The sequence below is a fragment of the Streptomyces sp. NBC_00207 genome, from assembly GCF_045160965.1.
GTDB lineage: Bacteria > Actinomycetota > Actinomycetes > Streptomycetales > Streptomycetaceae > Streptomyces.
On record NZ_CP130715.1, the window covers coordinates 7446333 to 7502873 of the forward strand.

Sequence of the window (56541 nt, forward strand, 5' to 3'; positions counted from 1 at the left end):
GTGTCGACCTGCCCAGCATGTGAGACAACCAGAGGCGCACCACCGATGACCAGCACGACAACCACCGCGGCACCGGCCCCGGCCCCGGCCCCGGTTCCCGCCCCCGGGACCGCCGAGCCCCGCCCGCAGGGCGAGCGCCGCTTCGGCCTTCCCGTCGCGACCTGCCTGGTCATGGGCAACATCATCGGCGGCGGGATCTTCCTCCTCCCCGCCTCGGTGGCCCCCTTCGGCACCATCAGCCTCGTCGCCTTCGCCGTGCTCACCCTCGGCGCGATCGCCCTCGCCCTCGTCTTCGGCCGCCTCGCCCACCGGCACCCCCAGACCGGCGGCCCGTACGTCTACGCCCGCGCCGCCTTCGGCGACTTCGCCGGCTTCCTCGCCGCCTGGAGCTACTGGATCACCACCTGGGTCTCCAACGCCGCGCTCGCGGTGGCGGCCGTCGGCTACCTCGGCGTGCTCTTCCCCGCCATCGGCGCACACAAGTGGTCCATGTGCCTGGCCGCCCTCTGCGTGCAGTGGCTCCCGGCGCTCGCCAATCTGGCCGGCACCCGGTACGTCGGCGCCGTCCAACTGGTCTCGACCGTACTGAAGTTCGCCCCGCTGCTGCTCGTCGCCGTGGGCGGGCTGTTCTTCTTCGACCCCGCCAACCTCGGCCCCTTCCAGGCCACCGGCCAGAGCGCGGTCGGCGCCGTCTCCGCCTCCGCCGCGATCCTGCTCTTCAGCTACCTGGGCGTCGAGTCCGCCGCCGTCAGCGCGGGCGAGGTCCGCGACCCGGCCCGCAACGTCGGCCGGGCCACCATCCTGGGCACCGTCGGCGCCGCCACCGTCTACCTGCTGGGCACCCTCGCCGTCTTCGGCCTGGTCGCGCACGAGAAGCTGGTCTCCTCCGAGGCTCCCTTCAGCGACGCCGTCAACGCCATGTTCGGGGGCACGTGGGGCGGCACGGCCGTCGCCTGCGCCGCCGTGATCTCGATGGCCGGCGCGCTCAACGGCTGGACCCTGCTCAGCGCGCAGACCCCGTACGCCGCCGCGAAGGACGGTCTCTTCCCGAAGGTCTTCGAGACGAGGAAGCGCGGCGTCCCCGTGGCCGGCGTCCTCGTCACGGTCGTCCTCGCCTCGGCGCTGACCGTCTACAACTACACGGCCGGCTCGCAGCGCGTCTTCGAGGTCCTCGTCCTCGTCACCACCTTCACCGCGACCGTCCCCTACCTCCTCTCCACCGCCGCGCAGATCTACTTCCTGGCCTCGGGCCGCTCCGAGCGGGTCCGGCCCGGCCGCCTGGTCCGCGACGCCGTCCTCGCCTGCCTGGCCTTCGCCTTCTCGACGTGGCTGGTCGCCGGCTCCGGTTACGCGGCCGTCTACCAGGGCGTGCTCTTCCTCTTCGCGGGCGTCCTCGTGTACGCCGTGATGGCCGCCCGCAGGCAGCGCGCCACCGATTCGCCCGCGGGGTAATTTGGAAGGAGGGGCCAGCCAGGGGGGCTCCAAGGGGTCGCCATGTCCGCGATCAGCAAGAGCATCGACATCGACCGCACGCCCGAGGACGTCTACTCCTACATCACGGACCCCACGCACCTGCCGGAGTGGCAGGACAGCGCCGTGTCCGCGGTTCCCATGGGGGACCTCCCCGTCCACGTCGGTTCCCAGGTCCTCGTCACCCGGCAGATCGGCCGGCGGAGGATCCCCACGAAGATGGAGTACATGTCCATGGACCCGCCGCGGAGCTGGCACCTCCACGGCGTCGAGGGGCCGGTCCGGCCGGACGTACGGGGCAGGATCGACCCCCTCGACGGCGGGGCCCGCTCGCGCGTCACCCTGTCCGTCGACTTCGAGGGCCACGGCGTGGGCAGGGCCCTCGTCCCCCTCGTGGTCAAGCCCATGGTCCGCAAGGAGATGCCCCGCGGCGAGGAGAAGCTGAAGCACCTGCTGGAGCACACCGCGCGGTGACCGCCACGGGGAGCGCCGGGCCCGAAAACCGGGTGCTCGGGGGAGCGTGGTGTGCCCACACTGGGCGCACCACGCCCCCGAACTCCCGAGGACATCCACCCCCGTGCAGGCTGCCGTCACCGTCACCCCCGCCCAGATCCCCGAACTGCTCCTCGGCCTCGCCACCGTCCGGCCGGTGTTCCTGTGGGGTGCGCCGGGCATCGGGAAGTCCTCGCTCGTACGGAAGTTCGCCGACTCGCTGGGCCTGGAGTGCGTCAGCCTGCTCGGCACCCAGCTCGCCCCCGAGGACCTGATCGGCGTCCCGCAGATCCGCGACGGCCGCTCCGTCTTCTGCCCGCCCGAGTCCATCGCCCGCGACGAGCCGTACTGCCTCTTCCTCGACGAGCTCAACGCCGCGAGCCCCGACGTGCAGAAGGCCTTCTACTCGCTGATCCTCGACCGCCGGATCGGCTCCTACGAGCTGCCCGCCGGCTCCATCGTCATCGGCGCCGGCAACCGGGCCACCGACAACGCGCTCGCCCGGCCCATCGCCTCCGCGCTCGTGAACCGGCTGACGCACGTCCACCTGCAGGCCTCGGCCGCCGACTGGCTCGTCTGGGCGGGGGAGAACGGCATCCACCCCTGGATCACCGATCACCTCACCGACCGCCCCGACCACCTCTGGTCGCAGCCGCCCAAGACCGAGGAGCCCTTCTCCACCCCGCGCTCCTGGCACATGCTCTCCGACGCCCTGCACTCCTTCGGGCCGGAGCTGGACGAGCAGACCCTGAAGGTGATCGCGCACGGCACCCTCACGCCCGCCCACGCCGTCTCCTTCTGCGGCTACGCCAAGATCGTCCGGCACACCTTCGGCATCGAGGCGATCATGAAGGGCGACGCCTCCTGGCCCACCCGCCCCGCCGACCGAGATCTCCTCTACTACCTCGCCGAGTCCTTCCGCGGCCGGCTGCTCAAGGAACTCCCGGCGCAGAAGGAACACGTCTCGCCCGCCGTGCGGCAGTCCGCGTACCGCTTCAAATCGCTGCTCGTCCAGCTCGCCGAGATCTCCGTCGAGGTGGCCCAGACCGTCATCGCCGACGACGCCGACGGCCTGCCCGTGCTGCCCGCCTGGTTCCTGGTCGAGGCCGCCCGGGACATGCCCCGGCTGGTCGAGGCCCGCCGGTGAGCGGGCACCGCCCGGACGCGGGCGACCGGACCGCCCCGGCCCGCCGAGCGGGGGCCGACGCGTGAGCCGGACCACCCGGGGCCGCAACGGCAAGGAGGCCACGGTCGACCCCGCCACCCGGGCCTTTGCCGAGGGCCTGACCCTGGTCAAGCGGAACCCGGCCCTCGGCGCGGTCGACGCCAAGATCTGCCGCCAGGCCAAGTGCGCGGACAACCCGGCCGGGGGACTGGCCGTCGTGACCTCCAACGGCATGATCCACGTCCACCCCACCCAGCGCGCCGAACCCGCGGAATGGGCCTGGACGATCGCCCACGGCCTGCTCCACCTCGGCTTCGGCCACGTGCCCGCCGCCGACGACCGGCACCGCCCCCAGCCCGACCGCTTCGACGTCGCCGCCCGCTGCGCCGTCGTCAACCGCTTCCTGCTGACCTTCCCCGTCGGCCGGGCCCCGGACCACCTGCCCGCCGAGTACCCCGGCGGTGACGAGGACCTGCTCGCCGCCCGCTGGCGCCGCGACGGCATCCCGGCCGCCTACGAGCACTGCGGCACCGCCGGGGACCACCCCGACCAGGTCCTGGAGTCCTGGAACGCGGTGCCGAACACGGCGGTCCCCGACTGGGAGACCGCCTTCGCGCACGCCCTCACGCGCAGCGTCTCCGCCGCCATGGACGTGGCCGGCGGCCGCCGCGACCGGGTCACGGGAGAGCGGGTCCGCGCACGCCCGTGGGACCGGGCGCTGAACTGGTTCGTCTCCTCGTACCCGCTGCTCGGCGGGCTGGCCGCCGGACTGACCGTCGTCGCCGACGCAGAACTGGCCCGTGACCGGAACATCTCCATCGCCGCGGTCAGCGCCACCGCCGGGGAGATCTACATCAACCCGCTGCGCACCTTCGAGGACGAGGAGTGGCGGTTCGTCCTCGCCCACGAGATGCTGCACGCCGCCCTGCGCCACGGCGAGCGCTGCGGGGCCCGGGACCCGTACCTGCACAACGTCGCCGCCGACTACGTGGTCAACGGCTGGCTCGTGGAGATGGGCGTCGGCACGATGCCCGAAGGGCTGCTCCACGACCCCGCGCTGCGGGACCTGTCCGTCGAGGAGGTCTACGACCGGATCACCACCGACCTGCGCCGCACGCGCCGCCTCGCCACCCTGCGCGGCAAGGGCCTCGGGGACATCCTGGGCGAGCCGCTGGCCCACCCGGGCAGCGGCCCGTACACGGACCTGGACGAGTTCTACCGGCGCGGCCTGGTCCAGGGCTTCGACCTGCACGGATACGGGGAGCGAGGGCTGCTGCCCGCGGGCCTCGTCGAGGAGATCCGGGCGCTCGCCCACCCGCCCGTCCCCTGGGACGCCCGGCTCGCCCGCTGGTTCGACGAGTACGTGCCCCGGCCGGAGGCCGTACGGTCCTACGCCCGCCCGGCGCGCCGCCAGGCCTCCACCCCGGACATCCCCCGCGCGGGCCGGTACTTCCCGCCGCAGGAGATCGCCCGCTGCACCTTCGGAGTGGTGCTCGACACCTCGGGGTCGATGGACACCGGCCTGCTCGGCAAGGCGCTGGGCGCCATCGCCTCGTACGCGGAAGCCCGCGACGTACCGGCGGCCCGCGTCGTCTTCTGCGACGCGGCGCCGTACGACGCGGGCTATCTGCCGCCCGCCGAGATCGCGGGCCGGGTACGGGTGCGGGGGCGCGGCGGGACCGTGCTGCAGCCGGGCATCGACCTGCTGCAGCGGGCGGAGGACTTCCCGCCCGGGGCCCCGGTGCTGGTGATCACGGACGGGTGGTGCGACACCCTGCGGATCCGGCGCGAGCACGCCTATCTGGTTCCGCAGGGTGCCTCCCTGCCGTTCACACCCCGGGGGCCCGTCTTCCGACTGGCCTGACGGCTTAGTCGAGGTAGTCGCGCAGCACCTGCGAACGCGACGGGTGGCGCAGCTTCGACATGGTCTTGGACTCGATCTGACGGATGCGCTCACGGGTGACCCCGTACACGCGGCCGATCTCGTCCAGGGTCTTCGGCTGGCCGTCGTTGAGGCCGTACCGCATGGAGACCACGCCCGCCTCGCGCTCCGAGAGCGTGCCCAGGATCGACTGGAGCTGCTCCTGGAGGAAGGTGAAGGAGACCGCGTCCGCGGGCACGACCGCCTCGGAGTCCTCGATGAGGTCACCGAACTCGCTGTCGCCCTCCTCACCCAGGGGGGTGTGCAGGGAGATCGGCTCGCGGCCGTACTTCTGGACCTCGATGACCTTCTCGGGGGTCATGTCGAGTTCCTTGCCCAGCTCCTCCGGAGTGGGCTCCCGGCCGAGGTCCTGCAGCATCTGGCGCTGCACACGGGCGAGCTTGTTGATGATCTCGACCATGTGGACGGGGATGCGGATGGTGCGCGACTGGTCGGCCATGGCACGCGTGATCGCCTGCCGGATCCACCAGGTCGCGTACGTGGAGAACTTGAAGCCCTTGGTGTAGTCGAACTTCTCCACGGCGCGGATCAGGCCGACGTTGCCCTCCTGGATCAGGTCCAGGAAGAGCATGCCGCGGCCGGTGTAGCGCTTCGCGAGGGAGACCACGAGACGGAGGTTGGCCTCCAGCAGGTGGTTCTTCGCGCGGCGGCCGTCCTCGACGAGGATCTCCAGCTCGCGCTTGAAGGCGGGCTTGTGGTCCTCCTCCTCTTCGAGCTTGTACTCGGAGAAGAGACCCGCCTCGATGCGCTTGGCGAGCTCCACCTCCTGCTCGGCGTTGAGGAGCGGCACCTTGCCGATCAGCTTGAGGTAGTCCTTGACGGGGTCGGCGGTGGCGCCGGCCACCATGACCGTCTGCGCCGGGGCGTCGTCCTCGTCGTCGTCGGACAGGACGAAGCCCTGGGTGCCGCCGGCCTTGGGGGCCTCTTCCTCGGCCTCGTCGGCCAGGTCCTCGGCTGCCCAGTCCTCGCCCTCCACCACGGGGGTCTCGCCCTCGTCGGCGTCCTTGGCGCTGGTCTTCTTCGCCGCGGCGGTCTTCTTCACGGCGGTCTTCTTGACGGCGGTCTTCTTGACCGTGCGCTTCTTCGGCTCGGCGGCGGCCTCGGCCGACGCCTCGTCCGGGGCGGCGGCGGCCGACGATGCGGATATCGCCGAAGCCGTGGCCGTGGCGGTGCTGGCGGCCGAGGTCTTGCGCGCGCCGATGGGGCGCGGCGCGGCGGCGGCCTTCTTGGCCACGGTGCGGGCCGGGGCGGCGGCAGCCTTGCGGGGCTTCTTCGCGGCAACCTTGGTGGCAGGGGCCGCGCTGACGTGGAGGGCGACACCCTCCTCGTCCAGGACCTGGTTCAGGCTGCGCAGGACCCGCTTCCACTGGTCCACCGGGATGCGGCCGGCCTCGAAGGCCTGGCGCACGTCGTCACCGTTGATGTGACCCTGCTCGCGGCCGCGCTCGACGAGCGCGACGAGGGCCTCCGATTCGGCGATCTCCGGAGGGAACGTACGGGACGGGCTGAGCGACACAAGGAGCCTCTCGTTGCGAACAGATAAGGGGTGGGCGGGACATCATCGCGCGAACTCGGGAAACAGACCCGAGGGGGGTCTGTATTCCGGGCCGCGCGAGGACACCTGTCGGTTCATCGCATGCCCGAGTCGATTCGTTACGCGCTGAATTGAGTGACCTGCGCCACGCTGTGGCCGCGCAACCCGATCCGGCGTGATTCCGTCCACCCTCCTTTCAGCCCTTTTTGCGGGCCTCGATGAGGAAGCGGGCGGTGTGCGCGACGAACGGACCTTCGCGTTCGATCTGTTCGTGCAGCTCGCGCAACCGGTCCCGGTACTGCCCGACCGTGAAGCCGGGCACCATCCAGATCACCTTCCTCAGAAAGTAGATCACGGCTCCGACGTCGTGGAACTCCGTGCGCAGACGTTCGGAGCGCAGATCGACGACTTCGAGGCCGGCCCCGGCGGCCGCCGCGACCGCGTCGTCGGGGTGCCGGCCGCGCCGGACCTCCTCCGGCTGCGGGCCCAGGAAGTACTCGACGAGCTCGAAGACGCTCGCCGGACCGACCTGCTGCGAGAGGTAGGTGCCGCCCGGGGTCAGCACCCGCGCGATCTCCTCCCACCAGATGGTCACCGGGTGCCGGCTGGTCACCAGCTCGAAGGCCTCGTCGCCGAAGGGCAGCGGCGGCTCGTCGGAGTCGGCGACCACCACCGCGCCCAGCGGGTGCAGCAGCCGGGTCGCCTTCTCGATGTTGGGCGGCCAGGACTCGGTGGCGGCCATCAGCGGGGGCAGGGGCCCGGACCCGGCGAGGACCTCGCCGCCGCCGGTCTGGACGTCCAGCGCCGACCGGACCCGGGACAGGCGCTCGGCCAGCAGCCGCTGGTACCCCCAGGAGGGGCGCTGCTCGGTGGCCCGGCCGTCGAGCCACGAGAAGTCCCAGCCGTCCACGGAGACGGACTCGGCCTCGGCGACAAGATGGTCGAAAGTGCGCGTCATGTATCGATCGTCCCAGGTCGGGCGCCGGTCATCCACCGGATATGTCGACTAGAGTGGGCGGCGGGCCGTGACTGGCGTTCGGGTGGATCACCACCGGGGAGCGGCCCGGCGTACCTGCGGACTCCGGACCTGCGGATATCGGGCCCTTCCGGTACGTCGACTGCCGCGCGCCTGGGCGAACCGCGATCCGCAGCGACGTTCAGGAGACCCCGTGACGACTGCCCAGACTGCCCAGCCTGCCCAGGCCGCCACCGACACCGCTCGGCTGATGGACGGCACCGCCCTCGCCCGCCGCATCTCGGAGCAGACCGCCGCCTACGCGGCGAAGATCACCGAGCGCACCGGCACCGCGCCCTGCCTCGCGACCGTGCTGGTCGGCGAGGACCCCGCGTCCGTCACCTACGTACGCATGAAGCAGAACCGCTGCGCCAGGGCCGGGATCACCTCGCGCCACGTCGAGCTGCCGGCCGGGACCACCACCGAGGAGCTGGTGGCCACCCTCACCGCGCTCTCCGAGGACCCCGAGATCAGCGGCATCCTGCTGCAGCACCCCGTCCCGCACCACATCGACGAGCGCGCCGCCTTCGAGGCCATCGCCCCGGGCAAGGACGTCGACGGGGTCACCATGCACTCCTTCGCCGCCATGGGCTTCGGGCTGCCGGGCTTCGTCTCCTGCACCCCCGGCGGCATCATGCGCCTGCTCGCCGCCTACGACGTGGACCTGACCGGCAAGCACGCCGTCGTCGTCGGCCGCAGCGCCATCCTGGGCAAGCCGGCCGGAATGCTGCTGCTGGAGCAGAACGCCACCGTCACCTACTGCCACTCCCGTACCCGGGACCTCCCGTCGATCGTGCGCCAGGCGGACGTGCTGGTCGCCGCCGTCGGCAAGGCCGAGTTCATCCGGGGCGAGGACATCAAGCCGGGCGCGGTGGTCCTGGACGCCGGGTACAACGAGGGCAACGTCGGCGACGTCCACTTCGAGTCCGCCGCCGCGCGCGCCTCGCTGATCACCCCGGTCCCGGGCGGTGTCGGCCCGATGACCATCGCCGTCCTGCTGGAGCAGACCGTCCAGGCGGCTGCCGCGCAGGCCGGGCTGGACCTCGCGGAGCTCTGACCGCCCGCCACGCGTACGACGGACGCCCCGGGCCCCAGGGTCCGGGGCGTTCCGTTTCCCCGGGGGTGGAGGGCCTCCCGGGCGGCCCGCAGACGGCTCAGGCCCGTACGGCGGCGGCCCGCGCGGCGGCGACGATGGGGGAGGCGCGGAACTCGCGGGCCAGGGCCGTCAGGGGCTGTCCGGACAGCCGGGGCGGCTCGGAGTGCCGGAGCGGTACGGAGCCGCCGTCGAGCCCGGCATCTGCTTCGGCAGGGACGGCATCCGCCTCGGCGGCGGCAGCGGCGGCGGTCCTGCGGCCGCACGCGGCGGCGAGCATGGCGGCGTCGGCGACGACCTCGGCCCGGGCCTCGCTCAGGCCCTGCCCGCGCGCGGCCTCGTACGCCGCCCGGCGCACGGCCGGGTCGAACCAGCGGGCGAGGGCCAGGATCCCGTCGTCGATCACGGACTCGCGGTGGATCAGCCGGATCCCGACCGGTGACCACCAGGTGAGCGGAACCGTCCGCACACTGGACGCGGCGAAGCCCCGCAGGGCCTTCCACAGCGGGTGCAGTCCCCGGTACTCGCTGAAGTCACGCCAGGTCGCCGACCCGCCGACCAGCGGCACGATGAAGCCGGTCGCCACCATCAGGGCCGCCCCCGCGGCCAGCGGCGGCGCCGCGTCCGTGGACAGGCCGTCCCAGTCGCGGCCGCTCCAGCGGGCACCCAGCGCGGTCCACTTGGCGACCAGGTAGCCGAGGTCCAGCAGCCCCCCGGTCATGATCAGGGCCAGCCCCGTGCGCAGCGGCCGCAGGGAGGGGTGGGTGCGGCGCAGCCACCGCCCGGTCAGCACGGTCAGGGCCGAGCTGCCGACGGTGTGCGCCAGCAGGTAGCAGACGATCATCTCCCGGATCCACGGGGTGTCGGCGTAGTACGTGTCCAGGTCCCGCAGGCGCTCCACCGGGGCCTCGCCCATCGCGAAGAGGACGACGATCGCCACCGTGACCCCGCCGTACACGGCCACCGTCAGCCGGGTGGCCCGGCGCACCACGGCCGGCGGGCCGCCGCCCCACTGCAGGACCAGCACGACGCACGACCCGGAGAACGCGGTGATCAGGCCGAACACCAGCGGCGCCGAGAAGTTGGCCACCCCGGTGAAGCGGTTGACGGCCGCGATCGTCGGCGGCGCCGCCAGGATCAGGACGAGGCAGCCCATGACCAGCAGTGCGCAGACGGCCCGCATCGGCGGCTGGTCCCACCTCCGGCGCAGGGTGGGCGCCTTGACCAGCAGGATCAGGACCAGGAGCGCCCCGGGCACGTAGAGGATCAGGCCGCTCTTCACCGGGCCCGGCCGACGGGGTCGGCCGGATCGGCCCGCTGGTCGAGCCCGGCGACCGTCCGTTCGGCGGCGGTGAGCGGCGGCGCCTTCAGCGCGCCGCGGTCGGAGGCGCGCAGGACGTTCCAGACCACCGACGGCCTGAGCCAGTGGGTGGGCGCGCTGCTCATGGTGATGACCTGGAGGAAGGCGGCGGTCAGCGCCTCCCGGGTGGTGGCCCCCGTCATCAGCCGGCTGACGTACGCGTTGAGCAGCCCGGCCCCGGTCCGCGGCTTCATGCCCGTGGCGCCGGGGTACAGGATGTCCTGCGAGGTGGCGAGGTCCCAGGCGGTGGCCACCTGCGGGGCGATCGCGCGCTGCGCCTCGCGTCCGAAGGCCGGGTGGGCGAGCCCCCTGGTCCGCAGCAGGGAGCGCACGGCCAGCAGGCCCTGTGCGGCGACGGTCATGCCCTGCCCGTACAGCGGGTTGAAGGTGGCGACCGAGTCGCCGACGGCGAAGAAGCCGTCGGGCAGCTCCACCTTCTCGAAGAAGATCCGCCGGTTCGCGGTGCCCTTGGTGACGGCCACGTCCGTGAGGGGCTTGCGGCCCTCCAGGAGCTCGCCGACGATCGGGTCCCGGATGCCCTTGGCGAACGGGATGAACTCGTCGGGGTCGCCGGTCGGCTGGCCGCCGCGGGTGCCCGAGAGGGTGGCCTGCCACTGGCCGTTCTCGATGGGCACGATGGTGGCCGTCTGGCCCGGTACGGGCACGCGGGGGTCGGACTGCACGTTGACTATCGGGAAGCCCGACTCGTGGGCTCCGGCGGGCGCCTCGAAGATGCGGGTCGCGTAGACCAGGCCGGAGTCGACCTCGGCCTGCCGGATGCCGCCGACGCCGAGCTCCTGCAGCCAGGTGCGGGCGCGGGAGCCGCGTCCGCTCGCGTCGACCACGAGGTCGGCGGGCACGAATCTGCCCTCCTCCTCCGGGGTGTCGACGCGGACGCCGGTGATCCGGGCCGCCGTGCCCTCCAGGCCGCGGACGCGGCTCTGCTGGAGGGTGGAGACCCCGTCCAGGGCGGTCACCCGGGCCCGGACGACCGAGTCGAGCAGGTCGCGGCTGCAGGAGATGTTGAACTGCATCTCCGCGCAGCGCGGGATCCAGCCCTCGGCGGTCTTGGTGACCAGGTCGGTGGGCAGGCTGCGGCGGATCGCTCCCGCCGCCGTCCAGTCCCCGGTGATGCCGGGCAGGATGTCCTCGATCGCGCGCGCCCCGCCGGACCACATGACGTGGACGTGCCGGGCCTGGGGCAGTCCGCGGCGCGGCGCCGGGCTGTCCGGGAGGGTGTCCGCGTCGATGATCGTGACCGTCGCGTGCTCGGCCAGGACGGCGGCCGCGAGCAGGCCGGCCATGCTGCCGCCGATGACGACGGCGCGGCGGGGCGGGGAAGACTGGGTCATCGTGTCGTGCTCTCTGTCAGGGCCGTGCTGAGGGCATCGGCGCAAGGGGTGCGGCGGGGGCGGCGTGCGGGTCACCGGCGTGACGCTCAACGCCCCCAGCCGAGCGAGGTCTTGATGCGCTCGATCGCCTCGGGGACCTGTTCTTCCCGGGGAGGCGGCAGGTAGGGCTTCAGGAGTTTGCCGAGGTACAGGCCGAACATCTCGGCCCGGATCTCCGCGGGGTCCTCCCGGTCCGCGCGGGCGGCGGCCTGGCGGACCACCGTGCCCAGACCGGTGTCCGACTGCAGCAGCTCCGTGAGGCCGCCCCGGCGGCCGCCGGCGCCGTCCGCGCCGCCCGTCAGCCGGGCGGCCACCGCCATGCCCGGCCCGTGGCTGTCGCAGGTGCCCTCGTCCACGTGCCACAACTCGTGGCAGGCGATGACGAGCTGGTGCTCGGGACGGGTGTGTTCCTCGATGACGAGGAGGTCGCGCGCGTCCATCTCCAGCCACAGCCCGCTGGCGGTGTCGGGCGGGAAGGAGGCGAAGCGGAAGTCGACCTTGCGGCCGCCGCGCCGCCGTCCGTACGCGGCGCACAGCGCGCCGATGATCTCGGCGGCGCAGGCCGGCGGCGACAGCCGCGCCTCGGCGAGCAGATCCCCGCCGAGCCTGCGCATCGCCCGGGTGGTCCTCATGGCGCTCCCCCCTCCTCGGGCTCCGCCGGACGGCCGAGCTGGCCCTCCCGCGCGAGCAGGTCGTCCAAGTGGTCGGCGAGCGACTTCCAGCCCCGCGGGGAGAGCCGGCCGGCCCGCGTGACGATGCTCCGCACGTCGTGCGCCCGCAGCACGGCCAGCATCGGATTCTCCTGCTCCCGCTCCGCGGACTCCAGTTCGGCCTCGGTCAGGGCGAGTGCGGTGGCGAGCGCCTCGGTGTCGTCGGCCAGCAGGTAACCGCCCTCGACCCCGTAGAACCGCTGGATCCCGGCGGCCGCGGCGAGGTTCGGCAGGCCCTCGCCCTGGGCGACCCGGGTCAGCGACTGGCCCGACGCGTCGAAGGACTTGGCGATGGCCGCCAGCGAATGGGCCTGGCCGTCCTCCCGTACGCGGGTCCGGCGCAGGTGCTCGAACCGGCGGTGCACCTGCTCCTTGAGGGGGAGCATGGGCGGCTCGCCGTCGAGGGTGAGCCGGATGGCCTGCGGGGTCATGCCGGTGAGGTACGACAGGTGTTCCAGGTCGTCCCGGCCGTCCGGGGCGGTGGCGGCGCCGGCCGAGAGGGCGAGGGCCCGCTCCACCGCGCTCTTGCTGTCGGCCAGCAGGAAACCGGCGTAGACCCCGAAGAACCGCTGCACGCCCGCCGCGTGTCCCATCCGCGGCAGCCCGGTGCCCGCGTTGAGCGGCCCGAGGGAGGCGCCGGGTGCGTCGAAGTCGTCGGCGATGGCGGCGAGCGGCCACTCCCGGCCGTGCTTGTCCCGGCGGGTGGCGCGCAGCCGCAGGAACCGCTGGTGCACGCGCTGCTCCAGCGGCACCTCGGCCGCCGTGCCCGCCACCACCTGCGCTATGCGCCCGGGTTCGACCCCGGACAGGTGGCCCAGCCGCTCCAAGTCCAGTACCACGGACGGATCTTGACCGTGCCGCACCGACAGTGCCTCGACACGCCGCCAGATCGCGGCGAGATCGGGTCGGACGGCGGCTCGCACCGGCGGATTCTCCATATGTCGACAAGACGTTCGAGTGAGTCGGGCTCCGTGAAGCGTAGCCCCCCGCCCTTGCCCGAACCAGGGGAACCCCAACGTTTCCTGCCGTACGGCTCAAAAAGGGTTGGCATCGGCTACGGTCCTTGTGTGTGAACCGTACCGAGCGTCTGTACGCCCTGGTGGAGGAGTTACGTGCGGTCTCGCCCCGGCCGCGCAGCGCCCGGTGGCTCGCCGAGCGCTTCAACGTCAGCACCCGCACCATCGAACGCGACCTCAGCGCCCTGCAGCAGTCCGGAGTGCCGCTCTACGCCGAACCGGGCCGCAGCGGCGGGTACGTGGTGGACAAGGACCACACCCTGCCGCCCCTGACCATCACCCCGGCCGAGGCGGCGGCCCTGGCCGTCGCCCTGCACAAGCTGGCCGGGACGCCGTTCGCGGCGGACGCCCGCTCGGCGCTGCAGAAGGTGCTCGCCGTCATGCCGCAGCGCGAACGCCAGTCCGCGCGCGAACTCGCCGCCCGGGTACGGCTCGCCGTGAACCCCGTCCGGCCGTCCGCGCTCCCGCACACCCTGCGCGAGGCGCTCTCGACCCAGCGGCTGCTGTACCTGTGCTACGCCGACGCGCAGGGTGAGGTCACCGACCTCACCGTCGAGCCCCTGGGCTTCCTCGGCGGCGACCACTGGTACCTCATCGGCTGGTGCCGGCTGCGCTCCGCCGTGCGGGGCTTTCGCCTCGACCGCATACGGGAGGCGCGGGCCCTGGAGGAGGCGGCGGACCCGCGTCCGGTGGACCTCTCCGAACTGGACACCCTGGGACGGGCTTTCGTCGCACTCGACGAGCTCTACAGCTTCGCTTGAGCCGCCTCCCGGAGGGCTAAACACCGACAGGGGGTTGTCGCCATCGGCCCGGAGGCTGGGTGACCACGAACCGACCTTGGAAGGCACCCATGTCTGTGACGACGACCCCCATCACCGACTCCGCGCCGCTGACCCGGGAGGCCGGGACCCGGCTGGTGGAGGGCTGGACGGCGCTCTGGAACGGAAACGTCGCCCTCGCCGAGCAGATCCTCGCCCCCGGCTTCCGGCTGCACTTCGCGGACGACTTCGACGGCACCGGCTCCGCCCACAGCTTCGGCCAGGACGAACTGACGGCGTTCATCTCGGCCAACAGCCTCGCCCTCACCGGCCTGACCTTCGCCGCGGACGCCGCGCCGCTCGTCGACTCCGAGCGGGGCGAGATGGCCTGCCGGTGGATCGAGAGCAACGCCGACGACGGCGGGGACGTCGTCGTCAAGAGCGGCATCGACATGTTCGCGGTCACGGACGGCCGCATCTCCGCCGTCTGGTCCCTCACCGGCAACCGCCGCTTCGCCGCCTGACCGCCACGGCCCGCCACGTGGGGGCGCAGCGGCGGGAGCCACCAGGAGTGGCTGGACTACCGGTCCGCGGCAGACCCGGAGACCCGGGGTGAGTGGGCGCGGCCGACGGCGGCCGCTTCACCACCCGCTCCGGGAAGCGGAAGGCGCAGGTCGCGCTCGCTAAACTCGTGGCATGGGGGATTTCGCGAGCAGGGGCCGCACGGTGCTGTGCAAGTGGTGCAACCGGCCGATTCCGCAGGAGCGGCGCTGGTTCCCGCGCCAGTACTGCAACCGCTGGCACAAGTGGAAGCACCGGCTCACGGAAACCGTCGGCAGCATCCTCGACAGCGCCTAGCACGCCGCGCGGGGGGACGCCCGTGCCGAGGGAGGCCCGGGCCCTACGGCCCGGTACGCCCCAAGGGCGTGAGCCCCCATCAGATGGACCTGCTCTGAAGGTGAGCGGGCGGGACAGCCGACTCCGCGCCGGATGGTGCCACTGAGGCCGCGAGCAACACGGCCGGCAGCGACCTGAGAGTTGTCCCGCAATCCCACGAGGCTGAGGGTCATGCTGTGTCCGGGACGGTGCCGATGGCACCAGCCGAGCGAAGTGAACGCCCGAGGTCTCGCTGGTGTGATCGCGGCGTCCGAGCGTCGTGCTCAGCTGGTGGTGTCGGGAGAAAGCACCGTCGATGTGTTGGCGTGGTCCTCGCAGGCGGCCCACCAGCTGTCGCCGCCGGCGTCGCTGACCCGCACGCTCCACACCACGGGGCGGGAGCAGGGAGCCCCCCAGGTGCACTCGCCGCGTGCGGAAGCTGTGCCGACCCTGTGGTTGTCCGCTGACCACGTGCACTTCTCTCGCAGTTCCATGGTGGACATTGAAGCGGAGGTGCGCACAACCTCGCCGCCGAACGAACTGATCCGTCGGGCCGTCAACGGGCAATGACGACCGCTCGGGTGCTGGTCACGGCGGGGCCGGGAATGCGCCAGCCAGTCGGAGCGGGGCATGGCCTCCACCGCGAGGAGAAGCGGGGGTGCGCCGGGGAGCCACTGGAGGCGACACAAGCCGGATCTGCCTGGACTGGCATGGACGGACTGCAGCCGGAGGAGGGCAGGGGCGGCGCCCTATGAGCACGTCTCCGGGGTGTTCCTTACCTGGGAGGTAATCGACCCCCTCCGGGCCGCCGGGCACAGTGGGGTCATCGGGTTCCGGGGCCGCGCACTCGGCCCCGGAAGCCGTGTCCCACCTGGCCGTTCAACCTCGATGGAGGGGGATCTCCCATGTCCGCGACCCTGCTCGGAAGCATTGCCCGTACCGGTGAACCACAGGTCATGCTGCGGCGCTTCCTCGCCCTCGACTCCGTCGTCACCACCGGCAACGGGCTCGCCTACGTCGCCTTCTCCGCTCCCCTCGGGCGCCTGCTCGGTGTCGGGCAGGGGCTGTTGCTCGGGCTCGGGGTGCTGCTCGCGGTGTACGGGGCCGCCGTCGGGTTGCTCGCCTCGCGGCGGCAGCCCCCGGCCTTCCCGGTGAAGCTCGTGATCGAGACCAACTACGCCTGGGCGGCCCTGAGCCTCGTCTCCCTGGCCGTGTGGTTCACACCCACCGTCGCCGGGGCCGTGTGGATCCCGGCGCAGGGCCTGACCGTCGCCGGCTTCGCCCTGCTCCAGCAGCTCGCCCTGCGCTCAGTCGGCAAGTGAGCGCAGGTACTTCACCGTCGCCGGGTCGGCCGGGAGCATCGTCTCGATGGCAAGCTCGGCGACGGTCACGTCCATCGGCGTGTTGAAGGTCGCGATCGACGACACGAAGGACAGCAGGTGGCCGTTGTGCTCGATGACGAGGGGGAGCGCGATGTACGGGACGGGCTCCGCCGGTTCCCCGTCCCCCGGGCGCTCCGCCGCCGGGGGCACCGGGTACGCGGACACCTCCTCGTACAGCGCGCGCAGCGGCTCGGAGCGGGCCAGCGCGATCTGGCGTTCCATCTGGGCCAGCAGGTGCCCGCGCCACTCCCGGAGGTTGTGGATCCTGGGGGCGAGGCCCTCGGGGTGCAGGGTGATCCGCATGGCGTTCAGCGGCGGGGTCAGCAGGTGCTCCGGCAGCCCGTCCAGCAGCATCGCGATGCCCCGGTTGGCGGCGACGACGTCGTAGGTGGCGTCGACGACCAGCGCCGGGTAGGGCTCGTACCCGGTCAGCAGCTGCTGGATGCCCTCGCGCAGCGTCTCCATCGACGGGTCGTCCAGCGCGGTCTGGGCGTAGTGCGGGGCGTAACCGGCCGCCAGCAGGAGGGCGTTGCGCTCCCGTACCGGCACGTCGAGGCGGTCGGCGAGCCTCAGCACCATCTCCTCGCTCGGCCGGGACCGGCCCGTCTCGATGAAGCTGATGTGCCGGGACGAGGAGTCGGCGCGGCCGGCCAGCTCCAGCTGGCTGATGCCGCGCCGCTCCCGCCATACGCGGAGCAGGGCGCCGACCGTCGGGGCGGGAGCCGGCGCGGGTGCCGGTGCGGGGGGCGTCGGGGTCATGCCGACGACGGTAGCCGAGCCCCGCGCCTCCGGGGCGGCACGGGTCACCCCAGGTCGAAGATGTTGCGCAGGCCGAGGCGGTGGCGCCACAGGTCGTGCCGCTTGGCGGACTCCAGCTCCGGCGCCCGGTACATGGGCCGGACCGTGCACCGCTCCGCCCGCGAACTGTCCTGCTCCAGAAGGCAGTTGACGGCCGCACGGGCCGAGGCGTTGGCGCCTTCCATCGTCGCCAGGTCGATGTCCACCGCGACGTAGTCCCCGCTGAGGAAGAAGTTCGGGATGCGGGTCCCGGCGCTCGGCCGGTTGTGGAGGGTGCCCACCGGGTGGATCAGCAGCTCGTCCTGGTTGGTGGGGTGCGGGGTGCCGAGCCCGTCCACGCCCGGGTCCAGGAACCAGGAGTGCAGCCTCGAGTCGCTCAGCAGCGTCTTGCCGGTGTCGTTGAGGGAGGCCTTCAGCTGCGCCCACACCTCGCGCGCCACCTCCTCGCGGGTGCACTGCTTGGCCGTCTTCCCGTACAGGATCCCCGGCTTGTCCCACTCGGAGATGTCCACCGACAGGCAGTCGACCGCCGTACCGTCGCCGTAGTCGGCCGGGAAGTTCCGTGCGGGCCAGTGCTCGGCCTGCTGGATCGCCGTCAACGACCAGGGTGAGTCGATGCAGTTGAGGTGTCCGTGCACCAGCGGGGCCCGCTCGGTCAGATAGAACTGGATGCCGGTCATCCAGTCGGTCTCCAGCTTGTCGCAGCGCCCCAGCATCGGATCGGCCGCCCGCAGGCCGGCGCTCCAGGTGCGGCGGGCGTGCTCGACGGGCAGCGCGCTCACGTAGTGGTCGGCCGTGACCGTCTGCCGGGCGCCGTCCGGGCCCTCGACAGCGACCCCGCTGACCCGGCCGTTCCCGTACTGCACCTCGCGTACGGTCCACCCGATCCTGAACTCCACTCCGAGCGCGCGCAGATGGGCCTCCCACGGGTCGATCCAGGCCTCGTTGGTCGGCAGGCTGAGGATCCGGTCCGGCGGCCCGTCCGCCCCGCGCCCCAGCACGTTGAAGACGAAGGCCTCGCCGAGGGTGCCGACCGTACGGGTGGAGGCCTCCTCGGCCTTGGTCGCGACGATGTTGCGGGTGATGCCGACGGCGAGGATGCGCTGGTACTCGGACGACATCCGTGCCGCGCGCACGAAGTCCCACCACGGGGTCCGTTCCCAGACCTCCTTGCGGCGCTCGTCGCAGCTGGTGAGGAAGACGAGCACACGGTCCACGAAGTACGCCGTCTCGTGCAGCGGGAGCCGGACCAGCGTCTGCAGGATGCCGGTGAGGGCCCGCCGGAGTTCTTCGGGCGTCAGCTCGGCGGGGGAGTGGTCCGGCCAGGGGATGGGCCCGCGCAGGTCCTCGCGGCCGCCCGCCCGGGCGAACATCATCTCGCGCGGGGCGACGAGGTTGTCCCACACCCCGTTCGCGTTCCCGGGGAAGGGGATGCGCCGCATGGTGTCCGGCAGGTTGTGGTAGATGCCGGGGATGAAACGGAAGCCGTGCTCGGCGGGCAGCGGCCGGCGCCCGCCGCGGGCGCTGCCGGGCACGTCCATGCTGCGCGCCTTGCCGCCGAGCGCCCGGCGCTCGTACACCGTGACGGCGTAGCCGCGCTCGGCGAGTTCGTGCGCCGCGGTCAGGCCGGCGACCCCGCCCCCGAGGACGGCGACGCGACGGCCGGCCGGCGGTGCCGCGGCGGCCGCCGAAGACGCCGCGGCCGCCGGGGCGGTCGCGATCCCGGCCGACAGCGCGCCGGTGGTGGCCACGGCGCCCGCACCCGCGCCCGCGATGAACGTACGCCTGGAACTCCCTGTGCCGGTCATGGCGAATGCCCCCTAGTTACCGCTGGTAACAGTCGTGTCCGGCGCAGGAGCCTATGGGGGGCGCGATGGACGCGGAAGACACAGAAGTACCCGAGCGCACTATGGCGCGAAAGGTTCGCTCCGGCGTGCACTGTGGGAACCTTGACTACACGTCACGGGGAAAAGGAGCCGGTGCATGCCGAGTGAGCCGCTGTCACAGAAGGAGATCGAGGACCGGTTGCGGGAACTTCCCGGCTGGGCCTTCGAGGACGACCGGATCATCCGTACCTACCGGCTGGGCACGCACTTCGCCGCGAGCGCCCTCGTCGCCCACATCGCCTCGGTCCAGGAGGAGTTGAACCACCACTCGGACCTGACCCTCGGCTACAACACGGTCCGGCTCTCCGTGAACAGCCACGACGCGGGCGGGGCCGTCACCGAGACCGACTTCGCGCTCGCCGAACGCGTCGAGGCCCTCGCCCCCGCCCACGGCGCGAGCTGATGACCACGCACATACAGACCGTCAAACCCCTGCTGGACTACGACGCCGAGGCCGAGGCCTACGACGCGAGCCGCGGCGGCGCCCCACGCGCCGAGGCCGCGGCCGCGGCGGTCCTGCAGCTGCTCCCGGCCGACGTAGGCACCCTCCTCGACCTCGGCTGCGGCACGGGCATCGTCACCAGCCGGCTGACCCGCCCCGGACTGCGCGTCCTGGGCGCGGACGCCTCCCACGGCATGGCCTCCGTGGCGCTGCGGCGGGGCGTCCCCGTGGCCCTCGCCGACGCGGCCCGGCTGCCGGTGCGGTCGGGCTCGCTGGACGCGGTGAGCGCGGTCTGGCTCCTGCACCTGCTGCGGCAGCCGGGACTGGTGCCCGCCGTGATCGCCGAGGCCGGACGGGTCCTGCGGCCTGGCGGGGTCTTCCTCACCACCGTGGACAAGGACTCCGCGCACGACGTGGGCAGCGACGTCGACGCCGTGTTCGCCGCGCACCTGGCCCCGACCCCCGCGGACGCCTCCGGGGACGTCGAGGCGTACGCGGCCCGGGCGGGCCTGCGCCCGGCCGGCGAGGCCCGCTTCACCGGCCACGGTCAGGGCCGCAGCCCGCGCGCCTCCGCCGAGGCCCTCCTCGCGGGCCGGTACGCCTCCCGCATAGCGCCGCGCGGCATCACCCCGCAGGAGCTGGCCGCGCGGCTGGAGCTGCTGCCCGACCAGGACGTGCCGCGCGCGGAGCCGACGTACCGCGTACGCGCCTTCGTACGCGCCTGACGGCGCGCGCGACTCCGCGCCGCAGGGCTACACCGGCTCCAGGCGCCACCACTGGGCCGGGGAGTCGGTGTCCTCGCCCTGCCGGACGCGGCCCGCCCCGTCCGACTCCAGCTGCAGGCCGCTGATGCAGGCGATCAGGGACACCACGCCCGGATCGTCGAGGTGCTCCTCGACGATCCACTCCTGCGCGCCGAAGGCGTTGGCCCGCCACACCTGCACCCGCGCGCCGCTCTCCGTCGACGCGTTCGCGACGTCGAGGCGCCGCTCGTTGTCCTCGCTCACCACGTGGAAGATGCCGCCGCCGCTGTGCACCGGCGAGATCCGCCACCGGCGGGCGGCCTCCGGCGCGGGCGGCCCGTCCGGGCCGACCCGCACCCGGGAGGCGCCCTCCAGCTGGAGCACCAGCCCGCTGTCCACGTTGCGGATCCGGTAGAGCCCTTCGGAAAGGTTCACCTGGCCGTCGCCCTCAGACGTCGAACCGGGCCGGGTCCGGCCCGATCCGGCGGCCCGCCGCGCCCGCGCCCAGCGCGTCCAGAGCGGCGACGTCGGCGGCCTCCAGCTCGAAGTCGAAGACGTCCAGGTTCTCCCGGATGCGCGCCGGGGTCACGGACTTCGGGATCACGATGTTCCCGTGCTGGAGGTGCCAGCGCAGCACCACCTGGGCGGCGCTGCGGCCGTATGTGCCGGCGATCGCGGCGACCGCCGGGAGGGTGAGCAGTTCCTTGCCCTGGCCGAGCGGGGACCAGGCCTCGGTGGCGATCCCGCGCGCGGCGTGCACGGCGCGCAGCCCGGCCTGCGGGAAGAGCGGGTGCAGCTCGACCTGGTTCACGGCCGGCACCAGCGGGCTCTCGGCGGCGAGCCGCTCCAGGTCCTCGGGGCGGAAGTTCGACACGCCGACCGCCTTGGCGCGGCCGCTCGCCGCGATCTCCTCGAAGGTCTTCCAGATGGCGACGAAGTCGTCGCGCATCGGGCGCGGCCAGTGGATCAGGTACAGGTCGATGTGGTCCAGGCCCAGCTTGCCCAGGGAGTCGTCGAAGGCGCGCAGCACCTCGTCCCGGCCCCACCGCTGCTTCGGGCCGTTCCACAGCTTGGTGGTGACGAACAGCTCCTCGCGCGGCACCCCGGAGGCGGCGACGGCCTTGCCCGTGCCCCTCTCGTTGCCGTAGATGGCGGCCGTGTCGATGCTGCGGTAGCCGGCCTCCAGCGCGGTCCCGACGGCGTGCTCCGCCTCGGCGTCGGGCACCTGCCAGACGCCGAAGCCGAGCTGGGGCATGAGGCTGCCGTTGTTGAGCTGGATGGTGGGGACCTGCTGGTTCACGTCTGGTCGTTCCTCGCGTCGGCGGCGGTACAGCGTCGTACGAGGGGCGACAACCGGCCCCCCGTACGACGTATTCCCGCCATCGGAGGAGCCCCTCGCAGGGCCCTTCGGACAGCCCGCACGCGGCCCTTCGGACAACCCGCACGCGGCCCTCGAACCGCCCTCACGCGGCTCCCAGATAGGCCTCTCGCACCAGCGGGTCGGCCCGCACCTCGGCCGCCGTGCCCTCGGCCAGCACCGTCCCGAGGTCCAGTACGACCACCCGCGTGCACAGGTCCATCACGAAGGCCACGTTGTGCTCGACCAGCAGCACCGCACAGCCCTCCTCGGCCGCCAGCCGCCGCACGACCGTCGCGAGCTGCTCGCGTTCGGGCGCCGACATGCCCGAGGCCGGCTCGTCCAGCAGCAGCACCCGCGGCGGATCCGCCACCGCGCGGGCCAGCTCCACCATCCGGGCCTGCCCGACGGGCAGCCCGCCGGCGTACGAGGTCCCGAGCGCCCCGATCCCGCAGTCGGCCAGCACCCGCTCGCCGCGGGCCCGGCGGGCCAGCTCCCGGGCCCGCCGGGCCGGCAGGGCGAGGAGGTCGGCGGCCAGCCCGCCCCCGCCGCCCCGCCACTCCTGGGCCACCAGCACGTTGTCGGCCACGCTGAGCTGCCCGAACAACTGCTGGCGCTGGAAGGTCCGGCGCATCCCGTGCCGGGCCCGCCAGACGGGGGAGCGGCGGGTGATGTCCGCGCCGTCCAGCAGCATCCGCCCCTGGTCGGGCCGGCGGATCCCGGACAGCACGTCGAACAGCGTGGTCTTCCCGGCCCCGTTCGGCCCGATCAGCCCGCACACCTCGCCCGCCCGGACACCGAGGTCCACCCCGGTCAGCGCCCTCACTCCGCCGAAGCGGACGCTGACCCCAACGGCTTCCAGCACGTAGCCGCTCATGTCCCCACCCCGCTCGTCCCGATCCCGCTCGTCCCGATCCCGCTCGTCCCCATGCCCAGGTAGGCCTCGGTGAGCCGGTCCGCCTCCACCTCGGCCCGGGGGCCGCACCAGGAGACCCGGCCCTGGGAGAGGTAGGCCACGGTGTCGGCGATCCCGAGGATCCCGGCGGCCTTCTCCTCCACCAGGAGCAGCGCGGTCCCGGCCTCGCGGAGCTCGGCGAGCAGCGCGTACACCTCCTCCACCACGCGCGGGGCGAGCCCGAGCGAGGGCTCGTCGGCGATCAGCACCTCGGGCGGTCGCTGCAGCAGCGGGGCCAGGGCCAGCATCTGCTGCTCCCCGCCGGACAGCGCCCCGGCGGCCACCGTGCGGCGCTCCGCGAGCCGGGGGAAGCGTGCGTAGACGGCGGCCCGGGCGTCGGCCTCCCGGAGGTACAGGGCCAGGTTCTCCTCGATGGTGAGCGAGGGGAAGATGCCCCGGCCCTCGGGGGCGAGCAGCACCCCGGCCCGCGACCGCCGCACGGCCCCGTCCCGGGTGGCGTCCCTCCCTTGTACGCGGACCGACCCGCCCACGACGGGCAGCAGCCCGGCGGCCACCCGGCACGCGGTGCTCTTCCCCGCCCCGTTGGGCCCGAGCACGGCGAGGATCTCGCCCTTGCGGACGGCGAGGTCGACCCCGTGCAGGACCAGCCCCCCGTCGTACCCGGCGGTTATGCCGCGCAGCTCCAGGGCAGGCCCTGCGGGGCTTTCCCCCACCCCGCCCTTCCTCCGTTCCCTGGGGCTCCGCCCCAGACCCCGCTCCTCAATCGCCGGAGGGGCTGAAGAATGCCGCTGCGCGGCAATTTCAGCCCGCGCGGCGTTTGAGCGCACCCGGCGCGCAGCGTCCGGCAGGGGGCCGGGGGCGGAGCCCCCGGTTTCGGGAAGGGGCGGGGTGGGGGACGAGCCGCCCGCAGGGCCCACCGCCCGCCGCTTCGCCAGCCGCACCGGCACCGCCGCGCAATACCCGTCCGGGTCATTGGCCAGGGCCAGCCCCGCCAGGCCGAAGAGGATCACCGGCAGATGGGCCGACGCCGTCACATAGTCCGCCAGCACCCGCGGAGCAACGGCGAACACCAGCCCCGCCACCACCGCGTACTGCGGCCTCCGCACGCCCGCCGCCACCACGACCGCCAGCCACACCAGCCCCGTCAGCGCCGTGAAGTCCGTCGCCGTGATCCGGGTGTTGTACGAGGCGTACATCACTCCGCCGAACCCGGCCAGCCCCGCCGACAGGGTGAACAGCAGCAGCTTCGTCCGTAGCACGGACACCCCCGAGGCCACCGCGGCCGCCGGGGCCGACCGTACGGCCAGCATCGCCCGCCCCGACGGGGAGTTCCGCAGCGCGCTCAGCCCGGCGGCGACCACCGCGACCAGTACCACCAGGGCCACCCCCAGCGCCCGGTCGTCGGAGAGGTCCACCGGCCCGAACACCGGACGCGGGACCGACCACCCCGAGTCGCCGTTGCGCAGCCACCTGAGCTGGAAGAGCACCTGGTCGGCGAGGAAGGCCAGCGCCAGCGTGGCCAGGGCCAGGGACCTGCCCCCGAGCCGCAGTGCCGGCAGCGCGACGAGCGCCCCCAGCAGGGCCGCCACGCACGTGCCCACCGCCAGCGCCGCCACGAAGGGCCAGCCCCGGCTCATGAGCAGCCCGGCGACGAGCGCCGCGCCGGTCACGAAGGTGCCCTGCGCCAGCGAGACCATCGCACCCAGCCCGGTCACCACCGTGAAGGACATGAACACCAGCGCGATGGCCAGCCCTTGCGCCAGCAGCCCGCTCCAGAAGGGCGTGGTCACGGTGTAGAACGCCACGCACAGCAGCCCGCCGCCCGCCGCCCACACCCCCCACCGCCGTCCCCACGAGGCTCCCGCCAGGTGGTCGACGGGCGGCGCGTCCACGGCGGCGACTCCCGCCGTCCGGGCCCTGCGGGTCAGCACCAGCAGCCCGCCGAAGAGGATCAGGAAGGGCACCGCCGTACGGAAGCCCGTGATGCCCTCGGCGAAGGACGCGTACCCGGCCACCAGGTTCTGCAGGACCCCCAGCCCGAGCCCGCCCGCGAAGGCGAGCGGCACGGAGGCGAACCGCCCGATGACCGCCGCCGTCGCCGACACGAACAGGAACAGCGTGAAGTCGTGCGCCGACAGCCCCAGCAGCGGCGTCGCCAGTACGCCCGCCAGCCCGGCCAGCCCCGACGCGATCATCCACGCCACCGACGACAGCCGGTCGGCGCTGATGCCGCGCAGCTCGGTCAGCGAGCGGTTGTCGACGGCGGCCCGCAGCTGCAGCCCGAGGCGCGTGTGCCGCATCAGCACCCACAGGGCGACCGCCACCAGCGCGGTCACCACCCAGGTGATCAGCTGGTCGGAGTCGATGCCGACGCCCTCCGCGAGCTGCCAGGACTTCGCCGGGCTCGGCCCCACCCCCGGCAGCCCGAACTGGTTCTCCGCCGGCTTCACCGGCGCGCCCGCGTCCGCGAGCAGGTCCACCGCCCACAGCCCGGCGGCCGGCAGCGCCACCAGCAGTCCGATGGTCGCCACGATCTGGGCCGTCTCACCGACCCGCGCGAGCCGCCGGAACATCAGCCGGTCCAGCCCCCAGCCGAGGCCGGGGGCCAGCACGAACACCACCAGCAGCGCCGCCGGGACCGCCGGCCAGCCCAGGCCGGAGTGCAGCTCGTAGAAGGTGAGCGCGCACAGGTAGGCGGTGGCCCCGTGCGCGAAGTTGAACAGCCCGGACGCCGAGTACGACAGCACCAGCCCGGTGGCGAGCAGTGCGTACAGGGCGCCGGAGACCAGACCGCTCAGCACGAAGACGAGCAGATCTCCCATGCCGCAGCCCTACTTGAAGGGGATGGGCTCGTGGCACTTGAACGGGACGGAGACCTCGTACGCGCCGTTCTTCAGCTGTACGAGCGCTCCGCAGCCGAAGCTGTCCTTCTGCCCCTTGGGCTCCGCCCGGTCGCCGACGAGCGTGCCGGTGTCGGAGAAGCCCTGCGCGGCGCTCTGGAAGGACTCGACGGTCAGCTCCTTGCCCGCCTTCTGCGCGATGGAGACGAACAGGTCCGCTGACATGTACCCGGTCAGCATGTGCATGTTGAGCGGGACTTCCTGGCCGCCCGCAGCCGCCTTGATGTCGGCCTTGAACTGCGCCATCTTCGGATCCGCCGACTCGAAGGGCTGGAACTGCAGCAGGACGTGCACCCCGTCGAGCGCCTGCTTCGTGGCGTCCTTGGCGAGCAGGCCCGGATCGTAGTCGGTCGGGTCGGAGAGCAGCCCCTTGTACCCGCTGCGCTTGAGCGCGGTGAACAGCCCGATGTTGTTGGGGGTCTGCATCACGGAGACCACGGCGTCCGGGGCCTTGCCGCCGTTGCTCTCCAGGATCTCCTTCACGTACGCGGACCAGTCGCTCGGAACGGCGGTGGCGGGTACGGAGGCCTTGGCGTAGGAGACCGTGAACCCGGCGCTGGCGAAGCCCTGCTGGAAGGTCCGGATGCCGAACTTCCCGGCGTCGCTGTCGTTGGCGATGACCGCGACCGACTTCCCCCCGGCGCCGCCGAGGATCGCGGCGATGCCCTCGGGCCAGGTCTGGTTCAGGGTGCCGCCGGGGGTGGGGACCAGGCAGCCGTTGAACCCGTAGATGTACTTGGGCCCGCAGAAGGAGGGCAGGGTACCCCAGCCGAAGGTGGGGACCTTCTCCTGCTCCAGGAAGTCGGCGCCGGAGAAGGTCACCGAACTCATGGGGGAGACGGCGAAGACCTTGTCCTGCTGGACGAGTTTGCGGGCGGCCGCCATGTTCTTGGCCGGGTCCTGGCCGTCGTCCTCCGCGCCGAGGTAGTCGATCTTGCGGCCGTTGACGCCGCCCTCTGCGTTGGCCCTCAGGTAGCGGGCCTTGGCGCCGAGGTCGGTGTCCTTCTTGCTGTAACCGCTGGCGCTGGTCATCGACACGATGCCGCCGACCTTGATCGAGTCGGCGGTGACCCCGCGGGAGTTCCCCGGGCCCTCGCCGGGCTTGCCGGGGCCGGTGCCGTTCGTGGAGGCGGAGTTGCAGGCGGAGACGAGCGCGAGGGCCGCCGCCGCGGCGGCCAGGGTGCGGATCGGTCGCAACATGTCGGGGATCCCCTCCGGTCGGAATCCCCGCATTCTGTGCGCGACCTGACGCACCGTCAATATCAACGGCAAAGAGAAATGACGGACCGTCAGGTTCGGTGGTGGGGTGGCGGGGGAGGCGCCCAGACCTGCGGTGACCGCGACCGAGGGGTGATCGCGGCCAGGGGTGCGGACGAGGCGCTCTGCCTCCGGTCCCCGGTACCCGGCCCCGGCGGGCGGACGCACCTTCAGTACGGCAAACCCTGCCATATCCGACTAAAGTGGATCGGAAAGGTAAAAAGCATGTCCGGCGGCTCGTGGTACTCCTGCGTGCCGTCCGGCTGTCCCTGGAGGCGTGATGACCGTACCCTCCGACGCGGCACCGCAGCCCGCACAGAGCGACCCCGAGGACGTCCTCAAGCAGGTCGGGGGCTCGTGGCGCTGGGCACTCGGCTTCGCCCTCGCGACCCTGATCCCAGGCATCCTGGTGCTCGTCTGGCCCGATGAGACACTGCACATCCTCGCTGTGATCATCGGTCTGCAGCTCCTGGTGGCGGGCGGCTTCCGCTTCGTCTCGGCCTTCTCCCACAGCCGCGAGGACGGCGGCAGCAGACTGGCGGGCGTCCTGATCGCCATGCTGGCGTTCCTGGCCGGCGTCCTGGTACTGCGGCATCCGATGCAGACGATCGGCGCTCTCTCCCTGATCGTCGGGGTGTTCTGGCTGCTGACCGGAGTGCTCACGGCATACGTCGCGATCGCGGACCGCACGCTCGTGCACCGCGGCCTGATGTTCGGCCTCGGCGCCCTCGGCGCGGTCGCCGGAATCGTCGTCCTCTGCTTCCCGGTGGACTCCGCGGTCGCCCTGACCCGGCTGCTGGGCCTGTGGCTCGTCCTGCTCGGAGTGTTCGAAGTGGTGATGGCCTTCGCGCTGCGCTCGGCCACCCGCCGGATGGTGCCCCCGTCCCCACGGTGAACACGTGAACGTGTGAACGGGCCGGCCGCCGGGCGCCGGGGACTCACGACGGGCTCCCGGCGAGCCGCTCCCGGCGAGCCGCTCACGACGCGTACAGGGCTGCGACCTCCTTCGCGTACGCCTTCTCGATCGCCCGGCGCTTCAGCTTCAGCGAAGGGGTCAGCAGCCCCCGCTCCTCGGTGAACTGCTCGCCCAGCACCCGGAAGGTGCGGATCGCCTCCGCCTGCGACACGAGGGTGTTGGCGGCCACCACCGCCCGCCGGACCTCCGCCGCCAGCTCGGGGTCGTTCACCAGGTCCGCGGCCTGCAGCTGCGGCCGTCCGCGCATCGACAGCCAGTGCGCGATCCCGTCCATGTCCAGCGTGAGCAGGGCCGCGATGTACGGGCGGTCGTTGCCCACCAGCACGCACTGCGACACCAGCGGATGGGAGCGGACCCGCTCCTCCAGCGCGGCCGGCGCGACGCTCTTGCCGTTGGAGGTCACCAGGATGTCCTTCTTGCGCCCGGTGATCGTGAGGTAGCCGCTCTCGTCCAGCCGCCCCAGGTCCCCGGTCGCCAGCCAGCCGCCGCGCAGCACCGCCTCCGTGGCGTGCGGGTCGTTCAGGTACCCGGCGAATATGTGGCGTCCGTGCAGCCACACCTCCCCGTCGTCCGCGATGTGCACCGCGCTGCCGGGGATCGGCCGGCCCACCGTGCCGTACTTCGTCGCCCCCGGCGGGTTCGCGGTGGCCGCCGCGCACGACTCGGTCAGGCCGTACCCCTCGAACACCGTGATCCCGGCGCCGTCGAAGAACAGCCCGAGGCGGCGCGACATCGCCGACCCGCCCGACATGGCGTGCCGCACCCGGCCGCCCATCGCCTCGCGGACCTTCCCGTAGACGAGCTTCTCGAAGAGCTGGTGCTCCATCCGCAGCCCGGCCGAGGGCCCCGGCCCGATGCCGAAGGCCTTCCGCTCGCGCGCCTCCGCGTACCGCACGGCCGTCTCCACCGCCCGGTCGAAGGGACCCGAGCGCCCCTCCGCCTCCGCCTTGCGGCGGGCCGCCGCGAAGACCTTCTCGAAGACATACGGGACACCGAGCACGAAGGTCGGCCGGAACGCGGCCAGGTCCGGCAGCAGCTCGGCCGCCGCCACCACGGGCTGGTGCCCGAGCTTGACCCGCGCCCGGACGGCGGCCACCTCCACCATCCGCCCGAAGACGTGGGCCAGCGGCAGGAAGAGCAGCGTGGACGGCTGCTCGCCCTGCCTGCCCTGGAAAACGGACTCCCAGCCGGCCACCATGGTGTCCGCCTCGTACATGAAGTTGGCGTGCGTCAGCACGCACCCCTTGGGCCGGCCGGTGGTCCCGGAGGTGTAGATGACGGTGGCCGTCGCGTCCGGCGTCACGGCGCGGCGATGGCGGTGCACGACGTCCTCGGCGACCCCGCGGCCGTCGGCGACGAGGGACTCCACGGCCCCGGCGTCGAGCTGCCACAGCCGCTGCAGATGGGGGAGCCGGTCGATGACCGAGCCCACCGTCATGGCCTGGTCCTCGTCCTCGACCACGCAGGCCGTGCAGTCGGTGTCGTACAGGATCCAGTGCACCTGATCGGCGGAGGACGTCGGATAGACGGGGACGGGCTGGGCGCCGATCGCCCACAGGGCGAAGTCGAAGAGGGTCCACTCGTACCGGGTACGGGACATGACGGCGACCCGGTCCCCGAAGCGCACGCCCTGGGCCAGCAGCCCCTTGGCGAGCGCCAGCACCTCGGCGGCCAGCTCCCCGGAGGTGACGTCCCGCCAGACGCCGTCGGTCTTGCGGCCGAGCACCACCCGGTCGGGCTCCTCGTGGGCGTGCTGGAAGACGACGTCGGCCAGTCCGCCGACGGGCGCGCCCGTGACGAACGGTGGGACGGTGATCTCGCGCAAGGCCCCGCTCCTCTCCGCGCGCCGCGGTGAACGTACCTCACGGTCAAGAGGGGTTGATCAGCAATCGGATACCTCCACAAGACCTCCCCAGTGACCATGGTTCCCATGCCTCTGACGTGCGACGTCGCCGGTGCCGTCCCGGTCTCGGCCGAGGTCGCCGCCGCGGTTCCCGCGGGGGCTGATCCGGGGGTCGCCGCCGGGGTTGCGGCCGGGGCCGATCCCGGCGTCGCCCCCGCCGCGGCCCTGCCGTCGCCTCCGGCGGCGCGGGCCGTTCAGCCGGTGCGGCTGAGCCGGTCCGCGCCGGAGAGCACGGCCGCCGCCAGCGCCTCGGCCGCGGCCGAGGCGCGCGGCCCGCGGAGCAGCGCGAACTCCACCGGCCCCAGCTCCGGCAGCCCGCCGACCCGCACCAGCCCCGGCGGGATCAGCCCGCGGGTGTGCGCCATCACGCCCAGCCCGGCCCGGGCCGCCGCGATCAGACCGCTCAGGCTGCCGCTCGTACACGCGATCCGCCAGGTCCGTCCCTCGCGTTCCAGCACCTCCAGGGCCCGGGCCCGGGTGATGCCCGGCGGCGGGAAGACGATCAGCGGCACCGGGCGCTCCGGGTCCACCCGCAGCCCCTCCGCGCCGATCCACACCATCCGGTCCCGCCACACCAGGCGCCCCCGCTCGTCCCCCGGGCCGCGCCGTTTCGCCAGCACCAGATCGAGCCGCCCCGCGTCCAGCCGCTCGTGCAGCGTCCCCGAGAGCTCCACCGACAGCTCCAGATCCACCTCGGGATGCTCGTGCCGGAAGCCCTCCAGGATTTCCGGAAGCCGCGTCAGCACGAAGTCCTCCGAGGCCCCGAACCGCAGCCGCCCCCGCAGCCGCGTCCCCGCGAAGAAGGCCGCCGCCCGCTCGTGCGCCTCCAGGATGGTCCGCGCGAAGCCGAGCAGCGCCTCGCCGTCCTCCGTCAGCTCCACGCTGTGCGTGTCCCGGACGAACAGCGGCCGCCCCGTCGCCTCCTCCAGCCGCCGCACGTGCTGGCTGACCGTGGACTGGCGTACACCGAGCCGGCCCGCGGCCTGCGTGAAGCTGAGCGTCTGGGCCACCGTGAGGAACGTACGCAGCTGGACGGGGTCGTACATAACCGCCGATGCTAGGCCGTCCCCCCGGACGGCGGCCCTCGTCACGGCCGTTGACCTGCGCACGAGCCGTCCCCGGAGCCGGGGGCGACTGCGCCGTGCGCGGTGCGCCGGGTTACCGTGTCCCTTCATTTCTAGGGGGACAACTGATGTCGCACCACATGGGGCCGGGACCTTACCCGGGACAGCCGAATCCGCAGTGGGGAGGCGGCTGGCAGCCGCCGCTCCCGCCGCCGCCACCGAAGCCCGGCGTCATACCCCTGCAACCGCTCACCATGGGCGATGTGTTCAACGGCGGCTTCGCCACCTTCCGCCGGTACGCGAAGCCCCTGATCGGCGTCATGCTCGCGGTACAGGGCATCGGAATCCTGGTCGTGCTCGCCGGGATCGGCGCCACCGTGGCCACCGTGCAGGACCGGTTCGCCACCGTCTTCGACCTCCCGCCGGGGGACCGCCCCGACGGCGCGGAGGTCGCCGCCCTGTTCCTCTCCTTCGTACCGGCCGTCGTGCTCCTGCTGGTCGTGGTCACGCTGTGCGCGGGGCTGATCAGCGCCCTGACCCCCGCGGTGACGCAGGAGGCCGTGCTCGGCCGGCCCGCGACCTTCGGCGCGATGTGGCGCCGCTCCTGGTCCCGGCTGCCGTCGGTGCTCGGAACCGTGCTGCTCACGGGGCTGATCGTGGGCGGTCCGCTCCTCGTCCTCTACGCGATCTGCGTGCCGCTGATCGTCATGTCCGTCAGCGACTCCGAGCCGCCGACCGCCGCGCTCGCCGTGCTGTTCCTGGGCGCCTTCCTCTACATGCCCGTCGCGGTCTGGCTCATGACGCGGTTCAGCTTCGCGCCCGCCGCCGCCGTGTGCGAGGAGATGCGCCCCGTCGCGGCTCTGCGGCGCTCCGCCCAGCTGGTCAGCGGCGACTGGTGGCGCGTGTTCGGCATCACGATGCTCGGGTACCTCGTGGCCGGCGCCGTGGGCTACCTCATCCAGATGCCGTTCAGCATGGTCGGCATGATCCCGCTCTTCCCGACCCTGATGGCGGGGGACGGGGCCGACGTGGACGTGAGCCAGCTGATCGCCGGACTCGTCGTGTACGCGATCGCCTCGCTGATCGGCGGACTGCTCAGCGCGGTCTTCCAGTACGGCTTCCCCCAGCTGGTCATCGCCCTGCTCTACGTCGACCAGCGGATGCGCAAGGAGAACCTCGCGGCCGTCCTGATCGCCGCCGTCGCCCCGGCGCACGCACCGGCCCCGGCGCACGCACCCGCCCAGGCGCCCGAACCCGCCCCGGCGCCCCCGCCCGCCGCGGGGACCGACGAGGTGTGACACGCACCTGCTATCGCATTCCGTGATGACAGTGAGTGCGGTGTACGGGATTCCCGATGACCGCTCCACCGTCGACCATGGAGGGAGCACCGCGCCCGGGCCCGTCGGCCCGGGCGCCACCCGCCCCGACAGCAAGTGAGCACCCCGCGCATGCGCCGCCCGCACCTCCCCGCCCGGCTGCCCCTGGACCCGTACATCCTGGCCCTGCTCGGCACCGTCGGCCTCGCCGCCCTGCTGCCCGCCCGCGGCGCGGCCGCCACCGTCGCCGACGGCGCCTCCACCGCGGCCGTGGCCCTGCTCTTCTTCCTCTACGGTGCCCGGCTCTCCACCCGCGAGGCCCTCGAGGGCCTGCGCCACTGGCGGCTCCACCTCACCGTGCTCGCCTGCACCTTCCTGCTCTTCCCGCTCCTCGGCCTGGCCGCCCGCGTCTTCGTTCCCGGCGTCCTGACCCAGCCGCTCTACGGCGGCCTGCTCTTCCTCTGCCTGGTCCCCTCGACCGTCCAGTCCTCCATCGCCTTCACCTCGATCGCCCGCGGCAACGTGCCCGCCGCGATCTGCGCCGGCTCCTTCTCCAGCCTGGCCGGCATCGTCCTCACCCCCCTCCTCGCCGCCGGCCTCCTCGGCGGCGACGCGGGCGGCTTCTCCCTCGACTCCCTCCTGAAGATCACCCTCCAGCTGCTGCTGCCCTTCCTCCTCGGGCAGGCCCTGCGCCGCTGGGTCGGCGGCTTCCTCGTCCGCCACAAGCCGGTCCTCGGCTACGTCGACCGCGGCTCGATCCTGCTCGTCGTCTACGCCGCCTTCAGCGCGGGCGTGGCCGCGGGCATCTGGCACCAGGTCAGCCTCCCGCGGCTGGGCGCCCTGCTGCTGGTGGAGGCCGTACTCCTCGCCGCCATGCTGCTCGTCACCTGGTACGGGTCGGCGCGCCTCGGCTTCGGCCGCGCGGACCGCATCGCCATCCAGTTCGCCGGGTCGAAGAAGAGCCTGGCCGCCGGACTCCCCATGGCCAGCGTGCTGTTCGGGGCCCAGGCAGGCCTCGCCGTGCTCCCGCTGATGCTCTTCCACCAGATGCAGCTGATGGTCTGCGCGGTCCTCGCCCGCCGCCGCGCCCGGGACGCCGAGGCCGAACTCGCGGCAGACCGTGTGGCGGAGGTCTCGCCCCCGGCCCAACACCCCGCCCCCCGGGGCCGTTAACGTGCGGTAGTGACCTGGATACGCCCGCTCGGCGCGCACGCCGAACGCCCCTGCACCCTGGTGGTCTGCCGCGGCTGCTGCTGCGGCGACCCCCGCAAGAACCCCGGCTCCGACCACGCCGGTCAGCTCGCCCGGCTGCGCGAGGCCGCCGCCGCTTCCGGGGGCCGCCTGGCCGTCCGTACGAGCGAGTGCCTCGGCCCCTGCGCCCAGGCCAACGTCATCGTGGTCCAGCCCACCACCGAGGCCCGCCGCCGCGGCGCCCGTGCGATCTGGTTCGGCTGGGCCCTGGACGACACCGCGACCGACGAGATCATCGCCTGGGCCGAATCCGGCGGCCCGGGCACCACCCCGCTCCCACCCACCCTGGACCTCCACCGCATCGACCCCCCGGCCCCCAAGGAACCTACGCCCTCAGTCGCCTCCCGGCGCGCCCGCCGGAAACGCTGACACGAACTGCCTCGCGCGGTGCCGGCCCGGTTCCCGGCCCCCGGCACCCACGGGGAGCGGTACAGGCGCACCGCTACAGGGTGATCCGCTCCTCGCCCGCGTAGATGTTCATGTCCGGCCCCCGCAGGAAGCCGACCAGCGTCATCCCCGACTCCAGGGCCAGGTCCACCGCCAGTGAGGACGGCGCCGAGACGGCCGCCAGCACCGGGATGCCCGCCATCACCGCCTTCTGCACGAGCTCGAAGGAGGCCCGGCCCGACACCAGCAGGACCGCGCCCGTCAGGGGGAGCCGCCCGGACTGGTACGCCCGGCCCACGATCTTGTCCACCGCGTTGTGCCGGCCGACGTCCTCCCGCAGGTCGAGCAGCTCGCCCTGCGCCGTGAACAGCCCGGCCGCGTGCAGCCCGCCCGTACGGTCGAAGACCTTCTGGGCCGCGCGCAGCCGGTCCGGCATCGCGCTGAGGACCTCCGCGGGTACCCGTACCGGATCGGCGGCGATCCCCGGGAAGCGGGTCGCCGTGCGGACCGCGTCCAGGCTGGCCTTCCCGCACAGGCCGCAGGAGGAGGTGGTGTAGACGTTCCGCTCGAGTGTGATGTCCGGCACCGGGACCCCGGAGGCCAGCTGGACGTTCACCACGTTGTAGGTGTTCGAACCTCCCCCAGCTACCGCTGGGAGGGGCCCCCTGTCCGTCGCACCCTCGCAGTAGGTGACGGCCTGCACGTCCGAGGCGGCCGCGAGCACCCCCTCGCTGACAAGGAAGCCCACCGCCAGCGCGAAGTCGTCGCCCGGCGTGCGCATCGTGATGGCCAGCGGTTTGCCGTTCAGACGTATCTCCAGCGGCTCCTCGGCCACCAGCGTGTCCGGCCGGACGCCCGCCCCGCCGTTCCGGATCCGGACGACGCGACGGCGCTCGGTGACCCGTCCCATGGTGATCAGCTCTCCCCTTCAGTTTCTCGCCGGTATCCGACGACCTCATTGTCCCGGTTCCGCTTCCCGCGACGCCCCCGGCAGGTGGATCCTCGGGAAGCTCCAAAATCCGGGGCCGGAATCCTGTCGGGTCACACGCACACGTACCCACCAGTAGCAGGCAAAGCTGGGTGATCCTGACTTCCGTACAAGGGGGGACCCCGCCCATGACCGGTTCACGCGTGGTGGCGCTAGGGCACTACCAGCCCGCGAAAGTGCTCACCAACGAGGACCTCGCGGCCATGGTCGACACCACCGACGAGTGGATCCGGTCCCGCGTCGGCATCCGCACCCGCCACATGGCGGGCCCGGACGAGCCGGTGGACGAGCTGGCCTACCAGGCTGCGGGCAAGGCGCTGGCCGGCGCCGGCCTGACCCCGGACGACATCGACCTCGTCCTGGTCGCCACCTCCACCGCGATCGACCGCTCGCCCAACATGGCCGCGCGCGTCGCCGCCAAGCTGGGCATGGGCGGCGGCCCCGCCGTGATGGACATCAACGTCGTCTGCTCGGGCTTCACCCACGCCCTGGCCACCGCCGACCACGCCATCCGCGCGGGCTCCGCCATCCGCGCCCTGGTCATCGGCGCGGACAAGATGACCGAGATCACCGACTGGAGCGACCGCACCACCTGCGTGCTCACCGGCGACGGCGCGGGCGCGGCCGTCGTCGAGGCCTGCGAGGAGCCGGGCATCGGCCCGGTGCTGTGGGGTTCGGTCCCGGAGATGGGCAACGCGGTCCGGATCGAGGGCTCGCCGCCGGTCTTCGCCCAGGAGGGCCAGTCCGTCTACCGCTGGACCACCAGCCAGCTCCCTCCGCTCGCCCGCAAGGTGTGCGAGAAGGCCGGGATCACCCCGGAGGACCTGGCCGCGGTCGTCCTCCACCAGGCGAACCTGCGGATCATCGAGCCGCTCGCCGCCAAGATCGGCGCCGTCAACGCCGTCGTCGCCCGCGATGTCGTCGACTCCGGCAACACCTCGGCCGCCAGCATCCCGATGGCCCTGTCCAAGCTGGTCCAGCGCGGCGAGATCCCCACCGGCGCCCCCGTCCTCCTCTTCGGCTTCGGCGGCAACCTCTCCTACGCGGGCCAGGTCATCCACTGCCCGTAGGCGTCGCGGTGCAGCCCGGGGTCCAGCGGACCTCGGCTGCCAGCGTCCCCAGCAGCACGACGACGAGCGCCACCAGCTGCCAGAGCCCGGAGGCGCCCGTGCCGGCCGGGACCGTCGCCAGGACGAGCACCAGCGCCGCCGCCCGGAACCGGGCCGGGCCGATCCCGAGGACGGCCCGGAAGGCCAGGTCACCGGCGAGGTACACGGCGACCCCGCCCGCGAGGGCGAGTGCCGGGCCGGTGTGCAGGTGCTCGCCCAGGTGCCCGATGGTCTTCTTGACGCCGGCCGCGAAGGCGGCGATCCCGAGCAGCATGGGCAGGAACGCGTAGTAGTAGGCGAGCATCGCCAGCTTGAAACGGTTCTCGGGCGGCGTCTCGGCGAAGACCTCCTCGGCCCGGCCCTCGTCGCGCACGAAGTACATCCACCACAGTGCCGACGCGACGGCGAGCGCGAGGAAGGCGCCCCCGGCGATCCCCACGGACAGCGGCAGCGAGCCGGTCCCGATGCCGATCGCGATGACGGACTCGCCGAAGACGATGATCAGCAGCAGCCCGTGCCGCTCCACGAGGTGCCCGGAGCTCATGCCGCCGAGCTGGTCGCTGACGGTCGTCACCGCGGCCACGGCCTCGGCGGGCTCCGCCCCGCTCGCCGCCACCCGCTGCACCAGCTGCGGCACGGCGAACTGGATCAGCAGGGCGAGCATCCACAGCCCCCAGGCGGGCGGCCCGTCGAAGAACCCGGCGGCCAGCACCGACAGCGCGCACAGCATGTTGGGGAGCGCGAACCAGAGCACTCCGAACCCGTGTGCCTGCGTGTAGAGGGCGCTGTGCACGAGGACGACGAACACGTACCCCAGGCCGAAGGCGATCCCGCCGGCGCCGAAGGCGGTGGGCACGGCCAGCGCGCACACCAGGAACGCCCCCATGGCCAGCATCAGCAGGATCCGCCGGACGGTCCGGTCCGGCGGCACCTGGTTGGTCAGGTGCGCGTAGCCCCCGTACATCCAGAACAGCACGGTGAAGATCAGCACCACCTGCCCCGCACCCCGCAGGGTCAGATCGTCCGCCAGCAGCACCGTCAACTGCGTGATGGTGAAGACGAAGACGAGGTCGAAGAACAGCTCCAGCGTGCTGACGCGGTGCTCGGTTTCCATGCGCGGCTCCCCCCGGATGTGTGCGCAGCCATCCGACCGCCCCGCATCCCCGATGTCCAGCCGGTATCGGCATCCGGAAGCCCCACGGCGCCGTCGCACCACCCCGCCCGACCTCGGCGAGACATTGCGTCTCGCTATGCCCGGCGGTGCATGCCCGCAGGTCAGCCCGGCGTGGCGGACGTCCGCCGCTCGGATAAGTGGTCGGAACCCCGCCGATCCTTTGCTATTGTTGTCCATGTCGCCGCGGGAAACCGGGGCCGACCACCTGGTCCGGGTGGCGGAATGGCAGACGCGCTAGCTTGAGGTGCTAGTGCCCTTTATCGGGCGTGGGGGTTCAAGTCCCCCCTCGGACACAAGCGAGAACCCCACTTCGGTGGGGTTTTTGTCGTTCCGGGGAGTGATACGCCGAGCCGAAGGCCACTCGGTGTGACGGAAGGGTCGGATAGCCTCCGGGAGTCCTGCACCCGCCCGTTCCGTGGAGGAACCGCACGCCATGGCCAAGCTGCTCTACAGCGACACGACACTCGCTGTGTCCCACCTCGTGAACGACATCGAGCGCGGAACCATAGCCCTGCCCGAGCTGCAGCGCCCGTACGTCTGGCCGGCGGCGAAGGCGCGTGACCTGTTCGACTCCATGTACAAGGGCTTCCCGGTCGGTTCCCTGCTGTTCTGGAAGACCGGGGCCGAACCGGGCGCCCGTCAGATCGGCACCGAGACCAAGCAGGCCGTGCCGCAGCACCTCATCGTCGACGGGCAGCAGCGGCTCACCTCCCTCTACGCCGTGATCACCGGTGCCGCCGTCCTCCGGGACGACTTCACCACGCGCCGGATCCGCCTCGCCTTCCGGCCGGCCGACGCCACGTTCGCCGTCACGGACGCCGCCGTCGAGAAGGATCCGGAGTACCTCCACGACATCAGCGCCCTGTGGGCGCCCAACAGCCGGAAGAAGGTCGTCCGGGCCTTCCTGGAGCGCCTCGCGGAGAAGCGGGAACTGGACGAGGAGGAGAAGGACCGCCTGGACACGGCGCTCGACGACCTCCACGGCCTCGGCAACTACCAGTTCAAGATCGTCGAACTGTCCGAGACCATCGACGAGGAGGAGGTCGCCGAGATCTTCGTCCGGATCAACAGCAACGGCGTCACCCTCAACCAGGCGGACTTCATCCTCACCCTGCTGTCCGTGTTCTGGGAGGAGGGCCGGCGCGCCCTGGAGGACTTCTGCCGCGAAGCCCACCAGCCGAGCGTCGACAACTCTTCCCCCTTCAACTGGCACATCCACCCCGAGCCCTCCCAGATGCTCCGCGTCACCACGGCGGTCGCCCTGCGCCGCGCCGTCCTCAAGCAGGTCTACGTCGTCCTGCGCGGCAGGGACGTCGACACAGGCAGGCCCTCCGCCGACCTTCGCGAAGAACAGTTCGGCCGCCTCCAGGCAGCGCAGAAGCACGCACTGGACCTGACGAACTGGCACGAGTTCCTCCAGTGCCTGGAGCGTGCGGGCTTCCGCGGCAGCAAGATGATCAGCTCCGCCAACGCCGTGATCTACACCTACGCCCTCTGGCTGGTCGGTCGCGTCGACTACCAGGTGCCGCTCGGCCGACTGCGCGAGACCATCGCGCGCTGGTTCTTCATGGCGCACACCACCAGCCGCTACTCCGGCTCGTTCGAGACCCGGGTCGAGCAGGACCTCGCCCGCCTGGCCGGCGTGGACCCCGGCGACGCCGACGCCTACCTCGCGACGTTGAACAAGGTCGTCGACGACACGCTCACCCAGGACTACTGGGCCATCACCCTGCCCAACAACCTGGAGACCGCCGCGTCGAAGTCCCCGGCCCTCATGGCGTACATCGCGGCGCTCAACATCCTGGACGCCGACGCCCTGCTGTCCACGGGGAAGGTGCGCACCCGTCTCGATCCGGCGATCACCGCGAAGAAGGCCATCGAGCGCCACCACCTCTTCCCGAAGAACCACCTGAAGAACAGCGGCATCACGGAGACCCCGCGCATCAACCAGATCGCCAACATGGCCCTGGTGGAGTGGAGCGACAACATCGCCATCTCCGATCAGCCGCCCGCGGCCTACTGGCCCGCCCAGGTCGCCGCCAAGCAGCTCCCCGGCGACCGGTTGGCCCGGCAGCGCTACTGGCACGCCCTCCCGGACGACTGGGAGCACATGCCGTACGACGAGTTCCTCCCGGCCCGCCGCACTCTGATCGCGGCGGTGGTCCGCGACGCGTTCACCAGGCTGAGCGAATCCACGCACCACGCCGCTCCGGGGCATTGAGCCGAGGCCGCCGCCGGACCGCTCACGTGCCCAGGACCACCAGGCCCGTCGGGGTGGTCAGGCTGCCCGGGGCGACCGAGGTGAAGGTGTGGGGGAGGGAGAGGCGCGGCCGGTCGGTGCGGGGGGTGGCGTCGAAGAGGTAGGCCGCCGCGGTCGTGGTGTCGCTGACCAGGTGGGGGCCGCCCGCGGCGGTCGTGGCTCCGGTCAGCGGGGTGCGGAAGAGGCGGCGCAGGTGGCGGAGGGTCTCCGGGGTGACCGGGGACCTCATCGGCGGGGGCTGCGCCGGGGGCCCGGCGGCGGGAACGTCTGCGGGGGCCGGGGCGTCCGGGGGGATCGCGCCGGTCAGGAGCAGTGCGAGGAGCACCGGGACGGCCTTGCGGCGCAGGGCCGCGGTGGCCTCGGGCAGCCGGTGGGCGTGGGCTGCGGGCAGGGAGAGCGCGAGGCTCCCGGCGGCGTCGCCGGCGGCGATCGGGACCGCCGAGCAGACGACCCCGGGGGAGTATTCGAGCAGGTCGAAGACGGGCGCGCCGGGAGCGACCGCGTCCAGGGCGGAGAACAGGGCCCGGCTGTCGGTGATGGTCTGCGGGGTGAGCCGGGCGGGCCGGTGCCGGGCCACGTGGTCGGCGCGGCGGTCGTGGTCGAGCTGGGTCAGCAGGCACTTGCCGACGGCGCTGGCGTGCGCGGCGGCCCGGAAGTCGACCCACTCCCGCACCGGCGGGGTCGCGGGCCCGTCCGCCATCTGCGTGATCCGGACCTCCCCGTCGGCGTACCGGCTGAGGTACACGGCGGCGCCCGCGCTGTCCCGGGCCAGGGCCAGGGTGCGCTGGAGCTGGCCGGCCAGGCCGTGGCCGCCGGGGGCGGCGAGCCGGTCCAGGGCGGGCCCGCGCCCGTACACCCCCGCGCCCGCACGGTACGCGTACTCCTCCTCGCACAGCATCGACAGGAGCCGGCGCAGCTCCGCCTCGGCGAGGCCCGACTCCCGGGCGAGCAGGGCGGCCCGCACCCCCAGCGGGTGCCGCTCCAGGACGCGTACGACGGCCAGCGCGCGGCGGGCCTCCGCCAGGGCCTCGCCCGTCCCGCCCTGGACGACCGTCCCGCGGGCCGCCGCCGTCAGCGCCGGGTGGCGCAGCGGTCCCGCGGACGGCCGGACCGGGGCCACCGGCGCCGGGACGGTCGCGGTCACGGAGACGGGCGGCGCCAGGAAGGCGGTCAGCACCGCGGACAGCCCGGGCCGCGGCAGGGGCACCGCGCCCAGGTCGGGGTCCTCGAACTGGTCGACGTGGCGCAGCACGGCCGCCTGCGCGCACAGCCGGACCTCCCGCAGGTCCCGCCGGCCGCCCGGCCGGAAGCCGCGGCGGCCCAGCTCGCGCGCCCAGTGCCGGGCGTCGTGGTGCTCACCGCGCCGGGAGTGGTCGAGGAAGAGGCAGTAAGCGGCCGCGGCGGTCGGAGGGCTCCCGGAACCGGCGGCGAACTGCCACCAGAAGCGGGCGCCTTCGCGCAGCCCGGCCAGGTGCAGCAGACAGCCGAAGACGACCGCGCCGGCCAGGTCGGTGTGCCCGCCGGTGCGGAAGGAGTCGAGGTGCGCCCCGGCCTTCGGCGCGCACACGGACGCCAGGCAGACGGCCTTGAGGTCGCGCCGCGCCCGTTCGGCGTCGAGCGGGCAGTCCCGGGCCGGATCGCTCCAGCCGTAGGCCGACCGGCGCCGGGCCCGGTGCCCGGGGACCGGACCGTGCGGTGTCGCGCGCAGCAGCCGGGCCTCGGCCGCGCCGAGGTCGTAGTACCGGTAGCGGTCGCGGACGCCCGCCCGGGCGAGGAATTCGGCGAGCGAGCGGGGGGCCGGGTCGCCGTCCTGCCGCTCCAGGGGCTCGTACCGCTTCATGAGCCGGCTGATTCGGCTGATTCGGCGGACGTGTCGAGGAGGCGGGCGAGCCGCCGGTGGGCCTGGCCGAGATAGGAGCGGACCGTGGCCTCGTCGACGCCCATCATCGCGGCGGCCTCACCGGGGGTGCACTGGAGCCCGTACCTCAGGAGGACGGCGTCGCGCTGCCGCTCGGCGAGCCGGGAGACGGCGGAGTAGAAGCGGATGGTGTCGGTCAGCACCTCGTACTGGTCGGCGTGGGCCTCCTTGAGGGCGGCCTCGAAGGCGCTGATGTCCATCGGCTCGGGCTGCTGCTGCCAGGGGTGGCGCCTGTGCTGCCGGTCGACAAGGCAGTGCTTGAGCACGGTCCACGCGTACGCGTCGAGTCGGTCCATGTGGAGCATCCGCAGCCATTCGCCCATGATCGAGTCGAAGGTGGCGTCCACCGCCTCCTCCGCCGCCTCGTCGGAACCCAGCTGCAGAAACGCGAAGCGCATGTACGCGGGCCGCCGATTGGCGTGGAAGGCCCAGTACGACAGCCGTGCCGTCGGATCCCACTGACTCATGGGAGTCGGCCGCCGACGCCGGCTCGGCAGTCCCACGGCCCCACCGGACTCCTCCGGTCCGCCATCGCTCACCGCTCCACCTCATCCCGTGTGCGCAGAACAGGAAAGCAGCGCGGGCGCACTCGGAGGGTGCAGAGAAGAAAGCTGGAAGCATTGCGTCGGCGATGATCGAACCGTGATCGATCTCGATCGCGCGGGGCTCCAGCCAGCGCATATGCATATGCCTGCTGCCGGTGCCGCCGGACCTCCGGTCCGGTGCCCTGCGGTCCGCCTGTAACATGGGCCCGATCGCGAGGGCCGTGACGGAGAGGTCACTGCCCTCGCTTTTGCGTTACGTCCACCCATGAACAAATGCGGCGCGTGGCCTTTCGGCGGTTCGATACGATGAACCGCACTCACAATCCGTCACGTCACGTGGTACCGCACATAGGAAATGGAGCATCCGAGGATGGCTCGACACCTGATCACCAGCGCGCTTCCGTACATCAACGGGATCAAGCACCTGGGCAACATGGTCGGGTCGATGCTTCCGGCGGATGTGTACTCCCGGTACCTCCGCCAGCGCGGCCACGACGTCCTCTACATCTGCGCCACCGACGAGCACGGCACCCCCGCCGAACTCGCCGCCAAGGAGGCCGGCATCTCGGTCGCCGAGTTCTGCGCGCAGGCCCACGACGCCCAGAAGGCGGTCTACGACGGCTTCGAGCTGTCCTTCGACTACTTCGGCCGCAGCTCCTCCGCGCAGAACCGCGAGATCACCCAGCACTTCGCGCGCAGGCTCCAGGAGAACGGCTTCATCGAGGAGCGCGCGATCCGGCAGGTCTACTCGCCGGTCGACGGCCGCTTCCTGCCGGACCGCTACGTCGAGGGCACCTGCCCGCACTGCGGCTACGACAAGGCCCGCGGCGACCAGTGCGAGAACTGCACCCGCGTCCTGGACCCCACGGACCTGATCGAGCCCCGCTCGGCCATCTCCGGCTCCACCGAGCTGGAGGTCCGCGAGACCAAGCACCTCTTCCTCCTGCAGTCCAAGCTCCAGCACGAGGTCGAGGCCTGGGTCGCCGAGCACGAGGAGGAGTGGCCGCAGCTGGCCTCCTCCATCGCCCGCAAGTGGCTGACCGAGGGCCTGCACGACCGCGCCATCACCCGCGACCTCGACTGGGGCGTGCCGGTCCCGGCCGACACCTGGCCCGAGCTGGCCGCCGAGGGCAAGGTCTTCTACGTCTGGTTCGACGCCCCGATCGAGTACATCGGCTCCACCAAGGAGTGGTCCGACCTGGACCCGGCGAACCGCGACTACAAGTCGTGGTGGTACGAGGCCGAGGACGTCCGCTACACGCAGTTCATGGCCAAGGACAACGTCCCGTTCCACACGGTGATGTTCCCCGCCACCGAACTGGCCACCCGCGAGCCGTGGAAGAAGGTCGACTACGTCAAGGCCTTCAACTGGCTGACGTACTACGGCGGCAAGTTCTCCACCTCGCAGAAGCGCGGCGTCTTCACCGACCAGGCGCTGGAGATCCTCCCGGCCGACTTCTGGCGCTACTTCCTCATCGCCAACGCGCCCGAGTCCGACGACTCGTCCTTCACGTGGGAGCACTTCGCCGCCACGGTCAACAAGGACCTCGGCGGCACCCTCGGCAACTTCGTCAACCGCGTACTGACCTTCTCCCGCAAGAAGTTCGGCGACGAGGTCCCCGCGGGCAGCCCCGCCGGAGAGGTCGAGGCCAAGCTGGGCGAGCAGATCGCCGAGCTGCTGGCCGAGTACGAGGGCCACATGGAGTCCCTCCAGTACCGCAAGGCGGCGGCCGCGCTGCGCGCCCTGTGGTCGGCCGGCAACGCCTACCTGGACGAGAAGGCCCCCTGGCTGGAGGTCAAGACCGACCTGGAGGGCGCGGCGCTCACCCTGCGCACCGCGATGAACCTGATCCACCTCTACTCGGTGGTCTCCGAGCCGTTCATCCCGGCCTCGGCGCGCGCCATGCGCTCCTCCTTCGCGCTCGCCGATGACACGGCCACCTGGGTCACCCCGGAGCAGGCCAAGGCGCTGGACGCGGTCCCGGCCGGTACGCCGTTCACCGTGCCGCCGGTGCTCTTCGCGCGGGTCACCGAGGAGGACCTGGAGTCCTACCGCGAGCGCTTCGGCGGTTCCCCGGAGGCGTGAGCCTTCGAGTGACGACTCCGTGAGGGGCGCGGCCTTCGGGCGCCGCGCCCCTTTCGCGTTGCCGCCGGGCGGGAACGGTAGGGAAAACCCCACCGCGAAGTGTCCACCTGGGCGTGCAGACCTGGCGGAGCCGCGCGGCTGGAATGGGGCCATGACCCTTTCCCGTACCGCCCGTTGGACCGCGGGCTGGCTGCTCGCGGCCGCCTGGGCGCTGTCCTTCCCGCTCCTGTCCCCACTGGAACCCCACCGGCTGTGGGGCTGGTGCGCGGCCTGCGGGTACCTCGTCGCCGCCGTGGCCGCCGCCCTGGACCGCCGCCGCGCCGCCCTCGCCGCCGCGCTGCTCGGCGCCGTCGCCGTACCGCTGCTGTGGCTGGTCCTGACCGGCCGGGGCCAGTCGGAGGTGATGGTCATCGAACGGTCCGGGCGGCTCCTGCTGGAGTCCGGCCGGCTCTACGTCGACCGGCCCGCGGCCGTCGAGGAGTACACGCCGTACCTGCCGGGCATGGCCCTCCTCGGCATCCCGAGGGCCCTGCTCGGCGGCGGGGACGGCTGGGCCGTCCGGCTGCTGGGCGATGCCCGGATCTGGTGCGCGGCGGCCCTGTTCGCCGGCCTGTGGGCCGGGCGGAGGCTGCTCGGCGCGGCCCGGTCGCCGCTGCTTCCCGTGCTGGTGGCCTCGCCCCTGGTGGCCATGCCCCTGGCCGTGAGCGGGGTGGACCTGCCGCTGGCCGGGCTGTGCTGCCTGGCGCTCGCCGCCGCGGCTGCGGGCCGGCCGGTGGCGGCCGGCGCGGCACTCGCCGGGGCGTGCGCGCTGAAGTGGACGGCGCTCCCCGCGGTGGCGGTGGCGGTGGCCCTGCTCGCCGTCTGCCGGGGCGGGCGATCGGCGGTGCGCTGCGGACTGACCGCGGCAGGAGGCACGGCCCTGCTGGTGCTGCCCGGTGCCCTGCTCCAGCCCGGCGAGCTGTGGCGGCAGGTGTTCGCCTTCCCCACCGGGCGCGCGGAGGTCGCGACCCCGGCCGGCAGCCCGCTCCCGGGACATCTGCTGGCCGAACTGGGCCCCTGGGGCTGGTATTTGACGGTAAGTCTGCTCCTGCTCGGCGGTCTGACCGTGGCCCTCTCGCTGCTGGTCCGGCCCCCGCGCACGCTGGTCGCGGCGGCGGACCGCCTCGCGATCGGTTTCACCACGGCCTTCCTGCTGGCCCCCGCGGGCCGCTTCGGCTACCTGGCGCTGCTGCTGCTGCTGGCCCTCTGGTCCCGCACGGTCGCCGCGCCCCCGCGCCCCACCCGCGTCGTGGCGGGTTCCCGGCAGCCGGGGATCCTCCCGTCGGCGGTGCGCGGGTCCGGGGAAACCTCCCGGCGGTAGCCGGGGGAGCAGGATCCGAAGAGGAGAGGGCCTATCCGTCGGCGCCGCGCAGGTGGGCCAGGACCGCGAGGACGCGGCGGTTGCCCTCGGTGGCGTCCAGGTCGAGTTTCGTGAAGATGCTGGACGCGTGTTTGACCACAGCGGCCTCGGTGATGAACAGCCGTGCGGCCAGGGCCTGGTTGTTGAGGCCCGAGGCCATCAGGGTCAGCACCTCGCGCTCGCGCGGGGTCAGCCGGGCCAGTGGCCGGTCCTCGGACCGGCGGCTGAGCAGGACCCGTACCACCTCCGGGTCGATGACGGTCTGGCCGTCGGCGACCCGCTGGAGGGCGTCCAGGAACTCGGCCACCTCGCCGACGCGGTCCTTGAGGAGATAGCCCAGCCCGGCGGCCGAGGCGCCGGTGAGCAGCTGCGTGGCGTAGGCCGTGGCGACGTACTGGGAGAGCACGAGCACGGGCAACGAGGCGTCCCGGGAGCGGAGTTCGAGCGCCGCCCGCAGGCCTTCGTCGCGGAAGCCGGGCGGCATCCGCACGTCGGTGACGACGGCGTCCGGCCGCTCCGCCTCCACCGCCCGTACGAGCTCCTCGGCGCTGCCGACGGAGGCGAGGACCCGGTGGCCGCCACGGGTGAGGAGTTCCGTCAGCCCGGCGCGCAGCAGGACGGAGTCCTCGGCGAGGATCAGCCGGAGCACGGGACCTCCACGCGCAGTTCGGTCGGCCCGCCCACCGGACTGGACACCACCAGTCTGCCCTTCAACATCGCCACCCTGTCCGCGAGTCCCGCCAGGCCCGCCCCCGCGCCGGGATCGGCGCCGCCGTGGCCGTCGTCGGTGACGGAGAGGGTGAGCCGGTCGCCCTCGACCCTACCCGCGACCGTGATCCGCGAGGCACCGCTGTGCTTGGCGGCGTTCGTGAGGGCCTCGGTGACCGTGAAGTACGCGGTGATCTCGACCGGTTCGGGCAGCCGGGGCAGCTCCAGGTCCACCGTGACCGGCACGGGATGGCGCAGGGCCACCTCGGCCACGGCCGCCGCGAGCCCGTGGTCGGTGAGCACCTGCGGGTGGATGCCCCGTACGAGGTCGCGCAGTTGCTCCAGGGCCACCTTCGCCTCGCCGCGGCCCCGCGCGACCAGCGCGGCGGCCTCCGCGGCCTCCGGCAGTCCCCGCAGTTCCAGCTCGGCGAGACCCAGGGTCATGCTGAGCGCGACCAGCTGCTGCTGGGCGCCGTCGTGCAAGTCCCGTTCGATGCGGCGCCGTTCGGCCTCGAAGGCCTCGACGAGCCGGACCCGGGAGCGGGTGAGCTCCAGGACCCGGTCGGCCTCCTCGCGCGGCCCGAGCAGCCAGCGCACGGTCGCGACCTGCGCCCACGCGAGCAGGGCTCCCGCGTACGCGGCCACCGCCAGCCCGGCCAGTCCGGCCGCCGTGCCGGCCAGGCCCTCCAGCGGGCCGGAGACGGGCCGGCCGGGGATCAGCATCATGTGGTCCGGGGCGATGGCCCGGACGATGACCGGGGTCGCGACGAGGATCAGGGAGAACGCCACCAGGGTGATCACCAGGAACCCGGCCGCGCCGAAGACCGGCCCGAGCAGGGCGGCGTACCCGAACTCCCGCCAGGTGGCCCGCTCGCGCAGCCGCGTCCGCAGCCAGGCCGCGGCCCCGGCCCCGGCGAGCGAGGTGTGCGGGTCCGCCACGCGCACGGGCTCCACCCACCGCAGCCGCCGGCGCTCCAGCGCCCCCAGCGGTACGCCGGCGAGGACCGCGCAGAGCAGGAGCAGCAGCCCGATCCCGGCCACCGCGAGCACCACGCCGAGCCCGACGAGCAGCCCCAGGGCGACCAGTACCGGATAGCCGATGAGGAACCCGCTGCCCGCGTACGCCCAGCACCGCCAGGGCCACCACGAGCCCAGGAAGCGCAGGGGCCGGCGCATCGCCGCCCGGACGGCGACGGGTGGCCCGGCAGGCGGTTCACCTGCCGGTGGTTCTGTGGCCGGTGCGACGGCCGGTTCGTCGAGGGGGTGGGAGTCGGACATGTGACCCCAGTCTAGGAGGTGCCGGCCGGGCGCGGACCGGACCCGTCACCCCGTCACATCGCCGCTCCCAGGGCCAGGAAGCCGCAGATCAGTACGAAGAGGAGGGCCAGCAGGGGCCAGACGAACCGCAGGTACTTGTCGTAGCCGACCTTGGCCAGGGCCACGCCGCCGACCACCACGGCCGACGTGGGGACCCACAGGTTCATCCAGCCGCTCGCCGACTGCCAGGCCGTGACCGTCAGCGCCCGGGAGACGCCCGCGAAGTCGGCGAGCGGGGGCCAGGATCGGCATGGCGAGGGTGGCGTGGCCGGAGGTCGAGGGGATCAGGAAGGCCAGCGGGAGGTTGACCACGAAGACCATCACCGCGAAGGCCGCGGACGAAGTGCCCTCGACCACGCCCTCGATGGAGTGCAGGACGGTGTCGGTGATCTTCGAGTTGTTCATGATGACGGTGACCCCGCGGGCCAGCATGATGACGAGGGCCGGTGAGATGAAGTCGGCGGCGCCTTGGACGATCGTGGCGCTGAGCTTCGCCTCTCCCATCCGCGCCACCAGGCCCACCAGCACCGCCGCGCACATGAACAGCGCCGAGAGCTGCGGGAACGACCAGTCCAGCTCCCAGGAGTACGCGGCCGCCTCCGCCTCACCGGTGAGCGCGCCGGACCAGGGGACCACCGAGAAGATCATGAAGGAGAAGACCAGGACGACCAGGACCAGCACCGTCTTGTGCAGGCGGGTCAGTTCGGGCTCCTGCTGGTCGGCTCCCGTCGCCTTCCGCTCCCGGTCGCCCGGCAGGAAGCCGCACAGGGACTTGGCCGGGTCCCTCTGCACGCGCCTGGCGTACCGGACGACGTAGAGGATGGTCACGGCCGTGAGCACCACCCACATCAGGGAGCGCAGTGCGATGCCGTCGCCCAGCGAGATCTCGGCGGCCGAGGAGGCCACACCGGTCGCGAACGGGTTCACCGTGGAGCACAGGACGCCGATGCCCGCGCCGAGGACGGCCGAGCCGACGGCGACGAGCCGGTCGTAGCCGAGGGCGAGCATCATCGGGACCAGCAGACCGTAGAAGCCGAGGGTCTCCTCCGCGAAGCCCTCCACCGTGCCGAGGACGGAGAACACCAGCATCACGGCGGCGATCAGCAGCGCCCCGCGGTCGCGCAGCCGGTGCGCGAGGACGGCGATGCCGCGGTCGAGGGCGCCCGTGGCGAAGACGACCGTGATGAACGCGCCGATGGAGAGGACGAAGAGGAAGACGCCCGCACTGCCGTACAGGTCGCCGCTGAAGCCGGGGCCGACCTCGCCGGTCCGCTCGTCCTTGATGCCGTAGAGGCCGTTCACGGGGGAGAGGAAGAGGTCGGTGAGGCGCTCGGTGAAGCTCTGGGTGTCGTGGACCCGGTGGTAGGTGCCGGAGAGGGGGACGCCGCTGTCGTTGCGCTCGTACTGGCCGGCCGGGACGAGGAAGGCCAGCAGCCAGACCGCCAGCGTGACCACGGCCAGGATGGTCAGCGCGCTCGGGAAGGCGAACTTCGGGGCCGCGGGACCCTCTTCCGGTGCCCGGGCCGGGGCGCCGGGACCGGGCGGCGCGGTGGTCACCGGGCGCCTGCCGCGGGAGCCGGGCCCGCCGCGCGGTAGTCCGCCGCGTACTCCCGTACGAAGGCGGCCATCGCCACGACCGTGTTGCGGACCTCGGACAGCAGTACGCGCTCGTTGGGGGCGTGCAGGTTGCACATGCTGTCCTGCGCGCCGAACAGCAGCACCTCGGCGCCCGGAGCCGCCTTCGCGAGGCCGTTCACCAGCGGGATGGAGCCCCCCGTGGCGACGTACGAGGCTTCGGTGCCCCAGGCCTCCTTGAGGGCGGTGAGCGCCGCGCGGTAAGCGGGCCCGCCCGTGCGGGCCTCGTAGCCGGGTCCGGTGTCGCCCGGTGTGACGGTGAGGGGGACGCCGAAGGGGCGCTGCGCGCGCAGGTGCTCCACCAGCGCCGCCCGGGCCTCGTGCGGATCCTGGAGCGGATGGAAGCGGAGGTTCAGCCTGGCCCGGGCGTACGGGACCACCGCCGAGGCGGCGTGGTCCACGGAGGGCGCGTCCAGGCCGATGACGGTGACGGCCGGACCGCTCCACAGCCGCTCGCCGAGCGATCCGGTGCCGAGCAGCGGGAGGCCGTCGACGACGGACGCGAGGTCGCGGAACTCCTCCTCGGTGTAGGTCGTCCCGTCCCACGGGTCGCGGCGCAGGCCCGGTACGGCCACGTCCCCGCCGGCGTCGTGCAGGGTGGCGAGGGCGCGCAGGAGCACGAGCAGGGCGTCGGGGGCGGCTCCCCCGAACTCCCCGCTGTGGCGCGGCTCGGCGAGGGTGCGCACCTCCACGGTCACCTCGCAGGCCCCGCGCACGCCGGTGGTCAGGGTCGGGGTGCCGGGCCGCAGGTTGCCGAGGTCGGCGATGACCACCGCGTCGCAGGCGAACCGGCCCGGATCGGAGGGCGGGTAGTCGTCGAAGGCGCTGCCGTACTCCTCCTGCCCCTCGATCACCAGCTTGATCCCCACCGGCGGGCGGCCGCCGTAGAGCCGCAGCATGCCGAGGTGGGCGATCAGGTTCGACTTGTCGTCGGCGATGCCGCGGGCCCGCAGACCGCCGGGTACGGGGGTGGGTTCGAAGGGCGGGGAGAGCCAGAGGGAGGTGTCGCCGGCGGGCTGGACGTCGTAGTGCCCGTAGAGCAGGACGGTGGGGGCGTCCGGCTCGGGGGGCGGGATCTCGCCGTAGACCACGGGGGAGGTGCCGGGCAGGTCGATCCGCTCGACTGTGGGGACCCCGGCCTCGCGCAGGAGGGAGACGATCAGGTCGTACGCCTCCCGGACCGGTTCGGGCGGATAGCCGGGGAAGGCCACGGAAGGGATCGACGCCAGCCGCTCCAGATCCGCCTGCAGACCCTCCATCAGGGCGTCGGCCCGGCTCTCGAGGCTGCTCGGGCTGTCCGGTTCCATCCGCCACCATCCCTCAGAGGGGTCCGCTCCCCCGAGCATGGAGCGGGGGCGTAGCGGGTGGCGTGGTGGAATGCGCCGGACGAGTGAACCGGACGGCACTCTCCCGGTCCGCTGTTCGGCCGGTCCGGAGTCGTTCCGGCCTGGTGCTCAGCAGGTCCGCAGCCGTCCCGGCCCGAGTCGTCCGGGCCCGGTGTTCAGCCGGTCCGTGCGAAGGTCCGCACGGCCGTGTCGAAGTAGCCCCGCGCCTCGCCGGAGCGTCCGACCGGCGAGGAGACCCACACGTCGTACAGCCGGCCGCCCTCCTCCCAGCACAGGTCGCGGGTGTGCCGGGAGCCTTCGGCCGCCGAGAAGCCGTTCCAGGTGAACAGCCAGAGGGCGGCCTCGTGGCCGTTGTGCGTGCTGGCCGCGACCTCGGCGTCCCGGTAACCGGGGTTGTTGGACGGCCCCTTGGCGTGGGCCCGTTGATGCACGGCGAGCGGCCCGCCCGACTCCGGATCGGCCACCTTGATGCCGATGCGGAAGGTCTCACCTGGGGACACGTAGAAGATCCGCGGACCCTCGACCTTGCGCGTGAAGCCGAGGGGGACGGCGAGGGAGAAGGCCTCCGGGTCCTCGGCGATCCGGTAGCCGGCCGGGGCGCCCTTGTCGTCGGAGGACGGGGGAACCGGCTGCGGCGCCGCAGGGGTCACCACCGCGCCGGTCCGCTCGCCGGGGCCGCCGGGGGAGAGCGCGGGGGTGGTGGGCGCAGGGGTCGTGGGTGCGGGGGTCGGGGAGGTGACCGTGTCCGGAGCCGGGCTGCGGCCGCCGGCCGCCCCGCTGGTGGAGGCCTGTCCCCGGCGTTCGTCGTCGTTCATGAGCAGCGCGGCGGCGGAGACGCCCGCCCCGGCGATCGCGGCCACCAGCAGGCCGGCGATCAGCGCGGCCCCCGGCCGCCGCTTCCCCGAGGCGGAGGCGGAGGCGGCCGATGCCGGGACCGAGGCCACGGGGGCGGTCACGGGCGCCGTCGCCGGCACGAGCGTCGGCCTCGGTGCCTGCGGAGGTGCCGGTGGCGGTACGGGCACCGGTGCGGGTACGGCGGGCCTGGCCACGTCCTGCGTCGGCGTGTACTCCGGAGCCGCCGCCGCGTACGCCCGCAGCAGCAGCAGCAGCAGCAGCCGCTCCGCCTCGTCCGCGCCGAGCCGCTCGGCCGGATCGCGCTCCAGCAGCCCCTGCACCACAGGCAGCAGCGGCCCGCACGCGGCGGGCGGCCGGATCTCGTCGAAGACCACTGCGTGCAGCACCCCGCCGAGCGAGTCCCGCCGGAACGGGGACGCCCCGCTCACCGCCGCGCAGAGCAGGGCGCCCAGCGACCACAGGTCGGACTCGGGACCCACCGGTGTCTGCGCGGACATCCGTTCGGGCGCGGTGTACTCCGGGGATCCGACGAAGGCCCCGGTCGAGGTGAGCGTCGTCGCGCCCGCCACCTGCGCGATCCCGAAGTCCGTGAGGACGGGCCGGCCGCCCGGTGCCTCGAGCAGGACGTTCGCCGGCTTGATGTCCCGGTGCAGCACACCCGCCGCGTGGGCCGTGCGCAGGGCGCCGAGCAGGGCGATCCCGATCCGGGCCCCCTCCGCGGGATCCACGGGGCCGGTCCGGGAGAGCCGGTCGGCGAGGGAGCCGCCCTCGACCAGCTCCATGACGATGTACGGGCGTTCGTCGTCCTCGACGATGTCGTGCACGACGATGATGTGCGGGTGCTTGAGCTGAGCCGCCGCGCGGGCCTCGCGGAGCGTGCGCTCGCGCTGGAGCCGGGCCTCGTCCTCGGACAGCGCGGGATCGAGCGCCACCTCCTTGACGGCGACGCACCGGCGAAGCAGCTGGTCGGTGGCGCGCCACACGATGCCCATGCCACCGCGGCCGAGCTTGGCATCCAGCTGGTAACGCCCGGCGATCAGTCGGGCGTTCTCCCCCTGGGTCCCCATGGCGACATCATGCCGCATCGCCGCCGTGGGCCGGGCCGGGCGCACGCACGGCGGACGCGGCCGGGTGACGAGGGACGCACGACCGGGTGACGTGACCCCCGCGTCCGGGTTCCCGATCCGTCCGCGGCGTGTCGAAGACGGGCCTTGATCGTTTCTTCAGCGGTGACCCATGCATCTGCTGCGGAATTCGGGAGGACGCGCGTGACCGCTTGGCAGTACTTCGCCGGGGCGGGGCTGGTGGCGGCCCTCTGCCCGCTGCACGGCCACGTGGCGGTCGCGGGCGACGGCCACGGCCGCGGAGCCCGCGTCGACCTGTGCGTGCCGATGAAAGGGCCGCAGCCGAAGGGGCCCGTCGCCCCGCCTTCCGGGAGGCCCTCGGTACGGGCGGCCGTGCCCGGCGCCGACCGGCCCACCGTGCACCACCCGGGTCGGATGCCCGCGCCGGCCGTCGCCGCGCCGGGACGGCCGGAGCGGCCCGGACGGCCCGAGCCTGCGCAGGCGCCGGTCGTGCCGGCTCCGGCGGCGCCCTCCCCGGAGGCCGCGGCCGGGGAGGCGGAGCCGCCGGTGCCCGCGCCGGATCCCGGGGGCGCCGCCGCAGGAGCGCCCGCCGACGCACCCGCCCCGCCCTCGCCCAGGGCCGCTGCCGCCTCGCGCGTGAGTGCCTTCCACGTGCGTCCGTACCGCGCGGTGGCCCTGGAGCGGCGCGGCCCGAAGGGGATGTCCACCGTGATGCTCATGGTCGTCGTCACCACCCCGGCCGTACTCGCCGCGGCCGCCCTGCGTCCGCGCTCCAAGAGCCGCGGCTGACCGCCTGTTCCAGGAGCCGCGGCCGCCCGCCGCCCACCGCGCCCCGCCGACCCCACCACCCACCCCACCCACACCGGGAGAATCCACGTGTCCGAATGGCTGGTCCTGGCCATTGCCATGGCGCTCGTCTGCGCCGTCGTCCTCGCCATCACCACGATCCGGCACCGCCGGGCCGCGGACGACGAGGACACCAGCGAAACCCCCGACGTCATCGAGTACATGACGATGATGGTGGGCGTGGTCTATGCCATCGTGCTGGGCCTGGCCATCGCGGGCGTCTGGGAGGCGCGCGGCGCCGCGGAGGACAGCGTGCGCCGCGAGGCCCAGGCGCTGTACGAGGTCACCCAGCGCGCCGACGTCTACCCGGCCGCGGTCCGCGACCGGATCCGCGGCGAGGTGGACGCGTACGTCTCCCACACCGTCGCCGTGGACTGGCCGCTGCTGACCTCCGGGGAGGGCGCGTCGGCCGAGGGCGCCCAGCTGCTGGGCAAGCTGCGCAGCGACGTCACCCACCAGAGCCCCGCCACCGAACTCCAGGCGCAGGCGTACCAGCCGCTGCTGGACCACATCGCGGCGGCCGACGACGCCCGCCACTCGCGGACGCAGAGCTCGGAGTCCACGCTGCCGAGCGTGGTGTGGTTCGGGCTGCTGGTCGGCGGGGTGGTCACCGTCGGGCTGATCTTCACCCTGCAGATCCGCCGCTCCGGGCGGGAGTTGCTGCTCGCCGGCCTGTTCAGCGCGCTGATCGTGTTCCTGCTGTTCATGGTGTGGAGCTTCGACGCGCCCTACGGGCGGGACGGGATCGACTCCGCGGGCCCGTTCCAGGACCTGTTCCCGAAGACGGCGGTGACCGCGGCCCGCTGAGCCGCGGCCTGCCGAGCCCGCAGGGTCGCCCGCTAGACCGCGACCTGCTGACGGACCGCCTGCACCACCGGTGAATGCCGCAGGGCGTGGGAGATCGCCAGCAGGTCGCGCGGCACGTCGGGGGTGTCGAGCAGGGTCTCCTCGTCCTCGCCGATGATCTTTCCCTCGGGGTCCGCGGAGCGGGCCCGCACGGCGGCCGCGACCATGGCGGCGTCGGCGATCGCGCGGGCGGTCTCCTCGTCGGCCCCTCCGGCGACGGCGCTCTCGTAGGCGCCGTCGCGCAGGCCCTTGTCGAAGTACGGGCCCAGGTGCAGGAAGCCGTCGTGGATGTCCGACTCCCGCTGGATCACCCGCAGCTCAGCCGCCGACCACCAGGCCATCTGCACGGAGGGCGTGCCGCCGGGCGCGGAGATCTGCACCTCCTGCCACAGCGCGCCGAGCCGGCGGTACGTCGCCCAGGTCTGCCAGTGGTCCGACAGCCGCTGGCAGACGAGCGGGACCACGAAACCCATCGCGCTGATCAGCGCGCCCAGGGCGGCGAGCGGCGGGGCGACGTAGGTGCTCAGATCGTCGAGGTCGTGGCCCAGCCAGCGGGCGACCACCGCGGAGATCTTGGTGGCGTCGTAGGTGAGGTTGAAGATGTAGCCGGAGACGATGATCATCAGGCCGACCCGCAGCCAGCCGCGCACCTGCAGGGACCAGCGCCAGCACAGGACCACCATCACCACCGCGGCCACGTGGTGGGCCAGCAGGTAGAGGGCGATCATCATCCCGATGTACGGGGTGTTCGCGTAGAAGGTGTCGAAGTCGCGCAGCCGCTCCACCGGGGTGTCACCGAGGGCGAACAGCACGATCAGGGCCACGATGACGAGGCTGTAGCCCGTGATCCAGCGGCGCGAGACGCGTCGGGTCTGTTCGGGCGGTCCGCCCCGCCAGTTGACCATCAGGACCAGGCAGGAGGCGCTGAAGGCGGTGATCAGGCAGTACACCAGGGGGGCCGAGACGTTGACGATCCCGGTCCAGCGATTGACCGCCGCGATGGTGGGCGGGGCCGCGAAGAAGAACACCGCTCCCGCAAGAGTCAGCAGGGCGACGACCGAACGCAGGAGCGGGTCGCGCCAGTTGTGCCGCAAGGCCGGCAGCTTGAAGGCGAGTGAGATCGCCATCGCGGCCGCCGGTATGTAGTAGTCCTCGCCGTTCAACGGTCGTTCCTGTGCCCCCGGTAGCCCAGCGAGGCCTCGATCCGGCCCGCCAGTTGGTCGCGCTGGACCGGAGCCCGGTGGCCGGCCGATCCGGCCAGCCAGTTCCGGCATCGACTGCCCAGCAGTAAGCCGAAGGTTTCGGCCTCGGTCTCCTCCTGTACGTCGGCGCGCGTGCGCGCCGCGACACGGCGGACGGTCTCTCCGATGTCCGCCTCGTCGGTCAGCAGCCGCGCGGCGACGGCGGCGCCGTCGACGTGGTGGCTGCAGTGGCCGGCCTTCATGTGCCACAGCTCGTGGCCCAGGATCACCAGTTGGTGGTCGGGAGCGGTGCGTTCCTCGATGACCACGAGATCGCGGTCCGCCATGTCGAGCCAGAGGCCGCTGGCCGTCCGCGGGGGGAACGAGGCCATCCGGAAGTCCACCCGACGGCCGCGGTGTCTGCTCATGCCCTCGCAGAGGGCAGCGTAGAGGTCCACGGGTTCCACGGGTGCGGTCAGCCGGATGCCGGCCACCAGCTCCCCGCACAACCGCCGCTGCTCTCTGCCTATGCTCACCGTTCTCCCCGTCGGCGCGGATCCGGATCAGGACTCAAGGATCAGACCCAGACTTTCGACTGGGTCAGGATTCGTTCGGTTTTACGCTTTCGAGGAGCATGTCCAGCCATTCGGTCACCTTGTCCCGGTGCTTGTCGCTGGGCAGTTGGGCGGCGCGCCAGGCGATGCCGCGCACGCCGTGGTTCTGGAGGAGTCTTGCCAGCGGATCGCCCGCCGATGCGGCCGCGGCCGGTACGGTTTCCCGCGCGCGCCCCGCGAAGTCCTGCAGCAGCTGTTGTTCGGTCCGCTGGAGCGCGTCGGTGAGGGCGTCGGAGTCGTGCGCCGTGAGGAACCCGGCGTGCACCCCGAAGAAGCGCTGGATCGCGTCGCAGTGTTCCATGGTGGGGCGGCGGTCGCCGTTGATCAGGGCCCCGGCCTGCTGCCGCGACATGCCGGCGCCGTCCGCGATCTCCTGCTGCGTGTAGCGGCGGCCGTTGGGTTTGACGCGGGTGCGCCTCAGCAGGTCGAGCCGCTGGAGGAACCGGGTCTGCAGATCGGGTTCGCCGGCCGGCCTGCCGTCGAGGAGGGTCTTGACCACGTCCGTGGGCACGCCGGAGGCCTCAGAGAGCCGCCGCAGGTCGAAGACGTGGTTCGGGTCGCGGCCCATCTTGGCCGCGAGTTCGGCGACGCGCGTGATGGTGGCTGCCAGGGGTGCGTTGGCCACCGCGACGGGAGCCGGGAAGCCGTCTGTCACCAGTGGTTCTCCTAGATCGCGCGAAGTCGGTACGGCACATGGTCGGCTTCTGGAATCTAGCCGCTCTCGCCCGGAAGGGCTAGAACGTGCCACAGCTGTGGCGGGAATGAGCTGTCAAGAGGCTGGAATTGCCACAATAGTTGACACTCGAATGAAGTCGGTAGCAGGATCGCCACACGGAAATGAAGATCCAGACCGGAGGAGGGGGAGCTCTCGGTGCCACATCTCGCAGCGGTGGGCCCGTCCGATGGCCTCGCCCGAGCCGGTGAGGAGCGCCTGGCGGGCGAGGAGTCCGCACGGGGCGCCGTGCGGTCGGAGCGACGCAAGGAGATTTTGCGCCAGCGCCGCGAGGAGCTGGGGCTGAGCCAGGAGGACCTCGCCGCCCGGCTGCGCATCAGCGTGCGTGCATACGGAAACTGGGAACGCGGCCTCGTCAAGGAGTGGACGGACCGCAAACTGCTCGCCCTGGCCGAGGCCTTGGAGATGAGCGAGCGGCAGTGCTTCTGGCTGTTCCGCGTCATGGTCGACCGCGACCCGCCGCCCACGTGGCGGGCCGCCGAGGAGAACAGACTGC

General features: G+C 72.8%; 48 protein-coding genes, 1 tRNA gene, 3 pseudogenes and 1 riboswitch (1 of these 53 cut by a window edge). Of the genes and pseudogenes, 24 read left to right on the top strand and 28 right to left on the bottom strand.

Going from position 1 to position 56541, the window contains the following annotated elements; all coding sequences use genetic code 11:
* Positions 1-45: 45 nt before the first annotated feature.
* The 4 genes from OG472_RS34605 (at position 46) to OG472_RS34620 (ending at position 4991) form a co-directional block, all read left to right on the top strand.
* Complete coding sequence (locus tag OG472_RS34605; protein ID WP_405942372.1) at positions 46-1452, top strand: amino acid permease; 1407 nt, start codon at positions 46-48, stop codon at positions 1450-1452.
* Between the two features lie 42 nt (positions 1453-1494).
* Positions 1495-1944 carry an SRPBCC family protein gene (locus OG472_RS34610; protein ID WP_383571496.1) on the top strand — a complete coding sequence of 150 codons (450 nt, stop codon included), beginning with the start codon at positions 1495-1497 and terminating at the stop codon, positions 1942-1944.
* Between the two features lie 103 nt (positions 1945-2047).
* A complete protein-coding gene (locus tag OG472_RS34615; RefSeq protein ID WP_319728172.1) occupies positions 2048-3109 on the top strand; it encodes a MoxR family ATPase in 1062 nt (353 codons plus the stop codon).
* A 61-nt stretch (positions 3110-3170) separates the two neighbouring features.
* Entirely contained in the window at positions 3171-4991 is a 1821-nt protein-coding gene (locus OG472_RS34620) for a DUF2201 family putative metallopeptidase (RefSeq protein WP_405832822.1), read from the top strand.
* A 4-nt stretch (positions 4992-4995) separates the two neighbouring features.
* Here the strand turns inward: OG472_RS34620 and OG472_RS34625 are convergent, their stop codons facing one another.
* Positions 4996-6585: an RNA polymerase sigma factor gene (locus OG472_RS34625; RefSeq protein ID WP_401604825.1), complete on the bottom strand. Its 1590-nt coding sequence runs from the start codon at positions 6583-6585 to the stop codon at positions 4996-4998.
* Positions 6586-6799: 214 nt separating this feature from the next.
* Positions 6800-7561, bottom strand: coding sequence for a methyltransferase domain-containing protein (locus tag OG472_RS34630; protein ID WP_361761945.1), 762 nt, complete (start codon positions 7559-7561; stop codon positions 6800-6802).
* 57 nt (positions 7562-7618) lie between these two features.
* A riboswitch (ZMP/ZTP riboswitch) is annotated at positions 7619-7745 on the top strand.
* An 84-nt stretch (positions 7746-7829) separates the two neighbouring features.
* On the opposite strand from OG472_RS34630, the gene OG472_RS34635 reads away from it, so the two are divergent.
* Complete coding sequence (locus OG472_RS34635) at positions 7830-8675, top strand: bifunctional 5,10-methylenetetrahydrofolate dehydrogenase/5,10-methenyltetrahydrofolate cyclohydrolase (protein ID WP_405834977.1); 846 nt, start codon at positions 7830-7832, stop codon at positions 8673-8675.
* A gap of 97 nt (positions 8676-8772) precedes the next feature.
* Here OG472_RS34635 and OG472_RS34640 read toward each other — a convergent pair whose 3' ends face one another.
* The 4 genes from OG472_RS34640 to OG472_RS34655 all read right to left on the bottom strand — a co-directional run bounded on the left by OG472_RS34640 (position 8773) and on the right by OG472_RS34655 (position 13011).
* Positions 8773-9993, bottom strand: coding sequence for an MAB_1171c family putative transporter (locus OG472_RS34640; RefSeq protein WP_405832824.1), 1221 nt, complete (start codon positions 9991-9993; stop codon positions 8773-8775).
* The gene (locus OG472_RS34645; protein ID WP_405942373.1) at positions 9990-11423 is read right to left on the bottom strand and encodes an NAD(P)/FAD-dependent oxidoreductase; all 1434 of its coding nucleotides are present in this window, start codon (positions 11421-11423) and stop codon (positions 9990-9992) included. Before OG472_RS34645 ends, OG472_RS34640 begins: the two co-directional genes overlap by 4 nt.
* Before the next feature lie 86 nt (positions 11424-11509).
* Complete coding sequence (locus OG472_RS34650; RefSeq protein ID WP_405832825.1) at positions 11510-12094, bottom strand: toxin-antitoxin system, toxin component; 585 nt, start codon at positions 12092-12094, stop codon at positions 11510-11512.
* On the bottom strand, positions 12091-13011 hold the full coding sequence (locus tag OG472_RS34655) for a hypothetical protein (protein WP_405942374.1): 921 nt from the start codon (positions 13009-13011) through the stop codon (positions 12091-12093). The genes OG472_RS34650 and OG472_RS34655 overlap by 4 nt, the downstream gene beginning before the upstream one ends.
* 230 nt (positions 13012-13241) lie before the next feature.
* On the opposite strand from OG472_RS34655, the gene OG472_RS34660 reads away from it, so the two are divergent.
* The 5 genes from OG472_RS34660 (at position 13242) to OG472_RS34680 (ending at position 16144) form a co-directional block, all read left to right on the top strand.
* Positions 13242-13949, top strand: a complete 708-nt coding sequence (locus OG472_RS34660; protein ID WP_405832828.1) for a helix-turn-helix transcriptional regulator — start codon at positions 13242-13244, stop codon at positions 13947-13949.
* An 89-nt stretch (positions 13950-14038) separates the two neighbouring features.
* Positions 14039-14470 carry a hypothetical protein gene (locus tag OG472_RS34665; protein WP_383571471.1) on the top strand — a complete coding sequence of 144 codons (432 nt, stop codon included), beginning with the start codon at positions 14039-14041 and terminating at the stop codon, positions 14468-14470.
* A gap of 172 nt (positions 14471-14642) precedes the next feature.
* On the top strand, positions 14643-14804 hold the full coding sequence (locus tag OG472_RS34670) for a hypothetical protein (RefSeq protein ID WP_401604842.1): 162 nt from the start codon (positions 14643-14645) through the stop codon (positions 14802-14804).
* A gap of 276 nt (positions 14805-15080) precedes the next feature.
* A complete protein-coding gene (locus OG472_RS34675) occupies positions 15081-15392 on the top strand; it encodes a hypothetical protein (protein WP_401604845.1) in 312 nt (103 codons plus the stop codon).
* Between the two features lie 335 nt (positions 15393-15727).
* Complete coding sequence (locus OG472_RS34680; protein WP_401604848.1) at positions 15728-16144, top strand: hypothetical protein; 417 nt, start codon at positions 15728-15730, stop codon at positions 16142-16144.
* On the opposite strand, the gene OG472_RS34685 is transcribed toward OG472_RS34680, so the two are convergent.
* Together OG472_RS34685 and OG472_RS34690 are read right to left on the bottom strand one after the other, a co-directional pair.
* Positions 16130-16963 carry a helix-turn-helix domain-containing protein gene (locus tag OG472_RS34685; protein WP_405832831.1) on the bottom strand — a complete coding sequence of 278 codons (834 nt, stop codon included), beginning with the start codon at positions 16961-16963 and terminating at the stop codon, positions 16130-16132. The genes OG472_RS34680 and OG472_RS34685 overlap by 15 nt on opposite strands.
* A gap of 44 nt (positions 16964-17007) precedes the next feature.
* On the bottom strand, positions 17008-18810 hold the full coding sequence (locus OG472_RS34690; RefSeq protein ID WP_405832833.1) for an FAD-dependent oxidoreductase: 1803 nt from the start codon (positions 18808-18810) through the stop codon (positions 17008-17010).
* 175 nt (positions 18811-18985) lie between these two features.
* Between OG472_RS34690 and OG472_RS34695 the strand changes: the two genes are divergently transcribed.
* Together OG472_RS34695 and OG472_RS34700 are read left to right on the top strand one after the other, a co-directional pair.
* Positions 18986-19291 (top strand): 4a-hydroxytetrahydrobiopterin dehydratase, encoded by a 306-nt coding sequence (locus tag OG472_RS34695; protein ID WP_327412559.1) that lies wholly within the window; start codon positions 18986-18988, stop codon positions 19289-19291.
* Positions 19291-20055, top strand: coding sequence for a class I SAM-dependent methyltransferase (locus OG472_RS34700; protein ID WP_401604855.1), 765 nt, complete (start codon positions 19291-19293; stop codon positions 20053-20055). The genes OG472_RS34695 and OG472_RS34700 overlap by 1 nt, the downstream gene beginning before the upstream one ends.
* A gap of 27 nt (positions 20056-20082) precedes the next feature.
* Here OG472_RS34700 and OG472_RS34705 read toward each other — a convergent pair whose 3' ends face one another.
* The 6 genes and pseudogenes from OG472_RS34705 to OG472_RS34730 all read right to left on the bottom strand — a co-directional run bounded on the left by OG472_RS34705 (position 20083) and on the right by OG472_RS34730 (position 26446).
* Positions 20083-20508, bottom strand: coding sequence for an RICIN domain-containing protein (locus OG472_RS34705; protein ID WP_401604857.1), 426 nt, complete (start codon positions 20506-20508; stop codon positions 20083-20085).
* Between the two features lie 13 nt (positions 20509-20521).
* Complete coding sequence (locus tag OG472_RS34710; protein WP_401606388.1) at positions 20522-21328, bottom strand: aldo/keto reductase; 807 nt, start codon at positions 21326-21328, stop codon at positions 20522-20524.
* Between the two features lie 208 nt (positions 21329-21536).
* Positions 21537-22307, bottom strand: a complete 771-nt coding sequence (locus tag OG472_RS34715) for an ABC transporter ATP-binding protein (RefSeq protein WP_405832836.1) — start codon at positions 22305-22307, stop codon at positions 21537-21539.
* A complete protein-coding gene (locus tag OG472_RS34720; protein ID WP_405834978.1) occupies positions 22304-23428 on the bottom strand; it encodes an ABC transporter ATP-binding protein in 1125 nt (374 codons plus the stop codon). Before OG472_RS34720 ends, OG472_RS34715 begins: the two co-directional genes overlap by 4 nt.
* Positions 23402-25168, bottom strand: a pseudogene (locus OG472_RS34725) (ABC transporter permease); the annotation flags it as partial. The pseudogene OG472_RS34725 and the gene OG472_RS34720, both read right to left, overlap by 27 nt.
* 9 nt (positions 25169-25177) lie before the next feature.
* Complete coding sequence (locus OG472_RS34730) at positions 25178-26446, bottom strand: ABC transporter substrate-binding protein (protein ID WP_405832837.1); 1269 nt, start codon at positions 26444-26446, stop codon at positions 25178-25180.
* Between the two features lie 337 nt (positions 26447-26783).
* On the opposite strand from OG472_RS34730, the gene OG472_RS34735 reads away from it, so the two are divergent.
* Positions 26784-27398, top strand: a complete 615-nt coding sequence (locus OG472_RS34735; protein ID WP_401604868.1) for an HdeD family acid-resistance protein — start codon at positions 26784-26786, stop codon at positions 27396-27398.
* A gap of 82 nt (positions 27399-27480) precedes the next feature.
* On the opposite strand, the gene OG472_RS34740 is transcribed toward OG472_RS34735, so the two are convergent.
* Complete coding sequence (locus tag OG472_RS34740) at positions 27481-29304, bottom strand: AMP-dependent synthetase/ligase (protein ID WP_401604870.1); 1824 nt, start codon at positions 29302-29304, stop codon at positions 27481-27483.
* A gap of 272 nt (positions 29305-29576) precedes the next feature.
* Positions 29577-30428: a LysR substrate-binding domain-containing protein gene (locus OG472_RS34745; RefSeq protein ID WP_405832839.1), complete on the bottom strand. Its 852-nt coding sequence runs from the start codon at positions 30426-30428 to the stop codon at positions 29577-29579.
* A gap of 272 nt (positions 30429-30700) precedes the next feature.
* On the opposite strand from OG472_RS34745, the gene OG472_RS34750 reads away from it, so the two are divergent.
* The 3 genes from OG472_RS34750 (at position 30701) to OG472_RS34760 (ending at position 33382) form a co-directional block, all read left to right on the top strand.
* Positions 30701-31744 (top strand): hypothetical protein, encoded by a 1044-nt coding sequence (locus tag OG472_RS34750; protein WP_405832841.1) that lies wholly within the window; start codon positions 30701-30703, stop codon positions 31742-31744.
* Positions 31745-31894: 150 nt separating this feature from the next.
* A complete protein-coding gene (locus tag OG472_RS34755; RefSeq protein ID WP_405832842.1) occupies positions 31895-32935 on the top strand; it encodes a bile acid:sodium symporter family protein in 1041 nt (346 codons plus the stop codon).
* Between the two features lie 9 nt (positions 32936-32944).
* Positions 32945-33382 carry a (2Fe-2S) ferredoxin domain-containing protein gene (locus OG472_RS34760; RefSeq protein ID WP_405832844.1) on the top strand — a complete coding sequence of 146 codons (438 nt, stop codon included), beginning with the start codon at positions 32945-32947 and terminating at the stop codon, positions 33380-33382.
* A 73-nt stretch (positions 33383-33455) separates the two neighbouring features.
* Here OG472_RS34760 and fdhD read toward each other — a convergent pair whose 3' ends face one another.
* Positions 33456-34310: a formate dehydrogenase accessory sulfurtransferase FdhD gene (gene fdhD / locus OG472_RS34765; protein WP_405832846.1), complete on the bottom strand. Its 855-nt coding sequence runs from the start codon at positions 34308-34310 to the stop codon at positions 33456-33458.
* A gap of 206 nt (positions 34311-34516) precedes the next feature.
* Here fdhD and OG472_RS34770 point away from each other — a divergent pair, with 206 nt between their 5' ends.
* Positions 34517-35458, top strand: a complete 942-nt coding sequence (locus OG472_RS34770; RefSeq protein ID WP_405832848.1) for a beta-ketoacyl-ACP synthase III — start codon at positions 34517-34519, stop codon at positions 35456-35458.
* On the opposite strand, the gene OG472_RS34775 is transcribed toward OG472_RS34770, so the two are convergent.
* Positions 35442-36611 carry a low temperature requirement protein A gene (locus OG472_RS34775; RefSeq protein WP_401604890.1) on the bottom strand — a complete coding sequence of 390 codons (1170 nt, stop codon included), beginning with the start codon at positions 36609-36611 and terminating at the stop codon, positions 35442-35444. The two genes, OG472_RS34770 and OG472_RS34775, sit on opposite strands and share 17 nt — an antisense overlap.
* A gap of 268 nt (positions 36612-36879) precedes the next feature.
* On the opposite strand from OG472_RS34775, the gene OG472_RS34780 reads away from it, so the two are divergent.
* Both OG472_RS34780 and OG472_RS34785 read left to right on the top strand, forming a co-directional pair.
* Positions 36880-36964: transfer RNA gene (locus OG472_RS34780), tRNA-Leu, on the top strand.
* Positions 36965-37104: 140 nt separating this feature from the next.
* On the top strand, positions 37105-38892 hold the full coding sequence (locus OG472_RS34785) for a DUF262 domain-containing protein (protein ID WP_401604892.1): 1788 nt from the start codon (positions 37105-37107) through the stop codon (positions 38890-38892).
* Positions 38893-39235: 343 nt separating this feature from the next.
* On the opposite strand, the pseudogene OG472_RS34790 reads toward OG472_RS34785, so the two are convergent.
* Positions 39236-39955 (bottom strand): annotated as a pseudogene (locus tag OG472_RS34790) (IclR family transcriptional regulator C-terminal domain-containing protein); the annotation flags it as partial.
* A gap of 812 nt (positions 39956-40767) precedes the next feature.
* Positions 40768-41316 (bottom strand): RNA polymerase sigma factor, encoded by a 549-nt coding sequence (locus OG472_RS34795; protein ID WP_401604895.1) that lies wholly within the window; start codon positions 41314-41316, stop codon positions 40768-40770.
* A gap of 448 nt (positions 41317-41764) precedes the next feature.
* Between OG472_RS34795 and metG the strand changes: the two genes are divergently transcribed.
* Positions 41765-43480 carry a methionine--tRNA ligase gene (metG, locus tag OG472_RS34800; protein WP_401604896.1) on the top strand — a complete coding sequence of 572 codons (1716 nt, stop codon included), beginning with the start codon at positions 41765-41767 and terminating at the stop codon, positions 43478-43480.
* A 151-nt stretch (positions 43481-43631) separates the two neighbouring features.
* Positions 43632-44840 (top strand): glycosyltransferase 87 family protein, encoded by a 1209-nt coding sequence (locus OG472_RS34805; protein WP_405942375.1) that lies wholly within the window; start codon positions 43632-43634, stop codon positions 44838-44840.
* Between the two features lie 31 nt (positions 44841-44871).
* Here OG472_RS34805 and OG472_RS34810 read toward each other — a convergent pair whose 3' ends face one another.
* From OG472_RS34810 to OG472_RS34830, 5 genes and pseudogenes are all read right to left on the bottom strand, one after another.
* Positions 44872-45528 (bottom strand): response regulator, encoded by a 657-nt coding sequence (locus tag OG472_RS34810; RefSeq protein ID WP_405832853.1) that lies wholly within the window; start codon positions 45526-45528, stop codon positions 44872-44874.
* The gene (locus OG472_RS34815; RefSeq protein ID WP_405943226.1) at positions 45516-46763 is read right to left on the bottom strand and encodes a sensor histidine kinase; all 1248 of its coding nucleotides are present in this window, start codon (positions 46761-46763) and stop codon (positions 45516-45518) included. The genes OG472_RS34810 and OG472_RS34815 overlap by 13 nt, the downstream gene beginning before the upstream one ends.
* 155 nt (positions 46764-46918) lie before the next feature.
* A pseudogene (locus OG472_RS34820) lies at positions 46919-48461 on the bottom strand (YfcC family protein).
* Positions 48458-49846, bottom strand: coding sequence for a M20/M25/M40 family metallo-hydrolase (locus OG472_RS34825; RefSeq protein WP_405832855.1), 1389 nt, complete (start codon positions 49844-49846; stop codon positions 48458-48460). The pseudogene OG472_RS34820 and the gene OG472_RS34825 overlap by 4 nt, the downstream one beginning before the upstream one ends.
* 194 nt (positions 49847-50040) lie before the next feature.
* Positions 50041-51807 carry a serine/threonine-protein kinase gene (locus OG472_RS34830; RefSeq protein ID WP_405942376.1) on the bottom strand — a complete coding sequence of 589 codons (1767 nt, stop codon included), beginning with the start codon at positions 51805-51807 and terminating at the stop codon, positions 50041-50043.
* Between the two features lie 201 nt (positions 51808-52008).
* Between OG472_RS34830 and OG472_RS34835 the strand changes: the two genes are divergently transcribed.
* Both OG472_RS34835 and OG472_RS34840 read left to right on the top strand, forming a co-directional pair.
* Positions 52009-52614, top strand: a complete 606-nt coding sequence (locus OG472_RS34835) for a hypothetical protein (protein WP_405942377.1) — start codon at positions 52009-52011, stop codon at positions 52612-52614.
* An 87-nt stretch (positions 52615-52701) separates the two neighbouring features.
* Positions 52702-53478 (top strand): hypothetical protein, encoded by a 777-nt coding sequence (locus tag OG472_RS34840; protein WP_401604914.1) that lies wholly within the window; start codon positions 52702-52704, stop codon positions 53476-53478.
* A gap of 32 nt (positions 53479-53510) precedes the next feature.
* Here the strand turns inward: OG472_RS34840 and OG472_RS34845 are convergent, their stop codons facing one another.
* The 3 genes from OG472_RS34845 to OG472_RS34855 all read right to left on the bottom strand — a co-directional run bounded on the left by OG472_RS34845 (position 53511) and on the right by OG472_RS34855 (position 55967).
* Complete coding sequence (locus tag OG472_RS34845; RefSeq protein ID WP_401604916.1) at positions 53511-54680, bottom strand: MAB_1171c family putative transporter; 1170 nt, start codon at positions 54678-54680, stop codon at positions 53511-53513.
* A complete protein-coding gene (locus OG472_RS34850; protein ID WP_327412539.1) occupies positions 54677-55234 on the bottom strand; it encodes a toxin-antitoxin system, toxin component in 558 nt (185 codons plus the stop codon). The genes OG472_RS34845 and OG472_RS34850 overlap by 4 nt, the downstream gene beginning before the upstream one ends.
* Before the next feature lie 64 nt (positions 55235-55298).
* On the bottom strand, positions 55299-55967 hold the full coding sequence (locus OG472_RS34855; RefSeq protein WP_383572409.1) for a helix-turn-helix domain-containing protein: 669 nt from the start codon (positions 55965-55967) through the stop codon (positions 55299-55301).
* 216 nt (positions 55968-56183) lie between these two features.
* Between OG472_RS34855 and OG472_RS34860 the strand changes: the two genes are divergently transcribed.
* Positions 56184-56541 carry the 5' end (the start) of a helix-turn-helix domain-containing protein gene (locus tag OG472_RS34860; protein WP_401604920.1) on the top strand. It continues 632 nt past the right edge of the window, so 358 of the gene's 990 nt are visible here — the first part of the coding sequence; its start codon is at positions 56184-56186; its stop codon lies beyond the right edge, outside the window.

What these genes read in the sequence shown, in the direction of transcription:
- OG472_RS34685 (WP_405832831.1), bottom strand. Translation starts at nt 16,963, where the DNA reads ATGACCCCGACGCCCCCCGCACCGGCACCCGCGCCGGCTCCCGCCCCG.
- OG472_RS34680 (WP_401604848.1), top strand. Translation starts at nt 15,728, where the DNA reads ATGTCCGCGACCCTGCTCGGAAGCATTGCCCGTACCGGTGAACCACAG.
- OG472_RS34735 (WP_401604868.1), top strand. Translation starts at nt 26,784, where the DNA reads ATGACCGTACCCTCCGACGCGGCACCGCAGCCCGCACAGAGCGACCCC.
- OG472_RS34695 (WP_327412559.1), top strand. Translation starts at nt 18,986, where the DNA reads ATGCCGAGTGAGCCGCTGTCACAGAAGGAGATCGAGGACCGGTTGCGG.
- OG472_RS34710 (WP_401606388.1), bottom strand. Translation starts at nt 21,328, where the DNA reads ATGCCCCAGCTCGGCTTCGGCGTCTGGCAGGTGCCCGACGCCGAGGCG.
- OG472_RS34665 (WP_383571471.1), top strand. Translation starts at nt 14,039, where the DNA reads ATGTCTGTGACGACGACCCCCATCACCGACTCCGCGCCGCTGACCCGG.
- OG472_RS34755 (WP_405832842.1), top strand. Translation starts at nt 31,895, where the DNA reads ATGCGCCGCCCGCACCTCCCCGCCCGGCTGCCCCTGGACCCGTACATC.
- OG472_RS34635 (WP_405834977.1), top strand. Translation starts at nt 7,830, where the DNA reads ATGGACGGCACCGCCCTCGCCCGCCGCATCTCGGAGCAGACCGCCGCC.
- OG472_RS34690 (WP_405832833.1), bottom strand. Translation starts at nt 18,810, where the DNA reads ATGACCGGCACAGGGAGTTCCAGGCGTACGTTCATCGCGGGCGCGGGT.
- OG472_RS34650 (WP_405832825.1), bottom strand. Translation starts at nt 12,094, where the DNA reads ATGAGGACCACCCGGGCGATGCGCAGGCTCGGCGGGGATCTGCTCGCC.
- OG472_RS34715 (WP_405832836.1), bottom strand. Translation starts at nt 22,307, where the DNA reads ATGAGCGGCTACGTGCTGGAAGCCGTTGGGGTCAGCGTCCGCTTCGGC.
- OG472_RS34645 (WP_405942373.1), bottom strand. Translation starts at nt 11,423, where the DNA reads ATGACCCAGTCTTCCCCGCCCCGCCGCGCCGTCGTCATCGGCGGCAGC.
- OG472_RS34630 (WP_361761945.1), bottom strand. Translation starts at nt 7,561, where the DNA reads ATGACGCGCACTTTCGACCATCTTGTCGCCGAGGCCGAGTCCGTCTCC.
- OG472_RS34605 (WP_405942372.1), top strand. Translation starts at nt 46, where the DNA reads ATGACCAGCACGACAACCACCGCGGCACCGGCCCCGGCCCCGGCCCCG.
- OG472_RS34770 (WP_405832848.1), top strand. Translation starts at nt 34,517, where the DNA reads ATGACCGGTTCACGCGTGGTGGCGCTAGGGCACTACCAGCCCGCGAAA.
- OG472_RS34730 (WP_405832837.1), bottom strand. Translation starts at nt 26,446, where the DNA reads ATGTTGCGACCGATCCGCACCCTGGCCGCCGCGGCGGCGGCCCTCGCG.
- OG472_RS34785 (WP_401604892.1), top strand. Translation starts at nt 37,105, where the DNA reads ATGGCCAAGCTGCTCTACAGCGACACGACACTCGCTGTGTCCCACCTC.
- OG472_RS34670 (WP_401604842.1), top strand. Translation starts at nt 14,643, where the DNA reads ATGGGGGATTTCGCGAGCAGGGGCCGCACGGTGCTGTGCAAGTGGTGC.
- metG (WP_401604896.1), top strand. Translation starts at nt 41,765, where the DNA reads ATGGCTCGACACCTGATCACCAGCGCGCTTCCGTACATCAACGGGATC.
- OG472_RS34815 (WP_405943226.1), bottom strand. Translation starts at nt 46,763, where the DNA reads ATGCGCCGGCCCCTGCGCTTCCTGGGCTCGTGGTGGCCCTGGCGGTGC.
- OG472_RS34745 (WP_405832839.1), bottom strand. Translation starts at nt 30,428, where the DNA reads ATGTACGACCCCGTCCAGCTGCGTACGTTCCTCACGGTGGCCCAGACG.
- OG472_RS34610 (WP_383571496.1), top strand. Translation starts at nt 1,495, where the DNA reads ATGTCCGCGATCAGCAAGAGCATCGACATCGACCGCACGCCCGAGGAC.
- fdhD (WP_405832846.1), bottom strand. Translation starts at nt 34,310, where the DNA reads ATGGGACGGGTCACCGAGCGCCGTCGCGTCGTCCGGATCCGGAACGGC.
- OG472_RS34700 (WP_401604855.1), top strand. Translation starts at nt 19,291, where the DNA reads ATGACCACGCACATACAGACCGTCAAACCCCTGCTGGACTACGACGCC.
- OG472_RS34795 (WP_401604895.1), bottom strand. Translation starts at nt 41,316, where the DNA reads ATGAGTCAGTGGGATCCGACGGCACGGCTGTCGTACTGGGCCTTCCAC.
- OG472_RS34805 (WP_405942375.1), top strand. Translation starts at nt 43,632, where the DNA reads ATGACCCTTTCCCGTACCGCCCGTTGGACCGCGGGCTGGCTGCTCGCG.
- OG472_RS34775 (WP_401604890.1), bottom strand. Translation starts at nt 36,611, where the DNA reads ATGGAAACCGAGCACCGCGTCAGCACGCTGGAGCTGTTCTTCGACCTC.
- OG472_RS34830 (WP_405942376.1), bottom strand. Translation starts at nt 51,807, where the DNA reads ATGGGGACCCAGGGGGAGAACGCCCGACTGATCGCCGGGCGTTACCAG.
- OG472_RS34750 (WP_405832841.1), top strand. Translation starts at nt 30,701, where the DNA reads ATGGGCGATGTGTTCAACGGCGGCTTCGCCACCTTCCGCCGGTACGCG.
- OG472_RS34825 (WP_405832855.1), bottom strand. Translation starts at nt 49,846, where the DNA reads ATGGAACCGGACAGCCCGAGCAGCCTCGAGAGCCGGGCCGACGCCCTG.